Origin of the sequence: Lysinibacillus sp. KCTC 33748 (assembly GCF_002237755.1) — a bacterium.
Taxonomy (GTDB): Bacteria; Bacillota; Bacilli; order Bacillales_A; family Planococcaceae; genus Lysinibacillus.
Genome location: NZ_MWSJ01000023.1, coordinates 1 through 57,671 on the forward strand (window position 1 = coordinate 1; position 57,671 = coordinate 57,671).

Sequence of the window (57,671 nt, forward strand, 5' to 3'; positions counted from 1 at the left end):
AGGCAAAATTAAAAATGAGTCCGGTTCAATACCGAACTCATTTTACTCAAGCTGCCTAATGAAATAACCGTGTCTAACTTTTAGGGGTCACTTCACAATTGTGGAAGGTTTTTATTATGCGCTTTGACAGCAATTGAGATGGACAAACAACTAAATGCCTAATGATTGTCGAAGTTTCTGATAGTTAAATAGAGTAAAAAGCTGTTATTAATGCAATATGTTCCAACGAATAGTTCATCTACAATATATTAGCAATTGTTACGTAAAAAGATTGAAAAAAGGACAACAGGTATAGAACTACACTAATTCCTGTTGTCAACAGGCTGTAAAGAGCAATGAAGCAATTATACAATCGAGATAGTTAGTTTAAACTCTGAGCATTGTTATTTTCTTTTATACAATCTTCTTTCTTTATGTTTGCAATAAATACACCTATTAAAGTAATCAAGCCGCCTGTTAGGGCCGAAAAATGTGGAACCTCACCAAGCCAGATCCACGCAATAAGAAATGCAAAAACAGAAGTTAAATAAAGTGTACTTGTTGCTTCAGCTGCTCCTGTTCGTGATGTAACATAGGCTAGCATAAAATAGGGAATGATTGTTGGAAAAATGCCGAGATACAAAGTGACGAATGTTGCATTTAACGGCGCGTCCATAATGGCTTCACTCAAGCCAGATGAGAATAGCAACATAAAGATAGTACCTGACCAAATTGCGTACATCGTGAATGGAAGAGCCCCGTATTTTTCTACATAACGACGTTGAAAAACAAAGTATATACTTTCTGAAAGGGATGCTATTAAAACTAGGATGATCCCCGTATTAAAAACAAAGTTTCCGGTTGAACCTCCTACAGAAATAAATGCTACACCACAAAAACCAACAAGTGAACCAAGCCATCCCGATAACCCAAGCTTCTCTCGATAAAAGAATACAGCTAACAAGGCGGTGAATATTGGGGTTGTTGAAACAAGTAAACTTGCAACGCCAGCACTAATCGTTTGCTCCCCATAATTAAGCGCTACTTGATATACAGTGAATCCTAAAAAGCCAAGTAATAAAATAATTGGGATATCTTTTTGTGCAGGTAAAGGCGTTTTTGTAATAACTGCGATGATGATTAATACGAATGAGCCGACTAATAATCGTAATAGTGATATATGTTCGGGTGAATAAGCCGTCAATGCGACTCGGATTCCTGGGAAAGCTGATGCCCATAAAAGGATCATTAAGAAATGAGCAGATATAATTTTTAAATTGAATGTTTTAAACATAATTACACCTCGTTCTACTTTTATCATCCAACCGGTTAAATTGATGATTTTAATGTTAATAGGACTTTGGTAAAATTTCTTCAACCGGTTAAAATAAAAATAACCAACCAGTTCATTAAAGGGAGTACATATGAAAAAGCCAAAATACCAATTAATTATTGATTTTATTAAAGAGAAAATTGCGAAAGGGGAGTGGGCGATCGGCAGTCCTATACCAAGTCAACGTAATCTGGCCAAACAGTTTGAGGTTAATCGGAGTACAGTCATAACAGCCTTAGAGGAACTAATGGCAGAAGGACTCATTGAAGGAAAAGCAGGAAAGGAAACTGTCGTCACCAATAATACTTGGACTTTGATGGGGGCAAAATCCTCGACGAACTGGAGTGGAAATATCACTTTAGGAACGCATAAACCAAGCGTTTCTATGGTGCAGGAAATTAACGAAGCGGAATCGAATGCGAATCTTATTCAGTTGAGTAAAGGGGAGTTATCACCAGAGATGTTCCCTTTAGAAGAGATGAAAGCCGTTGTTCAAAAAGTTTCGAATCAATTGACCACTTTTGGCTATGAAGAGCCGAAAGGAAATATAAAATTACGCCAAGCCATTAGTGATTATTTAAAAGTAAGAGGAATTGAAGCTTCACCGTCGTCCATTCTTGTCGTTTCTGGTGCGCTCCAAGCTTTACATCTAATTTCAATTGGTCTCCTAAAAAGAGGTTCATCGGTATTGTTAGAAATGCCGTCCTACCTTTACTCATTGACTGTTTTTGAGTCTGCTGGGATGGCGTTGCAAGGATTAACGATGGACAGTGAGGGGATTATTATAGATTCTATTTATCCGACTAATGAAAAAGGCAAGAATATTTTATATACAATCCCAACCTTCCACAACCCAACAGGCGCATTAATGCAAGAAGAGAGGCGACAGGAATTAATGGCCTACTGTGAAAGAGAGCAACTGCCAGTTATAGAAGATGATGTGTACCGTGATTTATGGATTGACAATCCACCACCTAAACCACTAAAAGCGATGGACCATTACGGGAATGTATTGTATGTTGGAAGTTTATCCAAAACCCTTAGTCCAGGATTACGAATTGGGTGGGTAGTAGGTTCGGAGTCAGTCATTAATCGATTAGCAGATTTAAAAATGCAATCCGATTATGGATCAAGTACTCTTTCTCAGCTCGTAGCAGCAGAGTGGCTATCAAGTAATCTATATGAGGATCATCTTGATAAAGTAAGAGAACAACTTAACATTCGTAGAAAAGTTGCTTTAAATGCACTAGATAAATATTTGAGTCCTTACGCTACGTGGGACATCCCAAAAGGTGGATTGTTCATATGGGTTAAAATAAATCCAGAATATAAAGTAAAAAGGCTGTTTGAGAAAGCGTTATCCAACAATATTCTTCTGAATCCTGGTAGTATTTATGCCGAAAAATCAGGATTATTTATACGAATCTCCTACGGGTATGCTCCACTCAAAACAATTAGAGAAGGCATTTTAAAATTAAGTGAAATTATTAAACATCAATAGATTGTAATGGAGGGGTAAAATGAAATTACGAAACAAATTACCGCAAAGTGACCCGAATTTACATGTAGAACTAATTAATAATGGCTGGATTCCACTGAAAGAACCTAAAAATTTAATAAGTGCTATTTTGTTATCGACCCCTTTAATGATTGTCGCCTCAATGATTTCTATTGGGGTAATAAATATTTTCTCCAGTATTTTTTTGAGCGATTTTGGATTTTCATCTGGTGTAATCACTATAACAATTAACTTTAGTATTATTTTGTGGCTAGCCTTACTAATGATCATTCATGAATTACTTCATTTGATGTTCATTCCTAATTTTATGAAATCAGAAAAAATATCTGTAGGGTTTACTCTGTTCGGGGCTTTTGTTATTACGGAAGAAGAGATTTCAAAATCAAGATATATCTTCATTACGGTTGCTCCTTTTATAATACTGTCAATAATTTTGCCACTAATTTTAAGTGTAGTTGGACTCTTGACAACGACATTAAAGTTCTTGGTCATACTAAACGCAATGGGATCGTCAGTTGATTTACTAAATCTTCTTCTTATAATGAAACAGGTACCGAAAAACGCAACATTAACATGTAATGGACCAAATACTTATTGGAAAAAAGCTAAGTCTGGGTAAGTCACCTTAATAGGAATAATACCGTTATAGAAAACATAAGAAAGAGGAGGAGGCAATGATAATACGTTTTTTAAAATTTCTGTTCTTTTGACATACAGCTGACACACTTCATCGATATAGTGTAGATACAGCTTGGTTAAATCTAAGCTTAGGGGCAAACACCCCGTTACACTAATTCAAGGAGTGAATAAGAATGAAAATAAGAAGTAAGATTTCGATTTATGCTATGACAGGAGCTTTATCAATAGGGATAATTGGCGGTACAACTGTTCCAACTCTTGCAGCTACAAATCAAAAGGAAACAGTAAATGTAGATAAATACAAAAATTTGGATGCTGAAACACAACAAAAAGTTGATGAAATTTTAAACAACCTAAAGACTGAACTAGCTAATTTAGGGGTGTCATTATCTTCAAAATATAATGGAAAAGGCGATAAATTCGCTAATTTAGACGACGAAACAAGAACACAAGTACAAGAGATTATGAAACAGCTTAAAGAAGGTGCCTTAACTCAAGAGGAAGCGAATACAAAACTGAAAGATCTTGGAGTAACCCTTCCAACCCATATTGGAAAAGGCGAACAATTCGCCAATTTAGATGATGAAACAAAAACACAGGCACAAGAAATTATGAAGCAAGTTAAAGAAGGTGCCTTAACTCAGGAAGAAGCGGATACAAAACTGAAAGACCTAGGAGTAACCCTTCCAACCCATATTGGAAAAGGCGAACAATTCGCCAATTTAGATGATGAAACAAAAACAAAGATACAAGAAATTATGAAGCAAGTTAAAGGGGGTTCTTTAACTCAAGAGGAAGCGAATAAAAAACTAAAAGACCTAGGAGTAACCCTTCCAACCCATAAAGAAAAAGGCGGAAGATTCGCGAATTTGGATGATGAAACTAAAAAAGAAGCAACAAAATTAATTGAGAATGCAAAAAAACAAATGGAAGAACTAGGGGTTGATTTCCCTACAGAAAAGTATAATCAATTAATTGATTAACAATTTTCACGAGCAATAAAAAGGTCCTAAAACCCCTGTTTTACTAGGATTTTAGGACTCCTTTTTATTTAGGCTAGATCTTTCATATATTTCGTAACATTCCCTAAACAACAACTACCTTGAGGATTGTTTATCTCGCAGCCACAACGGTTTTCTTTAATATTTGCACGAATATGATCTAATGGATTTGGCGTCAATTCATTTTCTACATAGTGTTTAATTTTGTCTTTAGTCCAATCAAAACAATAACAAACAGGTGTACTTAATGAGTCATCCTTTTGATGCACAGTTATCTTTATATCAGGAAGAGTGTACTCCTTATTACTCGTATCAAAATAAACGACATGACAATCTACCGTAGAACAAAAATAGTGATTTTCCATAGCATTTATTGTTCCTAATACAGATGGTTTAAGCAATGATTTTATTGTTATTAGTTGTATATTTTTAGCTTTATTTTTACAAGACGGACAAATAATAGTGTTATTAATATTATTTTTTTTAGGGCTACTACAACAATTTCCCATCTTTGATTCACCTCGTACGATTTATTTTCTGCTACTAAAGTTTTAATAGCAAGATGTTGGTTAAAACTCTTAATATACCTTAAAGTATAAACCATATAAGAAGGTATAGGGGTAAAGGAATTGCTTCTTTATCAACAAGACAGTGAACACGAGATTATTGAAAAAATAGAAGAAATTTGAAATAATTAGTTAAAAATTGATTTTATCAGGAGAGTGAAAAATGCGAAACTTTATAAGCGGTAGTTTGTTTATAATTTTTACTTTGTTGTTAACGGGGTGCGTGGGTGTAGAAAAAGAAAACGAAAAATCAATATCAAATACGAAATTAACCATTGAGCCATATAAGATGAGTGAAAAAGAAGAATTACTCATTAGTAAAACAGGTGTAGAGCAAATTGCATTTTTTAAGTTGGAAGGCAATTTGAAGGAAGATGATGATTTACAATTTACCGTAGAGGTGTATGAAAACGGTAAACTTAAAGAAGAGTCGCTAAGTACTTCGAATGAACCACAAACAAAGTTTGAAGATTGCATCGTTTCTTTTGGAATAAATAACATTAATGACAAGGACCATTCTTTACAACTGATAAGTGGTATACCTTCTGGGTTTGCTACAACTAATTATTCTAATAACATGACATCTTCATCTTTCAGTAAGCTAGTAAGTGAAAAAGTTACTTTAGAGAAAAATAAACCTATTTATTTAGCGGCGTGGGTAGGTACTACAAAAGATAAATTGAGGTTTGTTGGAAGCGAAAATGGTGAATTACCCGCGGGTATTGAAGAAGCTGAGTTTGCACTTTTATACAGAATTTTATGGACCAATAATGTAAAGAAATAACTTCTGTTTTTATATCTTCTTAAAAAGACAAATACTATAATATTAAAAGGAACCAAGTTATTCTACAAAATGTGTAGAATCAACTTAGTCTTAATGTAATAGTCTATATGAAAATAACATTCTTATAAAAGAAAATACTAAAAGGTGATAAATTATATGTTATTAGGATTTGAATGGTTCCCTAAAAGATGGGGGAAAAGAAAAGTTTCGGAACGTTTTCTTCAAGCAAAATTTACTGAAGAAGGTAAAGGGATTACGATTATTACATATGCTGTAGATTTATATGTACTATCTATTCCTTTACAAGTGAAAAAATATAATTCATTGTAATTTATGAGTGTCAACATATTTTGTTGACATTTTTTTATTTGAAAGGCATGTATTCAAATTGGTTGTGTTTGACTTAAAATGTGAAAATAAATAACATCCTAAAATAACAATCAACCCTCCAATCCCTTGAGTCCAAGAAATGCTTTCTCCTAAAAATAAAAACGCTAAAAGTGCCGTGAAAATCGGATTGAAATTAAGGAAAACACCGGATGTTGTAGCCCCTAATTTTTGAATACCAATACTCCAAAGTACCATACAAACAACCGTGGAGATAAGCCCAGTATATAAAAGAGAAAGAATAAATGAATGATTAACATTGGAAATGGTAAAATCCTTAAGGTTAAACGGTAATAGTACAAGAAGTCCGAATATTCCTGAATACAAAGTAGACATTAGTGGCGAAGTAGTCTTCATTGCCCATTTACTACAAACGGAATAAATTCCCCATACACATACAGCTGCAATCATCCATAAATCACCCAAATTAAAATGAAAAGACAATAAAAAATCGATATTCCCCTTTGAAAGTACGAGATGCACACCAAACAACGAAACTAGCATTGAAAGTGCTTGAAGTTTATTCATTTTTTCATTTAGAAAAATAAATGAAAAAAACGCAATAGAAATTGTATTTAATGTTGAAATGAGACCAACATTTGTCGACGTAGTTCTTTCTAATGCTAAAAATTGAAAGATATTGAACAATACCACACCTGAAATGCCCATTAAAAATAAAGGGAGAAGGGCAGCTCGAGAGGGAAGAAGTTTTTTCTCTTTCCACCATACCATTGGAAGAAGGGCTGCAATGGCAATGAGCCACCTTAAGCTCGTCAATGTTAAGGGGGAGGCATGTTCCACAAGAGATTTGCCCACTACAAAATTGCCGCCCCAAAGCAAACTGGTTAAAAGCATTAATAAAACATAGATATTCATCAAATCACTATCTCTCCTTTGATTGTTTTACGTACAATCAACTTACATATTTAATAAAAGAATCATAACACTTTTACTGTTTTAACAGTATAATATTTTGTAAGAATGCTAAAAATCAAAACAATAAAAAGAAAAATGAAATTTTGCAGAATAAAATTAAAAATAGATGTCGAATATGGTTAAAATTTCGAATAAAAAAAGGAGAGAAAAAAGTATGAGAGATGTGGAAAGAAAATTATTAGATCGTGTTGATACTCAAATACTAGATATTTTGCAGAAAGAGGTTCAGATAAGTAATGCAGAGATAGCGAGACGGGTGAATTTGTCTCCGCCGGCAACCCACACAAGGATAAAACGTTTAGAAAGTGAAGGATTTATTGACAAACAAGTTGCCATTTTAAATCCTGAGAAACTTGGATTCGATTTACTGTGCTATGTTTTCATGAGTACTAATATTCACCAAGCTAAGGAATTAGAAGATTTGGAAAATACCTTGAAAACAATGACCGAAATATTAGAATGTCATTGTTTAACAGGAGAGTATGATTATCTTTTAAAGGTCATTGTTAGAGACCGAAAAGAATTAGATAGCTTTATTAGAAAATTAAATAGAATGGGCATATCCCGTATTCAAACTAACTTATCATTAAGAGAAATTAAATATTCTACAGTCTTACCGATATCAGAAGATAAACAGTAGAAGTTCTTCAGAACAATATGTATATTTAGCTTCGTCCCAAAAATGATTTAGGTCAAAACTCAATTTTAGGAGGCATTATGAAAACATTCATATATATGGTGCGACATGGAGATTCACCAAAAGACGGGAATGAGAGAACGAGAGAATTGACTGAAAAAGGTAGGTTAGACGCTCGACGAATAACTGATATTTTACAAAAAGAAGGCATTGATACTGTTATTTCAAGCCCGTATAGTCGTTCAATCCAAACTGTTCAGGAAGTAGCTAATCAAATAGAAAAAGAGGTTATTATATTTGAAGATCTAAAAGAGCAACTATTTATTGCAGGAGATAAGCGAATCTCTGACGAGGAATTATTCCCTTTTTTACAAAAGTCATTTTCTGACCCAACCTATGCTTTAGAGGGAGGCGAGTCTAATGCTGACTGTCAGAAACGTGCTATTAAAATTTTAGAAGAAATAGTAAACGTATATCCAGGTCAGAAAGTAGTAATTGGCACACATGGGGCTGTAATGACGTTAATGATGGGGTTTTATGATAGTAGATATGATTTGAACTTTTTATTACAGACAACAAAGCCAGACATATACAGAATGGAATTCAATGGGCAAGAATTGGTCGATGTAAAAAGGTTATGGGAGATATAGGGAGAGGTTGTTGAAGTAATTCACCTTATAAAGTTAGGAAATCAGTAAGTATAGCTTTGGTAGTAGAGATAATGTTTATTACTCTAAAAGAGAAGAATGATTAAAATAACTGAAGACTAAACAATGTTAGTAGGGGTGAAAATTAAATGGATGACAAACTAAATCAGAAGTTTGAAATAAAAAATTATATGAACAAACAAATAAATAAAAATAAATATATTTTAGGTGTTGCAGCAGGTTCTGGAATGACAGCTAAATATGCAGAACAAGGTGGCGCTGATTTTATTCTTGCGCTAAATTCAGGGCGGTTTAGATTAATGGGGGTAAGCTCATTAGCAGGTTTTTTACCGTATGCCAATAGTAATGATGTTGTAATGGATTTTGCATGCAAAGAGATTATTCCTACGATTAAAAAAATTCCAGTTTGTTTTGGTTTATGTGCAACAGATCCAACAATTGAATTAGATAGCTATATCGATTTGATTCAGAAGAAAGGATTTGCAGGTATTAATAATTATCCAAGTATTGGTCTGATAGATGGGCTTTTTAGGGAAGCTTTAGAAGAACAAGGAATTACATATGAAAAAGAGATAGAAGCAATTCGCATCGCTAGTGAAAAAGGTTTGTTTACAGTAGCTTTTGTATTTAACGAGGAGCAAGCTATAAGTATGGTAGAAGCGGGGGCAGATATTATTTGTGTTCACTTAGGTTTAACGAATGGGGGATCACTAGGCGCTAAAAAGATTTTATCTTTACATGCTGCCAAAAGGATGGCTGTAACTATTATTAATAGATGTAATGAACTGAATCCAAACATTATTAACATGATTTATGGAGGTCCGGTTAATAAGCCAATAGATGTTCAGTATATGTACGATGATACTACTATTATGGGGTACATCGGAGGTTCCGTTTTTGAAAGGATTCCAAATGAACAAGCACTTATACATATTACGAAATCATTTAAGCAGACGAACGATTTTAAGTTGGATGAATTAATCAGTAAAATTACTGATGGTTTAGGAAGCCAAGAGGATTATATTAATTTTACAAAGAAGTATATCAGCTTACATTATATGGACGAAATTTCGTTGAATGAAGTGGCCGAAATATTAAGTTTGTCTCGCTCTTATTTAAGTACATTATTTAAAAAAGAGATGGGTATTTCATTTACTGAATATCTTATTAATTTTCGGCTTAATCGCGCTATCGAAATACTGAAATTTGAAAAAATACCGCTAAATAATATTGCTGAAATGGTAGGTTATCCGGATTACACTCAATTTAGTAAAATATTCAAAAAATATAAAGGTGTGTCACCTAAAAACTATTTAACTTCTTTCAGTAGGTGTTTGGACACCCGCTGAAATAGAGGAACTCAGTCTAAGAACGCCACGTCCTATGGCATTACTGAAATGATCGACATCGTGTTGGCCCTCGTGCAGGCCTAAGCACAAAGCCGATTCCAGACGCGATTATGCCAAAGCATAATTGATAATATAACAAAGAGACAATTTTATAGAACAAAAGCACATTAACTCTCCTAAAAGAAAACGTTATTATGGAATGGAGTAATAAATGTAATCGCTTTCTTATATGATTATTTTGACGATTTAAAGATCTAGAAGGGAGAGAGATGATATGAAAACAATTGCTTTGGCTGGAACATTTGATTCAAAAGGAAAAGAATATTTGTATGTAAAAGAGTTGATTGAATCTTTAGGTTTCGATACTTTTACGATTCATACTGGTGTTTTTAATCCAGCATTTGAGCCTGACGTATCAAATGTTGAAGTAGCAGCTGCAGCTGCAGAAGATATACAGGACATTGCGACAAAGAGAGATCGAGCAAATGCAACCGCAGTTCTTGCGAAGGGGATGGAAGTGCTTTTGCCGGAACTGTATGAAGAAGGTAAATTCGACGGTGTACTTTCCTTTGGAGGTACTGGAGGGTCATCTATCGTAACAACTGGTATGAGAGCACTACCAATAGGTGTTCCAAAAGTGATGGTTTCTACAGTTGCTTCTGGTAATACGGAGCCGTATGTAGGTACTAGTGACATCATTATGATTCCATCCGTAGTAGACGTTGCTGGTTTAAATATAATTTCGACAAAAATATTTACGAATGCAGTATTTGTGATTGCAGGTATGCTGAATTTTGACAATAAAACGATCGTGAAAAAAAAGCCACTGATTGCTGCAACTATGTTTGGACTAACAACACTTTGTATTAATCAGGCTAAAGATTTTTTGGAAGCTAAAGGATATGAAGTATTAATATTTCATGCAACAGGTGTTGGTGGTCGTACAATGGAGAATTTAATAGCTAATGGATTTATAGATGGTGTCCTTGACATAACGACCACTGAATGGGCTGATGAGTTAATTGGCGGTATATTAAAAGCTGGACCGAATCGTTTAGAAGCAGCTTCACGAAAACAAATTCCTCAAGTTGTATCGGTGGGTGCAATAGATATGGTTAACTTCGGTCCATTCGACTCTGTCCCTGATAAATTTAAAGGTCGAAAATTTTATAAGCATAATCCAACAGTTACTTTGATGCGCACATCCGTTGAAGAGAACAAACAAATAGGTGAAGTAATTGCAGAAAAATTAGCTTTAGCAAAAGGATACACAGCATTATTTTTACCGCTAGGAGGGCTATCTGGTCTAGATGTTGAAGGGCAACCTTTTTATGGTTTAGAAGAAGATAGAATGTTATTTGATACATTAAGAGAAAATGTTGACCAAAGTAAAGTGGAAATGATTGAAATCAATGCGGATATTAATAGTGAAGAGTTTGCACTAGCTGCAGCGAAAAAATTGATTGAATTAATAGAAAATAAAGAGAGGGATAGCAATAATGTCAAAGAGACAAGAACTATTGAATCGTTTTAAAGAAGAAATTAAAAAAGGTAATATTCTGTTAGGTGTTGGAGCTGGTACAGGAATTACAGCTAAAAGTAGTGAAGCCGGTGGAGCTGACATGTTAATTGTCTATAATTCTGGCCGTTATAGAATGGCTGGTCGTGGTTCCCTAGCTGGGTTATTATCTTATGGTGATGCCAATCAAATTGTTATGGAAATGGGTAATGAAGTATTACCAGTTGTAAAAGATACTCCAGTACTAGCTGGTGTTAATGGAACAGATCCTTTTAAAGTGATGGAAGTTTTCTTAAAGCAGCTGAAAGAACAAGGGTTTAGTGGGGTTCAAAACTTTCCTACAGTCGGGTTAATTGACGGTGTATTTCGTCAAAATCTAGAGGAAACTGGGATGGGCTATGATTTAGAAGTAGATATGATTAGAAAGGCTAATGAATTAGACTTACTAACGACACCTTATGTCTTCGATGAAGAGCAAGCAAAGAAAATGGCTGAAGCGGGTGCAGATATTTTAGTGGCCCATATGGGATTAACAACAAAAGGAACGATTGGTGCACAAACTGCATTAACTCTAGATGACTGTGTCGATCGAATTCAAAAAATTATTAATGCTGGTAAGTCTATAAATCCTGATATATTAGCAATTTGTCATGGAGGTCCAATTGCAGAACCAGAAGATGCTGCTTATGTTATTGAAAGAGTAGATGGGATTGTTGGATTCTTTGGTGCTTCTAGTATTGAGAGATTTGCTGCAGAAAAAGGAATAAAGGAACAAACTGAAGCTTTCAAAGGTTTATAATTGAAAGTATTTTCATATCAGAAGAAGATACAAAGTACCGGTTATGACATTGAAGCAAAGTTTGATTTAAATAATCTAAATAAATAAGACGAATCCAATTTGAAAAAAGATTGTTCAAATTGGATTCGTTTTTTGATCGCTTTTTATTTTAAATTTATTATTTTTTGGTATCTTTGTTGCGCTTTTTCTTAGCATAGTCTGCTTCAATGCGGATAGTTTTTAACTGTTTTGTCACGATTAATAATTATTGTTAGTGTATTTAATAGAATCGTGCTGATTAGTAAGATGGTTACAGCAAATACTGAACTACTAGTTGTATCCATAAGAGCAGACCAATCCTCAATCTTAACAAGATGGTTATTATATAATAATTGGAAACTTATCGATATAGCACAAGCACTGAAACTTAAAGTGCAAAAGATTAATCTATAATTGTGGACTTTCTTATTAGTACTCAAAATACTACAAATTGGTAACAGTATTGCTATTACACCAAGTACTAGGCTTCCCAGATTAAGAAAACCGAACATAGAACATCTCCCCCTTATTATTAAAGGACGAAAGTAATTGGTAATTGTTTCTTGTTAATAATTCATGAATCATAAAGTTTGTTAGATACACTTTTAAATATTCGATTTATTTTTGAACAATATGAATAATGATTTTTAGAAAGAGGGTCTGCAAAAGTCAGCATTCTAGATGTGACTCTTGCAGCAATGATTAATGTACGATTTTAATGTAATCCATCTTTTAGTACAAAGTCTACAACAGATTTTTGTTGAGAAAGCTTGTAATAAGCATCAAAAATTTCTATAAGTGCTTTGGCTAAATTTTCATTTTTTACATCATGTTTCTCTAGTATTTGATTAATTAGAAATTCCATTGGTTCTAACATTAATCCCACCTACCTTTCTAATAGTAGGTTAACATTTAGGTATAAACATTTTCTGAACAAAATAGAAAATGCCGCACCGTCGTCACACGCTACAGCTCAGACATTAAGCAAAGGGATAATTGATCAGTTTGCAATTAATACATTATTTCATACACCATATACATATTGAGAAGAAAATATTATCGAGTGAACCAACAGGTTTTTTGAATATACTATTTGAAACTAAAACATTTAGGGAGATGGTGTTGTGAGCGGAATAGATAAACGAAACAGATTAAGCGAAGAACCATTTGCTTATCAAATAACGAAAAAAGGGACGGTAGTAATAGCATACGAAGGTAAACAAATAAAAATTGTAAAGGATAGGGAGGCTGAGCGTCATATCGCAAGAATCAAAGAAGTTGAAGACAATCTAACAGCAGTACAGTTATTGTTAGCTAAAATTACAGGTAATTTTAAACGTGGTAACGAGAAAATTGGAAAAAATAAAAGAAAGTAACCTAAGACTTCTTAGTTTCACAATTCCGCTTACCAGTTTCTACACCTACTTCATAAATAAAGAGAATCATAATAAAGAAAAGAACAATTTAAAAGATAGCTAAAAGAGTTTTAACAATCTTTAGCGTCATCCTGATACCTCCTATTAGTCGGATTGATAGAATTTAAAATGATCATATAGTCAGGCAGTCTTGCTGAACAATCCTTTAAATAGGCTGTTTTCTCAAAGATTGTTGCTATTAAAACAAAGAGACAGATCTAATCTACAAGATGTGTAGAATGAACTCTGTTTTTTGAAATTTTTCAAAATAAAGGGTTCTTATAAATGCGTGTAGAATATTCACAGTAATACTAAGGATAGGTGGGATGATATGGAGAATCAGGTTTGTATTATAAGTATTTACGTGCCCAATTTAAACAAAGCAATTGACTTTTATACTAATACTTTAGGTTTTGAATTAAATAAGCAGTATGGACCTAATATTGCATCACTTGTACACGGAGAGTTACCAATTATTTTAGAGGCAAACGATAATACAACCTTTAAGCAAGATAATAAAATTACAGGAGTTGTATTAGGATTGAGAACTGAAGATATTTATGAAACGGTTAAATTCTTAAAAGATAAAGATGTGGAATTTATTGTAGATGAACCAACTAATTGTCCTCCAGGAAAATATATTAGTTTCAGAGACCCCTTCGGAAATATTTTAGAGTATCTCCAATTTGAAAATATGTAACAAGCATTTGACGAACTCGCTAGAGTTTACTCTGAAGATGTAAGTGATTATGAATGGGATTTTATAAATACAGGTGTATTTCGTTCAACGGAAACGTTAGAATATACGGCATAAGGTGGAATAAAAGCGAAGGTAAGACCTAAAGAAGGAGCAAATCTCCGCACAGATTATGTATATTTAAGAGTAAAAAATGACTCTAATGAAAGAAGGTTATTTTAGTGGCAATAGAAGGTTTATTTGGTTTAATCATTGAACCACTCTTATGGTCATTAGTTGTTTTTTTTAGCTTGCAAACAATTATTGTTACCTTCAATAATGCTGATACAAAAGCAAAGAAATATGCCATCGTCACTAGTGTCTTAGTATTTTTATTAGTTATATCCGATGATATTATGAGAATGATTGATATTATGAGAATGTAGTAGACAAACCCAAAGAAATTTTTATTTAGATTTTCACTAATTAATTCTTCTAAGATTAAGAAACCTTGATTATCGAGGTTTGCCCTAATAACGGTGCAGATTCCCATATCCCATCGAATATGGTGTTCCCTACAAGTGGATTATGGAAATTAGAAATATATTTTAATGATAAATTATTTGGGGAACTAGTTATAAACGTTAAAGAGAGTTAAATTATCTTCAACTAAGGTGCTTTAGTTTAATTTTTCGATTCTTCAAGACAATCTTTGAGAAAACAGCCTATAATATGATGGAAAATAATTTTACTAATCCAAAATGCAATGATAACCCAAATAATAATAAAAAGAATACCAACAAACCAATTCTTTGGTTTTCCAGATTGTTTTAACTTTTCTGCAGCTGCTTTATGATCATCAATCACATGTCGTGGAATTAATTTTAAAGCGAAGATAATTTCAAATGGTACAATTATCAAATCATCAAGAACCCTAGAATAGGAATAAAATCTGGAATTAAATCTATTGGGCAAAAGCATAAGCAACTATAAGCATAGCCACAAGGTTTGCATATCATGGGGTTCTTGGATCTTTATAAGACAAGTAAAGTACAAATGAATTTTGTTTTAATTTTTTAGCAAAGGCTTTAAACTTTGATAGTAAATTTCTTCTTATTGAAAAATCTTCTCCCATTGCTAGAAAGTATATATCATAAAAATACATCGGGAAGAGAAATACTTACTGTAGATCCAATGATAATATATAGTTAGATTTCAGTATTTATAAATTCCATTAGCAAAGCACTTTCATTATTAATTGTTTTAACTTTTGTAAACCCGCATTTTTCGTAACATCTAATAGCTCTTTCGTTAGAAAATTCAGGGTCTACTATTATAATTTCAGCGTCTGTTATATTAATAATGAGTTCAATAAATTTACAAACCATAATTGTTCCATAGCCTTTATTAAATAGGTTAGGATTACCGATAAATTGATCAATTCCAAAAACCACTTCATTATTTAAATAGCCTAATTCTTTTAATTCTTCTGCTTGAAGTTTATAGTATTGCATAAATCCTATTGGGGAATCGTCTAACAACAATGAAGGGGAGAACTAGAATTTCACCACGAACGCGTGGTTCATATTTTTTCCTTACTTGTTCTATTGAAAATGGTGAATTAATATCCCCGTAAAATTCTAAAACTTCTCTCGTACTCAACCATTTAGCCATTAAACCATAATCATTATCAGTCATTTTTCTGATGTGTATTTTGTTAATATCCAAAATATGTACCCCTTTCAAAAATACTAGTATATCTTAAAATAGCAAAATTAGTCTAATACTTACTGAACTATATGATGAGATGTTAAAAATGATAAATTTGTTTAATGTGCCAATATAAAATGGTCCAAGTTTCTAAGTTTTTGTATAAAAAAAGTAAATAGACAAGTTTTTTCCTGCCTAAATCAATCTCTTTATCTGTGGTCGGGAAGTTTCTGTATGATATCAGAATATATATTCATTTTTGTGTTAATTCCTACCCATTTATTTTTATCATCGATGTAACCTGCTGTAGCCGTACCATCATTATTTTCAGAAAAGAACACATTACCGTGGTTATATGGTTCTATGATCGGGTCTGTATCTAAATTCATTTCGGGTGAAACATTCCCTGCTGCTCGAGATGGCTCTCTTCGTTCTCGAAATAACTGTCCAATGGCTATTGCTTTCCCATCTTTGATTTGCACAAATGTAAAAATCCCATCATTTAAATAGTAAGTGTCTGCTCTTCCTAAAGGGAACGTATATTCATGTAAACGATAACCATCTAATGTACCAAGTGTTTTGAACTCAGTGTTGATTGGTGATGCGATAGCCGCTTTACGTGCTGCTTGAAGGTCATTCTGATTCAGTAATTTTGGATCAAACGCATAGTCCTTTGAGTTCACAAAAACAAATTTGCGAATGGATTCAAATTGAACGTTGTATCCCAAGGATTCAGAGACGAATCGTATAGGAACGAGAATGTGGCCATTGCTATTTTGAGCAGGTATATCCATTTGTATAGCTTTCCCATTTTTATAGGCGGTTTTGCTATTCGTATTTATTTTCAAATAATCTCCATCTTTATTTTGAACTGTGGCGACTTCAGTCTTAGGGTTATAACTATAGGAAAGACCAAGAGATGAAAGCACTCGGATCGGGACAAATAGATGGTTATTATCCATCAGAGGATGTACATCCATCTTGATAAATTCACCATTCGCAACAACTTCTATTGGTCTAACATTCTCTTCTGACTTAACTAGCGGTCCTGCACTTGCATGTGGATAATTGAATAACCCTAAACTTAAAGCCAGAAGTAAGCCTGACATAGATTTCTTCATTTTGTATTTCCCCAATCTTTTAGTATTTGCCAAATGTCATGTCGTTTTAATAGTTTTATCACAAGCACTCTGGATAGTACGAAAATCGTTAAGCCAATCGCTTATCTTTTTTGATTTTCTGCATTGTAAGAATTAGCCCTGTTAAACCAACAGTTAACGCAGGTGCAATACTAATTATAAAAAACCGCCATACACCTGTGTACAAGGATATTGTTAGAAAAATAGTAGGTAAACCAATTAATGCAAATAAAGAAGCGATTAAGGCGAATCTTTGATTTTCTTGCATTTATGAAACCCCCGTATAATTTACAAATTTATTCAATTGTATCACAAATAACCTATTTTTCGATTGTTAGAGGAATTGGAAATAGCCTCAGTGTCCGTTACACTCTACAGCTTAATGAGTATTCGCGATTCTATTTAATTCGGTTTTTATAGAGGAGGTCGAGTAACTGTTTCTTCCTTTAGTATTAATAAAATCTTAAATATTTGGGAATGACCGACCTTCGCGGCCAAGATTTCTTTGTAGTACTATATTCACATGAATTATTTTCGAATAGTTAATAATGGATAAAATACGTATAATAAGGATGCTATTAATATCAATTAATAGAATAATAATGAAAGATTGGAATGAGTGAAGTGTGGGTAAAATAAAAAGGTTAGTAGTTTGTTGTTTAATAGTAGTTATAGCAACATTCCACTTCGGTACAGGGAATAGTACTGTATATGCAAGTGAAAATAAATATGGGATTTATAATGGTAAAGTGGTAAACGGAAGACTTTACGCACCTATTCGAGCTGTTGGTGAAAAGATACAAGCGGAAGTAAGTTGGGATAAGGCAACAAAAACAGCCACTTTAATCAAAGACAAGAAAGTGATCAAACTGACACTTGGCTCTAAGATACTAAAAGTCAATAATGAGCAACTTCAAATGGATGTATCGTTACTTTTAGAAAATGGAAGCATTTTTTTACCGATAAGATATATAGGTGATGCATTAGGGGGTACAACATACTGGGATAAAAGTGAACGGTTGGCTTACTTATATTCAGACCCGTATGGGGTTTATGGGGTTACTGTTTATGCTCAACCACTGTTCTATAAGGACGGCTATAAGCTGCTGGATGAAGCCATTGCAAAAGTAAAAAATGTTTCAAACATCTCTCAAAAAAGGCAGTATTTAAAGCCATACTTCACGGATGAAATGATTAATTTAATTATTATGAGAAACTTAACCTTTACGGATATGTCCGAAAATGGAGGTTATTATTCTTATCCAAAAGACACGAATATGAGGATCAGTCGTAAGGTTTATGTATCTGGAGGAGAATTGGTACAGTATGTTTTACTTACAAAGAGAAATAATCAATGGCTAGTGGGTTCTCTTGAAGAAAAATTTGTTCCATACAGGCCATAGAATTTTGTTTACTAACTACGCTTTCATCTTAGGTCATTGACTGTCGTTTTTGAGACAGTAAGAAAACAACTTTTTACAGCCAGTTGTCGCTATATAGCAGGCGACTGGTTGTTTAGTTTCGTTTGAAGACGGATAATTTGTTAGTGTCATCGAGCAAATGATGGGGTAATTGATAAGGGGTTGAATTAGCAAAAGCTGCCGTACCTTATCTGCCCCTTACCGATAAAGAAAAGGAAACGACTTATTTTGATGGTATGAGGACGCAAGGAAATACGTATGACCTTTTGAAAAAATAAATGGCAACGACATACAACTTTATTTTAGATATGCAACAACTGAAATTCCAGAGGATTATAAACCTGAACCAGATATGCCAAGCGATGCAAGGGACGTAAAATTCCATTATGATATCACCTAATCACCAGTTTTGGATGAAAACGGGGAATTTGTTTTTAATTCTGATACATTCAAAACCGACCAATTTCTAGTTAGTTACAAAGCCGTGGGAATTGAAGCAATCGTTGCTCCGAATACTGCAGTGTTAGTGAACGAAATAAATTAAAATTAACTTTTATTCGACAATTCATTGCTAACTAATAAAACTGTAAATGTAACAGATGTATCAAAAGGAACAAATGTAAAACATGTAGCATCTTTTGCTATCAAAGAGTTGTCTATAGCTACAGGAATTTTAATCGGCATCAAACACACTTGAGAGATTTTGCGTGTGTCGAGGTCATTCAAATTCCGAATGCTTCAAGTAGCGAATAAATCAGTATGGTGTTCCAACAAATCATTTGCCGACTTATGTTGAAGAAGAATTAAAAGTGTCTTTACACATTACTAAAAGAACATGAAGTAAAAATGAGCGCCGCAAAAGCAAATACACGATTAAATTAATTAGGTCTACTAAAGATTAAAATGTCTCAAGAAAATAAAGCTTCTAGGCTGCAACTTAAACATGACATAAACTTGAATAGCGTCCACTCATTTCATTTATCAAAGTAAATTTTAACGTATAGTTTTGAGGTCGATGTTACTCTCAATAGGAGGGAGTACTATCGAAATACCCAAATGAAAAGTGTTTAAAAGCAATTTTAAACTTCTCCGAGTATTATAATCTTACTCCCCACAATCAATAATCTTGGTGAGTGGTGGAGTAGAGCAGTTAATGAAATGACAAAAAGAGATGTTCAATTATATTATTTTGCTATTCAAGGTGCATTAAACAATGAACTATATTCTCATAAAATAGTTTCTAAAATGTTTTCTGAGCTTGAACGACGTAAAAATCAGAGATAGAACATTCACATTACGTAATTTAATTATGTCTAACACCCCCATTCGGGGGGGTTCTTTCATTGGCAGGGGTGAGAAAAATGTAAAGGTATGAAAATAGTAATAGAAATCTCTCTATTATTTATGTATATTTATGGTTGAGGAGGAATATATAATGAAGAAATTTTTAGTGTTATTATGCATGTCTTTGTTCTTAGTTGCTTGCGGTAACTCAGAAGAAAAAAGTGCTTCTGAACCTGTCAAAAACCAAGAAGAAGATTCTGAAGAAGCAAATCAAAAAGTGTCTAAAAAAGAGGGAAATACAAAACCTGAAGAATCAAAAGCCCCAACCCAAATAAAATTAGGTGAAGTGATGGTTGTTAATGATTTTGCGGAAATCACTTTGAATAGCAATAATTTTGGTCAAGTTATTAATCCGCCAAATCCAGGTGATTTCTACACATACTATGAAAATAAAGAACCAAATCAAGTGTATTTAGACAGTGTTATTACCGTGAAAAGTTTACAAACTTCCGGGAAAGTTGCAAGTGATTTTGTAAGTCTAAAAATTATTTACGATGATAAATATGAATATACAACATTTTCTACGCTAGAAGAAAATGGGGGTAAAGACTTCACTTATTCAAATATTACTTATATTGAGCCATTACAAACTGGAGTGTTGCACTTTTTAGCATCTTTACCATCTGAAACAGAGAATGATGGCAAACCATTAAAAGCCGTTTTTACAATTAATGGTGAAACATTCGAACAAATAATTAGATAGATTCACCTTTTGAAGACACTCATCTCTGTTGTGTACCCCAATTTGTATCCCAAATAAGTAATGTATAACGGGTATTAAAGGATAACACTATTTTTTTAATATCTAAAATGCAAAAACCCCGCCAAATCAATATTTTTACGCTATAATGGTGGACGAGGTGAAGAAAATGTTTGTAAGTGAGAAACAAATTGAAATTCGATATGCTGAGACCGACCAAATGGGCGTGGTGTATCATGCGAACTATATTATTTGGATGGAGATAGGTCGTTCACAGTTAGTCAACGATGCAGGCTTTGAGTATGCAGAGTTAGAAAAAGATGGTTATGTATCGCCAGTGATGGATTTATCCATTTCTTATAAGGCAGCAATGCATTATGGACAAGTGGCAACGGTCCGTACATGGGTGGAAAAGCACGATCGTCTACGTACAACATATGGCTATGAAATTTTACATGAAGATGGCACGATTGCAGCTACTGCTCAGTCCGTACATATTCTAGCGCAAAAAGATACGTTACGTCCGGTGTCCTTAAGTAAAATTGATCCGGTATGGGATGCGAAATACAAAGAAATCGCACGCGAGACGAAATAGGAGAAACATATATGGAACTATTATTAGCGATAGGTGCAATTATGGCATGTCTTGGTGTCGTGCTAGGCGCTTTTGGAGCACATGCATTAAAAGATAAATTTGCGTCACCACACTACGCAGCCATTTGGGAAACTGCAGTGCAGTATCATATGTACCATTCATTAGGTTTACTGGGGCTTGGTATTTTATCGAGTGATGCTCTTTTAGGAGCTTCTAGTATGCTTTCTTGGGCAGGTTATTTAATGTTTGCAGGTATAGTGTTTTTCTCGGGTAGTTTATATGTATTAGCGGTTACAGGTGTGAAAAAGCTTGGTGCGATTACCCCAATCGGTGGTCTGCTATTTATCATTGCCTGGGTGCTTGTGGCTATTTCCGCATTTTCTTAGGCATATACACTATAAATAAGAGTGAGGTAGTTCCTATGGAGCTATCTCATTTTTTATAAAGAAGTAAAAAAATGAAACAAATTGGTCTATTTAAGCGTATTACATAATGATTAGATTATTTTAGCATTCTAGCTTATTTCAACGGTTGCTCAAACATCCGCTGAAATACAGGAATTCAGGTTAAGCACTTCACGTCTGAGAAAATACCTGAGTGACAAGCGTTGTGTGGGTATAAAGCCTGCAGACGCAATTATGTCGAGGCATATTTGATATGGTAAAATAAGTCTTAAGTATATAAGTTGAAGGTGGGAATAAATATGGGTTTATTAAAAGCAGGAGTTGGCGCATTAGCAGGTGTTTTAGAAGATCAATGGCGTGAATATTTCTATTGTGAATCACTGTCCGCTGATGTTCTTGTGGCAAAAGGTTTTAAACGTACTTCTAAACGAGGGTCAAATAAAGGTAATGACAATATTATTAGTAATGGCTCTATTATTGCTATAAATGAAGGGCAATGTATGATGATTGTCGAGCAAGGGAAAGTAGTGGAGTTCTCTGCTGAGTCTGGGGAGTATGTTTATGATACATCAACGGAGCCTTCGATTATGTATGGCAGTGATTTGTCTGAAGGTATTATGGAAACATTCAAGCAGATTGGTAAACGCTTCACTTTTGGAGGAGAACCTGCAAAGGATCAGCGTGTGTACTATTTCAATAAAAAAGAAATCGTAGGTAATAAATATGGGACACCAGCACCGGTTCCTTTCCGTGTGATCGACCGTAATATCGGCCTAGATATTGATATTGCTATTCGTTGTCATGGCGAATATTCATATAAAATTGTAGATCCATTATTATTCTATACGAATGTTTGTGGAAACGTAGAGCGTGAATTTACAAGAGATGCCATCGATAGTCAATTAAAAACGGAGCTGATGACTGCGTTACAGCCGGCTTTCGCACATATTTCAGCAAGCGGGGTTCGCTATAGCGAAATTCCGGCTCATACTGTAGCTCTAGCAGATGCCCTAAATAAAGTGTTATCAGAGAAATGGCTAGCAACACGTGGTTTAGCAGTTGTATCATTTGGCATAAGTTCTTTAAAAGCATCTGAAGAAGATGAAGCAATGATTAAACAACTACAAAGAAATGCAGTGATGCGTGATCCAGGTATGGCAGCGGCTCATTTAACGGGTGCTCAGGCGGAAGCAATGATTGCAGCATCTAAAAATGATGGCGGAGCTATGGCAGGATTTATGGGTATGAACATGGCAGCTCAAGCAGGTGGTGTTAATGCAGGACAGCTTTACCAAATGAATGAGCAAAATAAACAGGTAGCCCAGCAACAACAAACAGCGACGAACTCAGATGCATGGAAATGTGCATGTGGCAACGAAAACACTGGTAAATTCTGCTCAAATTGTGGGACACCAAAACCTGCAGAAGAAGGATGGGCTTGTACATGTGGTGCTGTCAACAAAGGCAAATTCTGTGGGGATTGTGGTGCTAAAAAACCTTCAGGAGCATTACAATACGTTTGCGATAAATGTGGGTGGCAGCCAGAAGACCCTGCGAACCCACCAAAGTTCTGTCCTGAGTGTGGCGATGTGTTTGATGAGAATGATGTTAAGTAAGGGGATGACTAATGATGCCAACGCAAGATGCTGAAAATATTAAACAAGTAAAGCTTGATTTTGACGCTGAGTGTCCATCATGCAGTGCATCTATTGAATTTAATCCCGCCTCTGGAAAGCTTACGTGTCCATATTGTGGCTATGAGACTGAAATTGCAGACCCAGAAAAGCAAGAGGAAAAAGTTGCCCAGGAAATGGATTTTGCAATGGCTGAAGAACGTGGGAATTTCAACTGGGGTGTTGAGAAAAAAACAGTTATTTGTAAATCCTGTGCGGCAGAAACAATTTATGATGCGTTACAGGTAGCCGATAGTTGCCCGTATTGTGGTTCTAATCAAGTTATGGAGGCAAGTGCTAAAAATACACTAGCACCGAACGGAGTATGTGCATTTGAAATAACAGATAAGCAAGCAGGAGAGAACTTTCAAAGTTGGATTAAGGGGAAATGGTTTACACCAAAAGCAGCAAAAGAAAGTGCTAAGCCTGATTCATTTAAAGGAGTTTATCTTCCATATTGGACTTTTGATACTAAAACAAGCTCAAGGTATTCTGCAAGGTACGGTAGACATCGAACAGTTACAGATAAAGAGGGAAATACCCGAACTGAAACGGATTGGTATTCCACAAGTGGTTTTTATCAGGAATTTATTGATGATCATTTAATTAGTGCAACAGCCCGTTATGATCGAAATATGATGAGAAAAATAGAACCTTTTAATTTACTCAACAATAAAGCTTATAAACCAGAATATGTATCAGGCTTTTTATCAGAACGATACAGTATTGGTTTACAGGACGGATGGAGTCAAGCGAAGAGGGAAATTTCAGATCATCTGGAGGCACAAATTACTTCAAAAATACGTTGGGAACATAATGCGGACGTAGTATCTAGTTTACATTTCTCAACAACGCATGATGATATTACATATAAATATCTAATGTTACCAATTTGGCTTTCTTCATTCCGCTACAAAGAAAAGGTTTATCGATTTATGGTGAATGGACAGACAGGTCGAGTAGGTGGAGATGCCCCGATTTCACCACTTCGTGTAACAATTGCAGTTATCGTATCATTAATCACGATTGCGATTATTTGGTATTTCTTTATGTCAGAATAGTTATGAGCAGTATTCCTGTAGGGTTAATCCATACGTTGGAATGCTGCTTTTATCTGCTTTCAGGAAATAATTGATTTAGTAGTGAATGCGTCAGCACAAAAAATAAATGGGTGAACGGCTGAATCGTTGTAGGAAATAGGATGAAAACTTCTAGTTATCACGGCTTTCACTTCCGATAGTTGCATAAATTATTATAGGAAGAAATTCTAAGGGATTTTACGCATTACTACATGAAAAAGGCGAATCCATATGTTTGTGTGGCGCCAAATAAAAATATATGTACTTAAGCAACCTATTTTATGGAAAAGTCGTTATGAAAGATGAAATGTCAAAAAAACGCAGGATTTAGAGTACGGCTGTGGTATGAAAAAGAAATGTTATATCGTCAAAGTAATAGTACTTTTATGATCTTTCTTGTTAAGAAGTGATGAACAGAACATGTGTGAAAAAAATTATTAAGCGCTAATTCATTTTATTAATACATTATCTTGGTAGGATCTTGTTAAACTTCAGGACAATTTATTCCATAAAATAACGTCATTTGAAGTTGCCAATTTACTTTAAACAAATTATTATACATTCAGAGAGCTTTTTTTATGAAATGAGCTGTGAATGTAATGTTATTCTTGGATAACATCATGTATGGAGGTTTCGACAATGGATGCAATTGAAGTGTTAACAAATTTAGATCAAATACATGGGTATTTTCAACCTATATTTAGCGCGGATGCGCATACGGTGATTGCCTACGAAATTTCCGGACAGTTACAAATTGAAGGTCAACAAATTAATTTAAAAGACTTTGTGGATAACGAAGATATTCCAGAAGAATATCGTATCGATATGGAACATAAAATTTTACACGCTGCATTAGCAAAAATAGACGAAATCGGACAGGATATTGATATTTATATTCCAAGTAACCCGAACTTACTGATGCAGGATTTCGGTGAAAGTCATTTTAATATAATTCAACAATACATTAGTGAAGAGGAGTTACATCGTATTGTATTAGTTGTTTCAGAGCATCGTTTTTTAGGTGACATTAATAAGTTGCACCATGCAGTACGATACTTTACGACGTTTGGAGTCAAAATTGCTATTCAAGAAGTAGGAGCGGAGAGTCATCTAGAGCACATTGCTTTATTATCACCACAAATCTTAAAGGTCAATATTCGTGACTTAAATTATGATTCTTGGTCCGCGCAGTCAGATATGATATCAGCAATAGGTAGCCTAGCTTATAAAATTGGCGCAAATCTTTTATTTGAAGGAATCGAAACAGTTTATCAATTACAATTTGCCTGGAAAAATGGAGGCCGATTTTATCAGGGCCGATACTTGGCAAATTCTGCATTGACATTCGTTGAGAAGGATATTTTAAAAGAGCGTTTTAAGGAAGAATGCCAACAATTTATTACCTCTGAAAAGAAAATTTTGGAGGCACAATATTTTGAGTTGAAAAAGTTGAGGGAGGAGCTAGAAGCGATCGTCCATCGTGTTAAGCCTTCTAGTGACAACATCACACATTTAGAGTATCTAGCGCAGTTGTTGGATAGTTATTCGTTCCGAGTATATATTTGCAATGAAGATGGTTTCCAACTATCCCCAAACGTCATGCGTATAGATGGTCAGTGGGAATTGCAGCCTAGGGCGATCAATAAAAACTGGAGTTGGCGACCATACTTCCTACAAACAATCATTAAAATGCGCAACGATCAAAGCGGAGAAATTTCAGAGCTCTATCGAGATATCGAGACAGGAGAAATCACAAGAACATTTTCGATTGCAATTAACGAGCATGAGTACTTGTTCGTCGATCTTTCGTATGATTATCTATATGAGCATAACATTTTTAGATAGTGCTACAAATGCTTATATATCAGGGTTTCTAGGGTACAAGAATAACTTGTACCCTAATTTGTGTAAAGATGATCACTTAAATTATAATGGATAAATGAATTATTATTTTTGCAACTGTGTAACAGCAACAGCTTCTGCAAATCAATTTATGGGCAGGAAATCTTTTGATTGAATGCTTATTTTTTATGGTAAAAACATTTTTATGATGTAATTCTACCAAGGCATTTTAAAAGTATCGCTGTTAAGAGGCTGAGAAAAAAGCTAAATGTAGAGGAGAGCAAAGGAAAGAGAAAAAATTAGATATAGTAAATCTCCATCCGTTTATTTATATTTATGGAGGAGGGATTTTGAACAATGAAAAAATTATTTTTAGTACCACTAACATTGCTACTAGTTATTTTGTTAGTAGCATGTAACAAAGATAACGAAAGTGACAGTGGTAAGAAAGCCGAAAATGCTGATCAAACAGCAGAGGAAACACCATTAAAAGTCTGTGTTGGACAAGCCAATGAAAAAGTCGATTTATACCAAAATTTTCGGTATAAATCGACTTTTAATACTTAATATATAATTGAAAAACTTAATTAGTTACAATATCCAGTTTTCTAAAGTGGATTGAGAATGCTTGTGTTATTATTGTTCTTTTCCTTGAATTTCTTCATTGAAAAAGTGGATACCGGTATGTCCTCCACCTTCAGCAACCATTTCGTTTGAAGCTATTTTTGTTGGAGATGTTCCAGCTCGTGTCGCTGCTTGAGCAGTTATCCGCTCTGATATGTTTTTGTCCATTTCCGCAGTATTTAAATAGGATCCTAATTTAGTTTTTGCATTATTGAGCATACTTAATGCTTTATCACGGTTTTCTTTTTTACTAAAAAAAGATGCTATTAAAGCTAACGCTGTAATTACAACACCTGTTCTTCGTTTCGCCATTATTAACCCCTCCCCAAAATATTGTATATGGTTCTATATTTTTTCTTTTCCCTATTTTAAGAGGACTAAACATAACGAATAGAGTACAACAACAAAATTCGCCGTGAATTTGAAACGAATCATGTCACTTTTAGAAGAAAAAGATAGTAGAGGAGAATAAAAAAACCAATTCATGTTCAATATCATTTGAGCAAGAATTGGTCTTTTTTTGCATTAAAAACGGGATGTTTTTCAGTCCCTTGTAATATATAGCATCTTTAAAAGACAATATTAAAAAGTTTTCCCATTATTGATATTGTGATTTATGAACTGTGTTTTCATTACATTCTACCTTACTAACATCCGCTGAAATATAGGAACTCAGTCTAAGAACGCCACGTCCTGTGGCAATTTTTCTGTGCGAAAGCGAAGCGACAGCAACAACACACGACTGAGTGACCAACATCACGTTGGCCCAAAGCCTCCGCGGATGTCACGGAAATTGAAAAGGAGTTCGTAAATGATGTTAGCCTAAATCATCGCATAATTGAAATAAATTATTTTAAAGGAATTCCAAGACCTAATGCAGAAGCGATCGAGACAATAGAGCTAATAACACCTAGTATACTAGTTAATTTCTCTAATGGTTTTTTAGCTTTCTCATTATCTCCATTTTCAATATGAGTTTTAAGGAGTTCAAAATGAGCTTCTGCAATTTCTCGTTGTTCATCTGCTAGGTGCTGAACTTCTTCTTGAAGCTGTTGTAAAGCATTGATAATGTCACTTGGTGGGCTAGCTATCCCTTGACTGAGTGTACCATTGTTTTCAATAGTTATATTACCTTTGTTTTCTCCAAAAGTTAGACCACCATATTTACTAGATTCACCCATATAACCATCTCCTAATATAATAGTAACTTTCCCAAGTTTTGATACTTTATCCAATACTTGATCAGAATTTTCTTTTGTTAAAATATGGATAATTTCTCTTAAACTCTCGGGTTTATTGTGTTTAGTTATCCCGACATTTTCCTTTTTATTAGCAATTTTTTTTTTGAAAAACTTTGTCTGAAATCCTCACTTAATTCAATGATTGGAATAGCGTTCAAAGGATCAAAACAATTCTCTGTACCACAATATTTGCATGTAATGGAATCGATATTTTCAAGTTCGGATTTACTAGCAGTTAAAATACTTCTACTACATTCCTCACATTGAAATTCTAATTTTATAACGAGTGCTTCTTGTTTTTCTAATTCAGATAATTGATCAATAACTAATCCAAGAGGCAAGTTAGTTATTTTTGCAATATAACTATGGTAAAATTTATCAATTTTACTGATAGCAATTACCTCAAGTGCATTATCTATTTTTTGAGAAATTTCCCATGGCTTTAAATTGCTCAATACTTTTACCTCGCAGAATAAATTTGGTAAATCAATTTTTCTCTAATATAATCCAATACAGGTTCAGACGCAAATACATTGAACTTAAATGTCTTTGTATTTACACCGATTCGAACAGAATATTCTTGTTTAACACCATCAACACTGTGTTCAAATAGTATAGATCCTTTTTGTTTGGAAAGATAAGGCTCTAAATAATTGTATAAGGGTAAACCTCTTAGTTCTCTAATACTACCTAATCCTATCGTTTCAAGACCACTTAACAGTAACAAAGTAAAAGGTGTTGTTTCTAAAATACCGGTGATATGTTCGCAATTTAAATTTTGCTCTAGAACTGATAATTCACCATTAGTATAGTATTCGTCAATTGCAGAAAGTATACTCACAATGGATTGACCCTGCGTTTCTTCAAATGTATTGACTAATCCTGCTGGTCTTCCTGTAGCATCAATCAGCCTTCCTTGAAGGGAATCCGCTAAAGTCGCAAGATTACCACCATAATTTTCTAATAAATCATACTGTTTGAATTCATATTGTTCATCAACTACTTTAGTTAACCAGGCAATTATTTTTTTTGCAACAGCTGAACTTGCTCGTACTTCAATTATTCCCTTAACTTCATCAATGTAAACTGTTGTAATTTCATGTTTAATGTATTCTCTACGGTTTGCTAAAAAGTAATCAACATTAACACCTGTTCTATGAATGAATCGCAAATAATATATTTGTGAACCTTCGATATCGGCAGCAGCAATAATGGTAGGATCAATAGGAACATTTTCGCTATTTGGTGTAACTACTGTTTCGAAAGGATTAAATGGCATTTTATTAATAATACTTTGTTTAAAACCTGTTAAATCAGTTTTATTTGTCGCCTGGTACCAAGCTAAGGAAACTGCTCCAGAGAAAATATTATCGCTAATTATTTTAAGAACATCGCTATTAGTATGCTCAAAAACATCCCATACTCTGCTAGCTAATTCATATACATTGCCATTGGTATCTAAAGTCATTTTATTACAAATCTCTTTAAGTAGAGTTTTGCTTAATCTATGCAAGTCTTGGGGGAAAATTAAAGATTTAATAGTGTTCATGTAACACCCTCCAGAATTATATTCTGTGTTCGATGAAAGTATGCATTTTGCTTAATAAATATAATAGTATATGTATTGAAAACCCAAAAAATGACAAAATAATGTTGGTTGACAAGAAAAGATGGACATATATAGACCAAGATAGATGTAATTAGAATAAAAATGTTAAAAAGTGGAATGTTTATATGGAACGTCAATTCAGTACTACACTCTAAATTAAAAAGTCACTCATTAAAAATTGAGTGACTTTACATAATTATTCAGCAAAATGAAATTAGGTTACAAAGGAGAAGCTTGTTCTCAAATGTACCCCAATTGAATTACCTTTAATTACTTTAAACGAAGAATGTTAGTCAAAGTTTTTTCCGAAAATTAAAGTATTTGTGTTAATTCTGCATTTACAAACCTTTGGGCAGTAATGAGAACCCCTGCAGCTGTTCTACCATAAACGCTATATATACCGCCAGTTTGGTTAGGAACGATTTCAACTTCATATTGAGCAGAAACACCTACACTTGGAGTTACGAATGTTGAACCGTTAGCAATTGCGGCAAATGGAGTTGTAGATAGTAATTGTCTTGCTCCGTCAAGTCTAAAAACTCTTACTACTCCAGTTAGTAAACCTCCAGTTAGATTGAGAATTTTGACACGAACGTTAGCTGCATTAGCTGGTTGATTCCCTGTATTTTCAATTGGTCCTGTAGTTAAAGGCAATTTAAATTCACCTCTTTCCAAAAATAGATTGATAATCCGCAGATTACATAATCATTGTATTCAGTTTCTATAGACATGCTCTAAACGTATTCATCAGTTTTCAATAAAAATGTAGAAATTGATATTTATATATTTCTTCTTTAGCTATCGAATGAGCTATGACTTTCTACCATTTTGGGTGTATTATATGAATAACTCAGATGAGTAACAGTACATAATAAGGCTTTTTGATAAGGCGGGGTGAGAATAATTTATTGATAGGAGTTCCTATTCTGGTATAATTAACTGCGAGAGAGGATGATCAATATGAGTAAAAACATCGTTGTTATAACAGGGGCAGGTAGTGGCTTAGGTGCAGCGCTTGCTAAAAAATATTCGACTTTAGGCTATCATATTTGTTTACTTGGTAGAACAAAATCAAAGCTTGAGAATACGGCTAAAGCGTTAACTAATGGCTATTCTATTTATGAGGTGGATGTTTCTTCAAAACAAATGGTTACTCAAATAATTCAATCTATACAAGATGATTTTGGATCCATTCCTTTATTAATTAATAATGCGGGTGTTGGCTATTTTGATAATGCTGAAAACTTGAGTGAGGATTCAGTTCATCAAATGATTGATATTAACTTAAAAGGAACAATTTTTTGCACACAAGCAGTATTAAAAGGTATGAAAGAACGTAATGAAGGAACAATCATCAATATTGTTTCAACAGCTGGTCTAGAAGGAAAAGTAACGGAATCTGTTTATTGTGCTAGTAAATTTGGTGTACGCGGATTTACCGAGAGTCTAGCATTAGAATTAAACGAAACAGCGATTAATGTATGTGCTGTATACATGGGTGGTATGAGAACAGAGTTTTGGGACGGGATATTTACTGAGGAAAAAACTAAAACATTAATGGATCCTAATGATATCGCGGATATTATTATGGACAATATAAAACCAAGAAAAGCGTTAGCTGTAACTGAGGTTGTCATTAAAAATAAACGATAACTACACAGTTTTTTCGTGCATCAGTTGCTGAAAGCTTTTGAGCAAAAATTTAAATCCTAATGGATATCATAAAAAAGATCAGTTCTTATTTTTTTGAATGAGAATCTGGTCTTTTTATGTCTATTCAAGATTTCAAGCTTATAAAGATTATCTATGCACTATACGTTACAAAACTGTCATGTTGTCATGTTTTTAGTCATGTAAAACGATTGTTGTAGTCCGAAATGCTTGATATAGTTAACGGTGCTGTTATGATAATTTATAACCTTATACCCAGCATTAATTGCTTAAAGGAGAAATGAAAATGAAAGCACTATTAAAAATCTATTTGTCTATAATTGTTACGATTGTGGCCTTTTATAGTTTAACGCCTACAATCGTAAACGCAGATGCAAATGAAAAAACTCAAATGATTGATCAATTTATTCAAGAGCAAAAGGTGATTAGTAAAATTCCAGGGATATCGCTAGTAATTGTTGAGAAGGGGAAAACGGTTTATGAAAAAGGTTTTGGATATGCCGATGTTCAGTCAAAAACACCAGTTACCTCCAATACATTATTTGAACTAGGATCTACATCGAAAGCCTTCACTGGACATGCCATTTTAAAATTGGAAAAGGAAGGGTTACTAAAACGCTCTGATGATGTCCGAAAGTATATCCCGTGGTTGGAGTTGGAATATAATGGAGAACCTCGGACGATTACTATTAATCAGTTACTGTATCATACAAGTGGTATAGCTACGAACACAATAACAAATATTCCTAAAAGTAACGAAGAGAACGCACTTGAATTGACTGTGAAAAACTTGCTTGATCAGCCATTAAATAGACAGCCAGGTAGCTCATTTGAATACGCAACAGTCAATTATGATGTTTTAGGACTCGTTATTGAAAAGGTTTCAAAACAACCGTTTGATATGTATATCAAACAGCATATATTAGAGCCAATCAATATGAAAGATTCATTTGTTGGACTTCATCAAGTTGAATCTAATGAGATGGCGTCAGGATATAAAATAGGACTGATGAGAGAACAGGAATACACACCACCTATCTACCGTGGAAATATACCTGCTGGATATATTATTAGTAATACAAACGATATAGCAAACTGGTTAAAGCTTCAGTTAGGAAATAGCCAAATTAATGCGATTGAGAATAAAATTATTCAAGAATCGCATATTCCAGATCAATCTGTAGAGCCATTCGATACGGATACATACTACGCAAGTGGATGGGGAGTTAGAGGAAAAGAAGATAAAAAACAATATATATTCCATGCTGGAGAAAACCCTACATTTTCATCTTATTTCATCATGCAGCCCGATGAACAAATAGGAGTAGCCGTATTATCCAATATGAACTCGAGCTATACAACTGCAATAGGGCAGGGTGTGATGGATTTATGGGAAGGGAAAACGGTAAATACTATTCATGCTGACAACTTTCAGAATTTGGATAAAACGCTGTCACTTATATGCGTTATTGTTGTAGGCTTTGGGATGTTTTTAAGCGTTTTATTGCTACAATCCTTGCAGAAGGTTATTAAAAAACAACGTATTATTGTAGCTTTAAATATGAAAAGGGCTTTATTATTAGTTTTTCATTCTTTAAGTGTTGCAATAATTATTGCACTGATCATGATGTTCCCGAAAGTATTACCTGGGGGATCAAATTGGGAATTTATTAAAGTATGGGGTCCAACGTCAATTACTGTGTTATTTTATAGTGTAATAGTGTCAAGTGTGATTTACTATTTAGTAGGTTTGATAAAAATCTTTACGAAAAAGGAAAAAAATTAAAAATGTAGAGATTTGATTGTTAAAGGAAATTATGGTAATGTGAAATTAATTTTAGGTGAGGGGGAGAATCCAAATGAAAAAAAGATCAATACGTTTTTTATCTATGGGTATCGGATTCTCAACGGCTGTTTTTTTCTAAAATGGAGTTTTTAGGGGCGAGTCTGCCCTTTTTTAGAAAAATATAAACCTAAAGGAGATTAACATGAATACTAAAATAACACGCAAAAATCCAATCCAAGTACCTAGCCCTGTTGGCAATTATAGCCATCTTACAATAATTCCTAAGGATGCAACAATGTATGCATTATCTGGACAGATTGGAGTAGGAGCTAGCGGTGAATTGCCATCGACACTATCAGAGCAGGTTAAAAATACATTAAAAAATATTCAATTAATATTAGAAGCAGAGGGACTTAACGCAAACAATGTGGTGAAGGCCAATATTTGGGCAACTGAAGAGATAGATTGGGATGACTTCGATCAACAATGGGAGATGATGTTTGGAAATCCTTATCCATCTATGACGATAGCTTATATTACTGCTTTAGGACTTCCTGACATTAAATTAGAAATTGATATTTGGGCTGCTAAATAAGCAGAGTACCGACAAAATCTTTAATGATTTTGTCGGTTTTTTATTAAAAGTGAATTTTTGGGGTAAATGATATGAAAAAAAGGCCACTTTTCCTAAGCGAAAAGTGACCAAAGAAAGATTTAATAATGATGGGGGTGTGTTTTTTGCCCAAGGTATGAGCAAGTTGGAAGCAAATTAGATACACTACCATCTTATGAAAAAGAAAAGAGGGCTGTTAGGCCTTTGTCTAAATCAACAACTGTTTTTTAGGTGTGTTTTTTAGAATTAGTAGAATTTTTAAGTAAGGAAGGTACTGTCCAATACGTACCCATGCGCCATAACCACTCAAATGGACCAAATTTAAAGAATTTTAACCAAATTTTACTGAAAATCAATTGGAAAATGTAAATGCCTATACAAATCCATAGAGATTGGATGAAACGAATATTGCCAATAAGGTGAAAAGCATTACCAATTATTAAAATCAGCGCAGTTTGTCCTAAATAATTTGTTAATGCCATTCGACCATAGTCTTTTAAAGGTGAAAGCAAAACTTGACATAAAGGACGTTGTAGTAAAAGCATTAATAATCCTACATAAAATGCTGATACAAATGGGCTAAATTGAAGCCCGATTAGTGTAAACTTTTCAATGTTTGTCACATGTACCTTAAGCTCATCTTCTGTCATTTGATCAAAGTTCACCATTGCCTCTGGGACATAATGCCATTGATACAGCAATCCCCCTACGCTAATAAAGAACATAATAACTGTCAAGATAGCTATTCTTTTACGATTGTCATGGATCTTTTCAAAAATTCGATACTGCCCAGCAGCTAATCCTAGTAAAATTAGAGGGAACGGCATAGCAATTTTGAAACCAAAATAAGCGGTTACCGCTAATAAAATAAGCCCTATAGTCAGGTTTATTTCTTTACGAACTTTGTAAAAAGGTAACGCTATTAGCCCGAATATTGCATAAATAGTTAATGCTTCTCCAGGTTGGAAATAAAAGTGTACAAGTCCGATTAACAATAAAATAATAATTCTTCTAATAAATAATAAGTAGGCATTTTCATTTTTAGCCATGGCACGGGAAATAAAAATATAAAAGCCTACACCAAATAAAAATGAAAAAATGGTGAAAAACTTACCTTCTACAAAAAGTGTTAAAAACCTATTATATGCAACATCCACAGATGTGTCTGGTAGATTAATCAACATTAATGCTGGAATATTGACTAAAATAATTCCTAATAAAGCAAATCCCCTTAAATAATCTAGTGTATCAATTCGTTTGTTTAATTCAATTGGTTTCATTTTTCTCACTCCTCATTGACAAAGTATACGGAAGTTATCCATAAAGTAGTAACGATGAATGTTACGCCAATCTTACAAAATCGTCATATTACTTTAGTCATTTTCTGGATACATAGATAAAATGTCTTTTGCTTGCTGTCGTAAAATATCGACCAATTCTTTCGGTTCTACGATTTGTGCATGCATGCCAAGTCGATAGAAAAGGGGACTAATAAAATTCAGCTCTCCTTTGTCTATAATGGAATTAATATAACCGGTGCCATCTTCTTTGATCACGACCAATTCTTCAAGGTTTGGTGCGCTTTTGCATTGTCGCACACCTTCTTTTGATAATAGTACATGTAAACGGATAGGTTGTTTATTTTCAAAATTGCTACTAAACCACTCCTTCAAATTTACAAATACCTCTTTGTTTTCTTCACTTTCTATAATGGAAAGTATGCGATCTACACGAAACAGTAATATTTTTTGTTTTGTGAAATCAAAGGCGGGCATATACCACAACCCATCATGAGCATACACACCAATTGGATGAGTATGTTTCGTAGTTGTACCTGATTTTGATTCATAGTGAAAATGTAGATTTTTGTTTTCAATAGCTGCCTCTAAAACGTCTTTCAATAAAGGGGTTTCAATTGCCCGTTTAGGATTCCAAAACGCGATGTAAGATTGAAGTTGATCCACTTTCCTCTTTGCCTCTTCCTGAAGCGAGCCATATAGCTTATGAGAAGCGGATTGTATTTCCGTATTAAAGGGTAAATCACGGTAATAATGAAGAGATTGAAACGCAAAGAAAATCGAAACGGCTTCATCTTCTGTAAATAAAATAGGTGGAAGAAGTCTGCTCGATAGGACAGTATAGCCACCGTTCCGCCCTTGTTCTGCATAAATAGGCAAGCCCATATCACTTAAATCTAAAATATATCGATGAACCGTGCGAATCGATATATTGAATTCATCGGAAATTTCCTGAGCAGTAAATTTCTTTTTTGCACTTACAAACAGAAGGATATCTAATAGTCGTTTTGCTTTTGACATTTTCTCACCTTATTTTCATTTAATCATGCCAGTAGTTGTCATGTTTTTTGTTTAGTATAGATCTTGTTCAGTAGTTTTTCAAAAGTTTAAAGGAGATGATGTTATGTCACGAGAAATCATTTTATACATTGCAACTAGTTTGGATGGATATATTGCGAAAGAGAATGATGATTTACAATGGCTAGAAGAAGCAGAGGGGGAAGGGGATGCTGGATATTCAGACATGTATCAATCCATTGATACCATTATTATGGGTAAAAGAACGTATGATTGGGTTGTAGACCATATTGAGTCTTTTCCATATCCCGATAAGAAAAATTATGTATTTACAACGTCACTAAGTGGACAAAACGAACATGTTGAGTTTGTAAATGAAGATATTGTAACGTTTACTAAAAAGTTAAGGGAGCAGGAAGGCTCTAAAATTTGGATGGTAGGTGGAGCGGGAATTCTCGATCACTTTGTAAAGGAACAGTTAATAGATGAAATAATTATTACGGTTACACCGCACCTATTAGGTTCTGGCATTCCATTGTTCAAGGATAATAATCCATTTCAAGACCTGGAGTTAGTAAATACACAACGCTTTGGGCAAATGGTGCAAATGCATTATAAGGTGAAGAAAGAAGTTTGATCATTTATATTTAGGTGACAACCTTCAAACGTAAGTAAAAAAATAGACCAGACATATTCTATATATTTTATGTTTGGTTTATTTTTAATGTTTTTGATTGTAACGATTGTTGTTTTACCTTGTCTTCCTCAACTAACGGTACATGTTTGTTCATGTTCGATAAAAACTTGAGTAGTTTTTAATCCAATCTAATATTTCTTAAAAGCATATTCTATTAGAAATAGTGGGGTGAAATTATGTCTGAAAAAAAGAAAATTACTAGAATAAAACCTATTGGTTTTTGTCCTCCGGTTAAATTCACAGCGCTTAATAATTGTTGTCCTTCAGTCCCTTCATCTTCATGTCTTTGTGACTGTTGTGTTTCTCCACTTCAGTCAGTCTTACAACAACTTGTTGGGCAAACTGTAATTCTTGGTACTATTGCAGACGCACCTAATGTACCTCCTCTCCTTTTTTTATATACTATTGTTGAGGTGAATGATTTTTTAGTTACTGTTACAAATGGAACTCAAACTTTTGTGGTAAATATTTCTGATGTAACAGGGGTAGGTTTTTTCCCACCCGGACCTACTATCAATTTGTTACCGCCTGTTGATTCTGGATGTGAATGCAATTGTCGGGAACGGCCAATTAGACAATTGCTGAATTCACTTATTGGTTCCACAGTAAATCTTTTGGCAAGTAACGGGTCTATTGCAGTAGATTTTAACGTGGAACAAACAGGTCTTGGTATTGTGTTAGGTACACTACCAATAAGTCCTAATCAACCAATTTTTAGATTTGCAATTTCAACTTGCAAAATTGTAGCTGTAGGGCAAACTAATTGAATAAAGAATGATATTTAGTGAGTCAGTAGTTATTAAAAATTAATAGTTTTATTCTTGAACTAACAGGCTGCATTAGTTTAGCAAAAGACAGCGATTCAGGAATTTCATCTTCCTCTGTCAATTGATGAACTTTACCATCAAGATCAAAGCTAAATAAGAAAGGAGGATAACTAGCCTTTATAAGACTAATTATCCTCTATTCTTATACTCTTACATAAGATCATCAGCCTCTTTTTCCATCATTAGGAAAGCGAACGGTAGATTTCTCCCGTGATTCCCTTCATTTGATGCACACCTGTGTCAGTATTGGTCATCATAACAATCCCTTGTTCAAGGTAAGGGTAGGCGACTAGCATACATTGAAATCCAACACCCCAGCCAAGAGAGGAAAACTCAAGGTTGTCACCCATGCCATCTAGAAATACGCCGAGACCTGTCCATTCTTTACAGCCTTGTGTGCGGAATAGTTCTTTGACTTGTTTGGACGAAATGCCAATTTTACTTTGGCCTTTGATAGCATTCATAATATCCAGTAATAATTTTGTTAAATCGCTCGGGGTAGTCCATATACCACAAGCTGCAATATAAGGATAAATAGAATATTTCCCTGGAATTAACGCTCCATTTTGATCATGACCACATGCAAAATTTTCTAAATTCGATGTTGAAAGAGAGGTAGAAAATGTACTGTTCGTCATACTCAGTGGTTTAAATATAAAAGTGTCCAGTAGATAAGAAAAAGGTTTTTGCGTTATATCTTCTAGTAATAGTTGAATAAGGCAAAAGCCCGCATCAGAATAGTGAAATTCACTTTCAGGTTCATATGTCACTTCAATGGCAGTAGGGCAAAAAGCCGTTGTACCATTCAATATTTCTACCATGGACGGTATTTTGTTGAAAGATTCTAGTTCCATAAAACTGCCCTCAGGGTCCACAATACCAGATTGATGACAGAGTAAGTTGCGTAATGTAACTTTTTTATGCTTTGTCAAAGGATTGTCAGGAACCTTCCATGAAACTAGTTTTTTATTAACTTCTTCATCTAAATCTACAATCCCTTGTTCTACGAATTTCATTACTAAAATGCTTGTTAGAAACTTACTAATTGAGCAAGCGTTGAAAATGGAGTGCTCATTAACTATTTTATCGGTACCTGTTTCTAGAACACCAAAATGCTCCTTCTTACTGATTTTTCCCTTTTCGATAGCTACAATGCTTAAACCTGTTATACGGTAATGCTCCATGCGTTCACGAATGTTTATCATCTATTGAGCTCCTAGTTTTTTCTTCATTATAACAGAAAAGGGAACTTGTGTTCTTTAAATAGTTTTTTTATTTTGGGCTATTTTCTCCAAGATTGTTGCTTCTAGTTTGCTATCATCATTTTAGTGCAATAAGAAAAGCTACCAAAATGACAGCTTGCATCTATAACTCTTGCACCCTTTAGTGGAATAGGAATTAAACTATTTTATTGTAACGATAAAAGTTTATTTAATTAATTTAAGTATATTTTTTGAGTTTTTAATCATACCTAGCAACCCAAGTTCTTTTTTTACGTCTTCTGTTAATTTCTTCTCTGCAATTTTTTTGATTTTTTCTTCTGCATTTGAAAAATTACCGGAATTAAAAATTGGTTGTGGATCATATTCAATAGTAAGTTGAATTGCTTTGGTTTGATCTTCACCAACTAGTTTATTAGATAAATGTAAAGCCATATCAATACCAGCAGATACCCCTGATGAAGTTATATATTTACCTTGTTCTATTACTCTTTCTCTTGTTGCAATTGCCCCAAAATTGCTAAGTAAATTGATAACTCTCCAATGCGATGTTGCTTTTAATCCATTGAGTAAACCTGCTGAGGCCAATAATAATGAACCTGTACATACAGAAGTTGTCCATTTTGTAGTTTTATCTACTTCCCTTATCCAATTCAATACGTTTGCATTTTTCATTTCCTGCATAAACCCTATAGTTGAACCTGGTATTATTAAAATATCTGCATCTTTTATATCATCGATGTTGTATTTCACATTGATGTCTATAAAACCTGAATCAGCTTTTATTTCTCCTGTTTTTTCTGCGACAAATAATACTTCAGTATCCTCCATATTCTTTAAAACTTCATAAGGCCCAATCGCATCCAACATAGTTACGCCATTGTATAAAAAGATGATTACCTTCATACTTACTTTATCGCTCCTCTCGTTCTACAAACTAACTGACAAATAACCAATATCCTTGTTAAACTAAACTGTTTCAATAGTTGAATAGCACCAATCTTTTCGAAAAAAGCCTTATTTTTTCAATTGTGCATGTACAATCATACAAATACTATCTTTTGTAAAGTCACTTTTGTTCCATGACCCATATAGATGTAACAAGTCGAATCCATTTTGGTCTAATAGCCTTTTCAATTCCATTGGATATGTATAGCGAATTCGAATTGAATCTTCGAAAGTTGAATGTTCTAGCTTATTGATAGAACGACCAGTTAAAATCTGTGTAATAGGGTCATATTCTTCATGGTGTTGAATGGTTAGTTTTTCTCCATTGCTAGTAACCAAGCTTTCCTCGTATTCATCTACAATAGATAGCTCGCTTAGAATAGGGTTCCGCGTATCGAATACAAATTCTCCTCCAGGATGTAGATGTTGTTTAACGGATTGGAATAAAGCATTTTGACTTTCATTACTTAAAAAATGTTGAAATGAATTACCTGTCATATAAATAAAATTTGAGGTGATTGGTAAATGAAGTTGTGTGCAGTCTTGCACAGTGAAATGTACATTAACATTTTCCTTTTTCGCTTTTTCAATAGCTTGCTGAATCATCCCTTCGTGAATATCAATTGCATAAACCTCATATCCTTGCTTGGCAAGAGGAATAGCTAATCGACCTGTCCCACAAGCTAATTCAATAATCGTAGCGTTCTTTGTTTTTAGGTGATCTTCAATATAATGTAAATCTACTTTGTGATTTTCATAAAGTGCATCATATTCAATAGGGTTATTATATTTCTCTAGATTTCCATTAAACTCATTTTGAAACATATATTTTAGCTCCTTCAACTTTTTCTTTAATTGTAAGAATATTGTATAATGTATCCAATATTCGTGCAAATTAGGTTCTTATAATGTAATGGTGTTTATAAATGAATGCCATGTATATAAGTTAATTGGAGTGAAGGCGGTGACTCCTTGTGGATCAGCGTCACAGTTGAAATCATGGAGCGAAGCGGCTCATCGGACGCCCCCAGGACGCTTTGCTATGTGCGAAAGCGAAGTGCCAGTGGCAAATGTTTTAACTGCACGAAAGCGAAGCGCCTAGGCGGAACAGAAATCAACCTACGCTATTGCGATGAGCCATAAATAATATTAAAAGATGATTAGGAGGGTTTGTTTGAACAAAGAATTTCCGCGTAAAATACATATCATTGGTTCTGTTGGGAGTGGGAAGACAACTTTAGCGAAAGAATTATCTGAGAAATTAAATATTCGTTATTATGAATTAGATAATGTTGTTTGGATCAGACAAAAATCAGGGGATATTAGAAGGACCGATCAACAAAAAGTGGATTATTTGCAAAATATTATTCTTACAAAAGCTTGGATTATTGAGGGAGTTCATAATGAAGAGTGGGTAGAACAAAGTTTTTTGAATGCAGACTTAATTATTTTCATAAATACGAATTATTACATCAGAATCTATCGAATAATAAAGAGATTTACGTTACAAAAACTCGGTTTGGAAAAGTCCAATTACAAACCAACCTTTTCAATTTTTATAAAAATGTTTCAATGGAATCGTTATTTTGAGGAGATTAGCAAACCTAATTTTTATAACAAATATGGAAAGTATAAAGACAAGTTATTGGTCGTAACAAGTAAAAGGGAGATTCTTAAAAAAAGCATATCCAATAAATAAAGGATACGCTTCTTATATGTGTATTTTAAGCATTTTTCTTCGTTTTCGTTGCTCGTTTTCTCGTTGCAGGCTTTTTCGTTTTTTCTAATGAGGCTTGGAGCGCTGTCATTAAGTCTGTGACATTATCCGGGACTGGGCGTTTATCGTTAGCTGAAATAGTACTCGTAGCTTTTTTCTCCTCTATAAGCTCCATTAATGCATTGCGATAATCATCTGTATATTTTTCAGGATTAAATTCGGTCGTTAATTGATCAACGAGCATCAGTGCAGTTTCTAGCTCTTTTGGAACTATATTTTGTTCGCTTGGCACATTTGGAACATCCCCAACACTTCTTACTTCATCAGGGTAATGAATCGTTTCCATCACTAAAGCGTTTTGATAAACGCGGACGATCGCTAATTGCTCTTTTGAACGGATAATAATTTTAGCAACGCCTATTTTTCCGGATTGCTCTAAAGTTTGACGTAGAAGGGAATAAGCCTTTCCACCAGTCGAATCAGGAGATAAAAAATAAGTACGTTCAAAATATATAGGGTCGATTTCAGTTAATTTCACAAAATCAATGATTTCAACGGCCTTATCTTCATTTTCCTTCCGCAAGCTCTCTAATTCTTCTTGATCTAATACGACAAACTTATTTTTGGCATATTCATACGCCTTCACAATATCCTCATCTTTTACCTCTTGGTTACAGCCTTCACAAACCTTTTTATAGCTAATAGGGGTATGACATTCTTTATGGAGCTGTCGTAATTTAATGTCTTTATTTTCAGTAGCGGCATGAAGTTTTACCGGTATATTGACAAGACCAAATGAGATACTGCCTTTCCAAACTGTATGCATTTGTATCACCTCGTTTTTCTTACTATGATATATTTTACTTATTTTTATGTATCTTAAACTGAAATCGTCAAAAACTGAAGGTAAAAAGAAAAGTAGGTATTCTTATGAAACCGATGCTTTTAACGGAAGTGCTTGAAACGCCTATTGGTGAGGAATGGATGTACGAAACAAAATATGATGGATTTAGATGTATGTTAGTATGGGACGAACAGCCAATGTTAATAAGTAGAAATGGCAATAACTTAAATAACTTGTTTCCAGAGATACTCGATTTTTGTAAAAGTATATTTAATAAAGTTAAAAAGTATTTACCACTTACATTTGATGGTGAATTAGTTTGTCTCACGAATAACTTTAATAGTGATTTTTCGCTCGTCCAACAAAGGGGGAGAATGCAAAACAAAGATGTTATTGCTACACATGCAAAAACTTTTCCTTGTCACTATATAGCTTTTGATTTACTGAGCTTAAAAGGGGAGTCGCTAACAAGTAAGTATTTAAAAAAACGCAAACAGCAAATTTCTAAGCTTTTTACGACTTTAAAGCTCCCGGTGACTGTCAATTATGAGGATCAGCGTCCTTTGCAGGTGATTAGTAGTGTGGAGCATAGTGACCCTCTTTGGGAGGCTATTAAGGTTTACAATGGAGAGGGCATGGTTGCGAAGAAGAAAACAAGTAAATGGGTTGGGGATACACGCTCGGCGCATTGGTTAAAAATAAAAAATTGGAGATATGTTACGGTCATCGTTACGAAATACGATCATAGCAATGGTTATTTTCATGGCAGTATTTATCAACAGGAGAAGTTAGTTGAAGTTGTTAGTTTTAAACATGGAATGTCAGAGGAAGAACGTAAAACACTTATTGCTTTTTTTCAAGCAAATGGGCAGAGAAATAATGAAACATGGGAATTGGAGCCATCTATCTGTGTTGATATAGCATGTATTGATTTTGATGGCAGCAAATGTCGAGAACCGCGTTTTCATACATTTCGACTGGAAATATTACCAGAGGATTGTCATTGGCATCATATGCAGCGTCAACTTTTTCCTATTCCAGACACTGTTCTGATAACGCATCCTGATAAGCCAGTTTGGCCTGAAGTTGGTATTACGAAGGATGGTTATTTGCATTATTTGCAAATGATTTCTCCGTATTTGCTACCTTTTTTGCGAGATCGACCACTTACGTTAATTCGATTTCCACATGGGGTGCCGGGTGAAAGCTTTTATCAAAAAAGTAGTCCCGAGAAAATACCTGCATTTGCTTCAACAGGTTGGATGGACAATATTCATTATCTTGTATGCAATAATCTAGAAACATTACTATGGTTAGGCAATCAGCTTGCATTAGAGCTACACATACCTTTTCAAACATTACAAACAGATCATCCGACTGAAATTGTCTTCGATTTAGATCCACCTTCTGTCGATCAATTTTCGCTTGCCGTTTCTGGGGCACTGGATTTAAAGGAAATGCTCGATTATTTTAAGCTCCAATCTTTTGTCAAAACATCAGGGGGTAAAGGATTACAGCTATATATACCATTACCTGAAAACGCCTTTACTTACGATGAGGTGCGCGTATTTACTGAATTTATCTGTCGTTTTTTATGTGAGCAAAAACCGGAATTATATACGATTGAGCGTTTAAAGAAGAATAGACATCAAAAATTATATTTAGATTATGTGCAGCACGCAGAAGGCAAGACGATTATTGCGCCATATTCAACTCGTGGCAATGAGAAGGGATTAGTGGCAACGCCATTATACTGGGAGGAGGTTAATGAGCGTTTAACACCAGATCAATTTACGATTCCTGCTGTAGTGGAGCGTATGAAAAAAGGGAGCAACCCATTTAAAAATTTCCGCGAAATAGGGGAGAGCCAGGATTTTCAATCGGCTTTAGAACGGTTAATGGAGCAATGAGGTGCTTATCCACGATTTTGGACGTTCTATTCATCTTTTCAGGGTTTCTATCCACGATTTTGGACGTTCTATTCATCTTTTTAGGGATTCTATCCACGACTTTGGACGTTCTATCCATCTTTTTAGGGATTCTATCCACGATTTAGAACGTCCTATCCATCTTTTCAGGGTTTCTTCTAAGTATGAACAGGCAGATAGGAGCAAAACCGATAATAGCAAAAAGCATCGGCTTTAGTGGCGATGCTTTTTAACAAGATTATAATTTTATTATGTAATCTAAGTCTTTTAAATAGATTTTAATTTCGTTTGCTATATCAAAATTTAATGTTAAATTACTTACTAAAGTTGACTTTATATTTCTGTTCGTATTTGAAAGCAGGCGGCGCTGATCATGGGACGAAAATAGATGTGATTCGGTCGAGGGAAAGAATTTGATAACAAGCTAATTTCAGAGAGTCTTGAAACATTCGGTATCCAAAGATCACCGGGCATGAAAGGATGCCCTTATGACTACGCTGTGGCTGAAGCGACCTTTAAGGTATTTAATACAGATTTCGCTAACGGAGTCCATTTCTCTTCTCTTGAACAGCTTGCTTTTGAACTTGATGATTATGTTCATCGGTTCAATAACTTTCGAATTCAGGAACACTAAGCAAAAGCCCTTATAATTTTTGTACAGTTTAGTGTTGACATACTACAGTATCATTATCTTTTAAAGAGTACGTTTAGGAACGTACTCTTGTCGATTTGAAAAAAAGTTATACATGTGAAAACAAATATAATCCATAATTTTATTTTAATAAAAAATTTTCAAGGTATTGCTCTATTTCTTCAATTGAATTTATAGAGAATTTTTTATCTTTATAACTTATGACGCCCTCATTTATGCACTGAGCTATTGAACGATTTAAGCTTCTAATTGGTGCACAGACCTCATTTGATAAAATTTGCTTTGTAAGATTATCTAAATCACCGATTTTATAATGATTATGTATGCTTAATAAGATACGATCTTTAACTGTTAGCAATGATAATTTTGCTGTAGTATCTGAACTTAAAGTTAATTTTGAAGCAAGTTGTTTAATTATGTAAAAATTAAAATTAAAATCGGTTTTCATCCATTCATAAACCTTTGTTTTATGGATCGCTATCGTTTCACAATTTTCTTTTGCAATAACACCGAGTGTTTTAATTTTTTCATTAAAAATTTCTATTTCCCCAAAACAACTATATGAATCATAAATATATAGGGAAAGCATCGCTCCTTCATAACTTTGTCTATACACTTCTGCTCTACCTGTAATTAGAATATAAAGATAATTATTTTGTTCATGTGGGTGAATAATAAGGCTACCTTTCTTATATCTTCTATAAATAAATTCTTTCTTAATACTCGTTGATGCATCATTCACAATATCTTTAAAATCCATATTTTCGCCTTCTTTTCGCTTTTGGTCATTTGACCTATTTTCATTATAGATTGAATTATATAATCAGGACAAATAAGTATTGGAGGTCTTGTTATGAGGAAAATTATTATTGACACAGATACTGGAAGTGATGATGCTGTAGCGTTAATTATGTCATTAAAATCAACAAATCTTAAAGTAGAAGCGATAACAACTGTTTGTGGCAATGTCCCAGTTGAATTGGCAACAAAAAATGCACTAATGACTATCGAAGTTGTTAATGGTCAAAAGCCATCTCTTTATGTTGGAGCAGGCAAACCACTTATGCGTGATTTAGTTACAGCTGTTAATGTTCATGGTGAAGACGGAATGGGAGATTGTAATTTAATAAATCCTACTCTTTTGCCAGAAACCAAGCATGCCGTAGATGCTATCCTTGAAATTATTGAAAATAACCCTGGTGAAATCGAAATTGTAACCATTGGTCCTGTTACAAATATTGCCCTTGCTATTTTAAAAGCACCTGAGACAATGAAAAAGGTAAAGCATATTTACACAATGGGCACTTCTGGATTTGGCCCTGGAAATACTACACCTGTTGCAGAATTTAATGTGTATGTAGATGCAGAGGCATATAGTATTATGCTCAACTCAGGTATACCTATTACCATTATTGGATTTGATGTATGTTTAGGCGAAGCAGCATTGAATAAGGACGATATGGATGTATTACTATCAAGTGGTAAAGAAGAAGCTGTGTTCTCTGTTAAATGTAACCGTTCCTTGCTTGAATATAATTTACAAAGAAGTAATGAGCATATTGTTGATTTACCAGATGCCGTGGCAATGGGTGTTGTATTATGGGATGAAATCGTCCTTGAAGACAAGTTATGTTACTGTTATGTGTGTACTACAGAAGCTGCTGCCTATGGTCAAGTGATAGTAAACGGCGGTAGTAAACTTGCCATTTCTGATGGATTTGCAGGGCACACTCCTAACGCAAAAGTGTGTAAAACCATTGACAATCAGTTATTCAAGAAACGTCTATTAGAATTATTAGTAAGGTAACAATATTAGGAGAAGCGATTGTAAAAAAATCAGATCTAGACCTTATTGCGCTGTTTGAGTCCAAACTGAGTTCCGTTAAGTTGTCAGAATTTAAAAAAACTGCTGAAGAACTGTCTCAAAATTATCGTTCTCTAGTTCGTGGTGTTGGTATAGCTGTAGCATATTACGACGACACGGTTACCCCCTCAAATTATTACGAAAATGCATTTCTAAAGGAACTCTGTGTCTGTATGTATGGAGAGGATTTAGGAGAACGATTTGGTCCGTATAAGCTTACATCGGAGATAGCAGTCTCTTTAATGGTGATATTTATGAAGCTCTTAAACGGACGTTTAAAAGGTTAGAAACAGCTTCTAAGGAAGATTTTGAAATATTTACACAAGGCTTCTCTCGTAAACTCATCCGAACATATTATTCAATGGTATTGGTACGTTCTCAAATTTGGACGACACGACTTCATGAACAGTCTGAAGTCTTTATTCATCACTTCCCGAAAAAAGAATCTATTATTCGTACGCTACTAAATTGGATAGATGAACCGCCGCCGGATTGAGAAGCTGTGTATGAGTTGTTTAAGCGTGAGGGTGAATGGGCTAGTGCAAATTTTTCAAATGAAGCCAAAATTCCTTATGAAATGTAGTGTATTGCTTGAATTTAATTTCTTTTAGTAAATGTCTTTTGTAGCGAAAGCGAGGCGTCAGCTATAAGCGCTTCGCTTTCACACAATAAACATTTACTCCGGGTTCTAGTTACGGGGAGATAAATCAATTCTCTTTTGCCTGATTAAATTTCTTGAGTCCGATAATATTTCCTAGAATTGTGATAATAGCAGTTCCTACGAGAACGATCATTAATTCTTTGTTATCGAAATAATGATACGAAGTTAATGAATTATTAACATGTCTCATAAAAAGAACTATTGCGTAGGTTGTAAAGAAACTGATAGTTGCACCAAGTGTAAAACCACTGATATGCAACCAGTTGTTATATTTCTTTAATAAGAAATGAGATAAAAACACAAGAATGGTTGGCAATAACAGGATATAGAAGTCAATTGTGTTGCTAATAAAGAAGTTTGGTATGTAATCTTCGTCTGATTGATAATGATATGAGTTATATGAATCGTTAACTATTTCTATAACTTTAATTAACCAAAACCCGATTATTGTTCCAAATAGTATCGGTTTGCAAGTAATTTTTTTAGTTAAAAAATAACAGATAATAAACGAAATAATCACGGTAATAGGTACCATGAAGAGAATACCAAGTAAATATTGCAAATCCATCTCAAAACCACTACCACTACCACTTAATTCATAATAAATGACTGCTAAAGAATAAAATGCGAGAACTGCGGCAATAGCAGTAACTAAATAAGTTGTTACATTTAAAAATAATTTCAATTGTGTTGCTCCTCTTTTTATGTTTGTTTAAGACTGTTTTCTGAAAGATTATTGCTGTAAACAGAAAGATATAATTCATCTATGTAATGCGTAGATCGCACTCAGTCTTTCTCTTTTGAGATTTCGTGAATCGAATAATGAGAGCACCCGCTAGTTGAACAAGCCAAATGTTTACCTCTTTCGCTTTTCTAACTAAGGTTGGATTGTATTCTCAAATAATTTTAAACCAATATAATCACTTGTTGGAGAAAAGTCATCTTTCCAATTTCATTCCATAGAATACTTTACCTATCAAATCTTAACAATTTTTTGCGTTATTTTATATATGTAATTTTTTCCACTTCTTACTTTCGACTTAAGAGGGAAGCAATGTGTTTATTTTGGAGCATTAAGTATTTTCTATAAGAAACAGCCTTTTTTTTATCGTGTTTCATAAGAGATCCTAGCTCACAGGATTTCTTTATCAGCCTCTATTAATTATTATCAATCTTTGTTTAAAACCACAAAAAAACCACCCCGTATGAGATGGTCACTACTGTCTTGCTATTAAACTCAAGTACCTCTGTTACTTGAGGAAGTAATTATAGATTAACAGGAAAGGACGAGCGAAATTTTTCAAGAGAAGTTGGCAGGTACTAGGCAAAGGGGCCGTCTACGGAATCCTCAAATAAATCATGTTCAAGAACAACATTCTATCCGTCGTTCTTTTCTAGATAATCAAGAATCCCCATTGCAGATACAATGGTATCGAACGGGATTGTTTGATAAACGGGATGATTTTCTGCGATACCGTTTTCCTGTAAATAGTTGTGTAATAATGCCTTCAAGCGACTATCTAAAAAATGTACTTGTTCTTTAAAATCACTAGATACCGTTAACGCTTTTTTTCCTTCAGCTAGAAATAGTGGCGTCCAATAGCGCACTTGTCTGTAAGCTTCAGCCGGATTTCTATATGCACCGAAATGACCGAAATACAATTCTGAAGCATTTAACTTTTCATAAAGCTGGATAGATTGCTCCATTGTATGTGGGTCATACTGATTCGGTGAAGTGGAGGGAATAATTAAATCAATTGCTTCGCTCTCCATTTCTGGATAACGTACACCAGTAGTATCTCCAACAAACAATCCATTCGTAGCAGAATAATGCATTGATACATGATGCTTTGCATGACCTTCTGTATGATAAAACGTTAGCTGATGCTGGCCTAAAGATAGTACCTCCTCATGGCCAATTTCGATAATGCGTTCAGCATCAATAGGTACAATTGGATCAAATAGACGATCGAATTCTGCTCTGTAAACACTCTTAGCACTTGCAATTAGACGACTTGGATCTACCATATGAGATACACCTCGCGGATGAACAACGAATGTGGCATTTGGACAGCTTTGTAAAAATAAACCTGCTCCTCCAGCGTGGTCTAAATGGATATGCGTAACAATTACATATTGAATATCCTCTAGATCAATATGTAATTCATCTAAACCTTCTACTATATATGGCATTGACGGACTAGCAGAAGTCTCGATTAAGGCAATTTTTTCATCAATCAACAAATAAGAGCTTGTACGCTGTTCTCGATTTAAATCGTGTGTATCAATACAATAAAAATTTGGTGCAAGTTGTTTGACTCTCCCCATAAAATGATCCCCCTTTATTTCTGTTGAGTGCGAAATATTCTCTAATATGCAATTTTTATCTATAAAAAGTAGTGGTTATACTTTATAATAATAGAAAATTATACTGAATGTCCATTCATTTTTTAGGAGGATTTGTTAATGGAGAAAAATATTCGCTACGATACACAAAAGGTCCATCGAGTTAATATAGCCATCATTGCAATTTTGGCTGCGCTAATTTGTGGACCGCTCATATTTTCAAAGGGCATTATGTTCTTATTTGTTGGACTTGCCGTTATTGCTTTAGCAATATGTAATTACTTTTTACCAATTAAAACGTATGTTAAAGGCTTTATTTTTGGAATAATTCCTTCAAGTGTTGTCTTTACGTTATTTTTAGTTGATAGCTTTTCATTAAATAAACATTATATTTTACTTTGTTCGGTGGCCATTATTGCTCTTTATTTTAAGAAAGAATTACTATTGCTCTTTGGCGTGCTAACAAACATCAGCTTCCTTATTCTTTATATTGTTAAGTCGGAATCATTATTAGGTCCATTTGATGATATAACGGTATTCATTACGCTTCTAGCGATTATGAATGGTGTTATTATTGCATTATATTTAATCGCAAAATGGGGCAATGAACTAATTGAGCATGCTGCAATTCAACAAAATGAAGTAAAAACGTCATTAAATCAACTTGAAAATACGTTTCAGGAAATTGAAAAAAGTAGTCAAGCATTGGATGAGCATGTTACACATTTCCAACAAACAATGCAGCGAATATCTGGGTCTAGTAAACAAATTCTTTTAGCTACTGAGGATATTTCTGCAAGTATTCAGCAGGAATCATCTAGCTTACAAATGATTCATGGCACGATGAAAGAATCTGTGCATTTTGTCAACGAAACATTCTCAATTTCAAAGGATACTGTTTCTAAATCTACTGATCTTCAGCAGGAGATTCTAATAGGGTGGAAGAAAATGCAGGATGCGATGGTGCAAATGGGCGTAATGAATCAAGCGATGAGTTCTACAGCCGAAACTGTGAATGAGTTACAGACTAGCTTGAAAACCGTAGATAGTTTATTAAAGGGCATACAGCATATTGCAGAACAGACGAATCTACTTGCTCTTAATGCTGCAATTGAAGCGGCAAGAGCGGGGGAGCATGGTAAAGGATTCGCCATCGTTGCTGATGAAGTGCGGAAATTAGCGGAAGAAAGTGCTGCTATTACGGTAAGTATTACGAGTGTAACGAGAACTTTGTTCGAAAAATCAACAGAAGCTCATCAACGCTCTGATGATGGTGAAAGAGCGTTACAACAAGGGGAAATGCTTTTACAAGATGTGAGCAACTTCTTCAATGTTCTAAAAGATTCATTTAATAATGCCAATATAGATTTAACTAGAGGGATGAATGAATTAAGCAGCGCCATTTCTCAGTTTGAAACAATCCAATTCCAGATTGAAAAACTTAATGACATGACCGAACAAAATGCAACTTCTACAGGAGAGATTGTGCACTCGGTGGAGGACGAACATAATATGCTTGAAATGATGATGAATACAACTAGTCGAATTCAAGAATTAAGCGATACATTAAAGTCGCTTGTTATGAAAAAAGAAAGAGAATCTTTTTATGATTGTAGTGGGAATTAGATTGACATAATTATTTTGATTATTTAGAAAGGGGGAAGAGATTAGAAGATAGGTTTTTTTAATTTCAGACTAAAGATGGATGTAAATGGAATGTGTTTTTTATATATTATTTCATAAATAAAGGTGAAATGGGAGAATGTTGAAATGATAAAAGGTTTATATGAAGCACATTTACCAGTTAGTAATTTAGAAAACTCGATTGTATTTTATCAAAAGTTAGGGTTAGAACTCGCATATTATAAAGGAAAGGTAGCTTTTTTCTGGATTGTTAAAGGAGAAAGCTGGTTAGGTTTATGGGAAAGTGATAGCGTTGAATTAAAATACCATCCATCTATCCGACATTTGGCATTCAAAATTGACGAAGAAGATCTTGAGCATGTAAAAGAGTGGTTGTCTTCAATTGGCATTAAAGTTCGCACTGAATTTGGCCTTACTTCCGAACATCAACCTTTAGTATTATCAAACTATCCTCATGCACATGCAGCAATTTACTTTTCAGACCCGGATGGTAATTCATTAGAATTAATTACACCATTGAGACTAGATGATATGGAGAGTTTTAATGAGATGTCTCTTGAAGAGTGGAGAAAAGGTTATTCCGTTTAAACTTTTAGCGGATTTTGTGGAATTCTTTAGTGGGAAATTCCATTACAGCAAAAGAGCCTTCTACCATGAACGGTAAGGCTCTTTCTTTTGTGGAAGTGATATTATCCATTTTTCAATGCGTTACTGTCGTGATTATATTTAAAAACGATAGCAAAAATGATGGCCAAAACGAACGTATAACCGCCAAAGAACAACCAAATATTTTGCCAATTTCTTACGCCCTCAACTGTGAAATAATCAACTACTTTGCCACTAATTATAGCTCCTAAATAGGCGCCAAAACCATTGACCATCGTACTAAATAATCCTTGAGCACTGCCTCGAATACGATGATCGACTTCTTTTTCAACAAAAATCGCTCCCGAAATATTAAAGAAATCAAAGGCACAACCGTAAACGATCATTGATAACAGCAATAGTAAAAATCCACCGCCAATTGGGGTTCCATACCCAAAGAAAACAAAACGTAATGTCCATCCAATCATACTGATTAGTATTACTTTTTTAATGCCATACTTACTTAAAAAAAACGGGATGGTGAGAATGAAGAATACTTCTGAAATTTGTGACACTGATAATAAAATAGCTGGATATTTAACAGCAAAGCTATTTTTATAATCAGGGTTCAATGCAAAGTCGTGTAAAAATGGATCACCGAATGTATTAGTAATTTGAAGCGCAACGCCTAATAGCATTGAAAAAATTAAAAACAAAGCCATTTTTTTATCTTTAAAAAGAACAAAAGCATCAAGCCCCAAAAGGCTTACCCACGACTTGTCCTTTATTTCGTTGGAAGTTGGGCATGCCGGAAGAGAAATTGTGTAAAGCGCAAGTACTAACGAAGAGCCGCTAGCAATAAATAATTGAATATTACTTAATTCAATTTTGGAAAGACTAATAATCCACATCGCAAGAATAAAACCAATTGTCCCATAGACACGAATAGGCGGGAAGTCCTTTACAATATCAAACCCTTTGTTCTCCAAACTAAAATAAGAAATCGTATTCGATAATGCAAGTGTTGGCATATACACGATTGAGTTAAAGAGCATTACCCAAAACATCATAGTAGGATCGGAAATTTGAGCCGCAATAAATAGGGTAATCGCACCGAGGAAATGCAATATTCCGTATAAAACATTGGCTTTTACCCAACGATCTGCAATGATACCTATAAGACTGGGCATAATAATGGCTGCAAGACCGTTAGAACTATATACGATTCCAACTTGCGCACCGGTAAAATGCAACGTATTAATCATATAAGAACCAAATGTAACGAGCCAAGACCCCCAAATAAAAAATTGAAGAAAAATCATTATTTTAAGCCGTAATTTTATATTCATTTTTTCCTCCTATAGAAGGTGATGTAGTTGTACTGAGGCAATAATGCCATTTAAAAAGTTATTTCTTTCGTAATTCACTACTTTGGATTTTTGAACATAACTACAGCATTTGCTCCTTGTGTCCGAATCATACGAACTTTATTGGGGTTTCTTTTGAAGGATTGTCCTATATAAAGTAACAAAATTGTTTTAGTGAAAATTGCAATAATATAGAGATGCCCTCTACGGAAATAGGAAGGTCTAGAAAAAATATAACAAGAAGGATTTTAGTTTTTTGAAAAATTAGGAAGTGCATGTTCTTTGATACAAAATCTGGAATTTTTTGATAGGCAATTTAGTTACAAAATAATATAATTAATAAGTGACGTTTTGTTTTAAAACTTAAAGTTTAGGAGTAGGTACGTTGGAAATGTTTATTATGGCAATATTGGTTACATTAATTTTTGGCAGTTTTTCTTATATGCTGTTAAAGTTTCCTGATGATTTTTTAAAGATGAGTTCCTTTTCAGAAAAATTCATTAAGAAATCATTTTTAAAAAAATACGTTAAGTTTATCGGCTGGTGGTTTTTAATACTTGTGATAGGTGTATGGATTATAGCAATTCTCTCTTTATTTGAATGAAATTTTGAATTAGTTGAAAATAATGTATGTCCTTCTAAAATAGGATTGTCATTATTACACATAGAACGAGAAAATTAAGGAATAGCATTCCTATACATACCTTTTTTCAACAAAGTGAAGTTACTCATTTGAAAAATAATGAGTAACTTTTTTCTATTTTCAATTACTTCAATAAAGGACAATGGGGCAACAGGCATTTAATAGAAGGGCTCTCAGACGTATTGAAAATCCAGTCGACGGGTAATTCTCCGTCACGATTCGTCTGAGGGCTCTTTAATTGTATACGGAAGTCCAATCAATTATCTTTATGACTAATGTGTACATGTTTTATTAGCAATGCCTCTAATCTAAAACTATCTGTTCCTACGAAACATAATGTTTAGAATTATTTTAAAGATATTTCATAAAATGTATAACTATTTAAAAGGAGGTAATAAATGCCGTATAAAATGTTTGGTGCCGTTAGATTCTAATTAAATTATAATTCTTGGTTAATCAAGTAGGAGATGAAAAATCTTCATAAGAATCCTTCACCTCTATGTAAATTACTTTCTACTTGAAATTCTAATACTACAAAACATACTATTAAACCTTTCTTACCAAAACATTCTATACAGTTTCCTCGTTGTGCTTATAGATACTTCTTTCGAAACAATCTAGGAATGTGAAGGGAAATATGTTATGGAAAAGAACTCAAATCTATGGAAAATTGTATTTGTAGCTAGTTTTATAGGTTTAACAGTTGATGGTATGGACATCCAAATGTTGTCATTGGTGATGCCGAGCTTAATTGACGAATTCGTCTTAGATACTAAGGCTGCTGGTTGGATCAGTACATTTTCCCTATTAGGGATGGCGCTTGGTGGAATCCTAGGAGGTTGGTTATCTGACCGCTTTGGTCGCGTTAAAATGATGACTTATATGATGATATTATTTTCAGTGGGAACTGCTCTCTTAGCTTTTGTACAAACATATGAACAATTTATTATTGTTCGTTTTTTATCAGCAATTGGTATGGGGGCTGAATATTCGTTAGCCACAATGTTAATGGCTGAATATGTAAAAGTTAAACATAGAGCAACTATTATGGGGGTATTAGGTTCTTCCTATTCATTAGGATATTTAGTCGCTGTTTTATTAGCTGGCGCGATTCTCCCTGAATATGGTTGGAGACCATTATTCTTAATTTCCATCATCCCGGTTGTTGTGGCGATCTATATTCGAGTAAAAGTACCCGAACCTACTGGTTGGAGATTGGCTAAAAAACAAGCTAAATCATCTAAAGTTAAGAAATCAAATGAATGGCTTGCGTTGTTTAGGGATAAGAAAGTTTTTACAATCTTTTTATTATGGGTAGTAACTTCTTCACTATTGCAATTTGGATATTACGGAGTAGGTACATGGCTACCCACGTATATAGTGAAAGAATTAGGCTTTAATTTCAAAGAAATGACAGGGTATTTAATTGGAACATATACGGCATCGATTCTTGGTAAAGCACTTGCTGGTTGGGTTGCCAATGTAATTGGTCGTCGTGGGGTTTTCGTGATCGCAGGATTATCTACAGCGGTTATGTTACCAGTCATATATTTTTATCAATCACCAGGAAATATCATTATTTTAATGACGGTTCTAGGTTTCGTATATGGAGCGCCGTATGGTGTAAATGCTACTTATTTAAGTGAAAGCTTCCCGACTAATATTAGAGGAACTGCTGTAGGTGCGGCTTATAATACAGGAAGAATAGGTGCAGCCGTAGCTCCTATCCTTATTGGAATTATCGCTACTACACAATCAATTGGATTTGGACTAGCTGTATTAGGTATCTCTTATGCATTCATGGGATTAATTCCTGCACTATTCATTAAAGAGAAAATGTATGATACGTTTGAAAACGATACAAAAGGAGAAATAGAGGGGGAGGTATGAAAAGAAGGGGGATGAGCAAAAGAGATTCTGTACAAAAACCTCAAAACAAGAGATAAATAGACCGCAAAGTTTTCTTAAGAAAGCTTTGCGGTCTATTTGAGTCTATGTGTTGAATCTTATTTACTTATCCTTATCGTTCATACGACTAAAAATGGTTGCTAATATAGGACCTGATATATTATGCCATACACTGAAAATCGCACTTGGTACCGCGGCTAATGGAGAGAAATGTGCAACAGCTAAAGATGCGCCTAGGCCCGAATTTTGCATTCCTACTTCAATAGCGATAGCCTTCTTTTTCGCTAAGTTCATACCGAAGATCTTTCCAAATAAATACCCGATAAAATAGCCTAAACAATTGTGTAAAACAACAACAGCGAAAATAATTAAACCAGTTTCAGCAATCTTTTGTTGATTGCCTGCAACTACAGCAGCCACAATAGCAACGATGGCTACTACAGAAACAAGTGGCATCACTTTCACACTTGCTTTGGCTTGCTTGTTAAAGAACTTTTGTACAATGAAGCCTAATGCAATCGGAATAATAATTACTTTGACGATCGACATAAAAAGTGCACTAGGTGCAACATCAATGTACTCACTTGCGAATAAATAAATAAGTCCAGGTGTGACGATCGGAGCTAATAAAGTTGTGATAGATGTAACTGTCACTGATAATGCCACATCCCCTTTGGAAAGGAATGTCATGACATTTGAAGATGTACCCCCTGGGCAGCAACCTACCAATATTACTCCAATTGCAATTTCCGGTTGAAGATTGAACAGTTTCACCAATAAAAAGGCTAAAGTTGGCATGATTAGAAATTGACCAACTACACCAACTGTCACATCCTTCGGTCTAGTTAAGACTTCTTTAAAGTCCGCAACCGTTATGGTTAATCCCATACCGAACATCACAATACCTAGTAATGTCGTGATATACGCCCCAATCCAAGAAAATCCGCTAGGAATAAAAAAGGCAAGCGCTGCAAAAAGAAGCACCCAAATTGCAAATGTATTGCTAACAAACTGACTAAAACGTTCTAAAGCTTTCATGTAACACCTCGATGTAATATTTTACTAACATAGTAAACTATAAACTAATCACAGAATTTAATCAATAGTGGGAATAGTCAGTTAATAAGATGAGTTCTATATTATTAATATTCAGGGAAATAAAGTTCTAATACCTTTTCTATTATTTTGAGTAGTTTATATGAATTAGGTATGGGAGTAATAAAGCCTATGATAGAAAAGAAAAAAGGTGGTCATCAAGAGAATTAGAACGATTGGCTGCCGATTTGACAGAGGGAGGTTGGAGTGTAGCTAGTAGGATGAATTACATAGTCCAAGATCCGCGACCGTATCAATTGCTAATGGAATAAATACAGAAAATGAACGATTGAGTTTAAACAAATGCACTCTTCCGACTGAAGGTATGAGGTTAAGCAATCAGGGGGACCACATAACTTTTCTAAAGTGTTAAAGGGTGCCGAAACGTAATGCCTATGACCCTGCAAAAAAAATTAGCGGTTGAAAGGTTTCAGGGAGCATTGAGCTTTAGGAAAGAGCTTGAGCAGATTAGTAATTTGCTTAGGTAGGCTAAGGACAATTTATTTTATTCATTTAAATAATCCTAGGATATCGTCTAATTTACAAAATTTTTTAAGAATAAATTATTAATGATACAGGAGGTGATTTTATGTCGTTTAGTTACTATCAAGCTAGATTAATTAGGGATAGTAACTATAGTAATAGATTCAAGTGTGATACATGCGTTAATCAATTTAGATATAAATGTAATGAGCGTGGTTGTATTGGATATCCATATACCCCAGATCCCCCTA

The 57,671-nt window shown here is 34.2% G+C and carries 60 protein-coding genes and 2 pseudogenes (1 of these 62 running past the window's edge); 36 read left to right on the forward strand and 26 right to left on the reverse strand.

All coding sequences use genetic code 11. The features are described 5' to 3' along the window. Window positions 1-361: 361 nt before the first annotated feature. Window positions 362-1,273 (reverse strand): DMT family transporter, encoded by a 912-nt coding sequence (locus B1B04_RS20400; protein WP_079563210.1) that lies wholly within the window; start codon window positions 1,271-1,273, stop codon window positions 362-364. 130 nt (window positions 1,274-1,403) lie between these two features. Between B1B04_RS20400 and B1B04_RS20405 the strand changes: the two genes are divergently transcribed. The 3 genes from B1B04_RS20405 (at window position 1,404) to B1B04_RS20415 (ending at window position 4,453) form a co-directional block, all read left to right on the forward strand. Further along, a complete protein-coding gene (locus B1B04_RS20405; protein ID WP_079563211.1) occupies window positions 1,404-2,813 on the forward strand; it encodes an aminotransferase-like domain-containing protein in 1,410 nt (469 codons plus the stop codon). A 19-nt stretch (window positions 2,814-2,832) separates the two neighbouring features. Then, the gene (locus B1B04_RS20410) at window positions 2,833-3,450 is read left to right on the forward strand and encodes a DUF3267 domain-containing protein (protein WP_079563212.1); all 618 of its coding nucleotides are present in this window, start codon (window positions 2,833-2,835) and stop codon (window positions 3,448-3,450) included. Window positions 3,451-3,643: 193 nt separating this feature from the next. Next, entirely contained in the window at window positions 3,644-4,453 is an 810-nt protein-coding gene (locus B1B04_RS20415) for a hypothetical protein (RefSeq protein WP_079563213.1), read from the forward strand. A 68-nt stretch (window positions 4,454-4,521) separates the two neighbouring features. On the opposite strand, the gene B1B04_RS20420 is transcribed toward B1B04_RS20415, so the two are convergent. After that, window positions 4,522-4,980: a putative iron-sulfur cluster-binding metallochaperone gene (locus B1B04_RS20420; protein ID WP_079563214.1), complete on the reverse strand. Its 459-nt coding sequence runs from the start codon at window positions 4,978-4,980 to the stop codon at window positions 4,522-4,524. 220 nt (window positions 4,981-5,200) lie between these two features. On the opposite strand from B1B04_RS20420, the gene B1B04_RS20425 reads away from it, so the two are divergent. Together B1B04_RS20425 and B1B04_RS25790 are read left to right on the forward strand one after the other, a co-directional pair. Beyond that, window positions 5,201-5,821: a hypothetical protein gene (locus B1B04_RS20425; protein WP_079563215.1), complete on the forward strand. Its 621-nt coding sequence runs from the start codon at window positions 5,201-5,203 to the stop codon at window positions 5,819-5,821. Between the two features lie 156 nt (window positions 5,822-5,977). Further along, entirely contained in the window at window positions 5,978-6,151 is a 174-nt protein-coding gene (locus B1B04_RS25790) for a hypothetical protein (RefSeq protein ID WP_170939041.1), read from the forward strand. Here the strand turns inward: B1B04_RS25790 and B1B04_RS20430 are convergent. Then, window positions 6,143-7,084 (reverse strand): DMT family transporter, encoded by a 942-nt coding sequence (locus B1B04_RS20430; RefSeq protein WP_079563273.1) that lies wholly within the window; start codon window positions 7,082-7,084, stop codon window positions 6,143-6,145. The two genes, B1B04_RS25790 and B1B04_RS20430, sit on opposite strands and share 9 nt — an antisense overlap. A 214-nt stretch (window positions 7,085-7,298) precedes the next feature. On the opposite strand from B1B04_RS20430, the gene B1B04_RS20435 reads away from it, so the two are divergent. The 5 genes from B1B04_RS20435 to B1B04_RS20455 all read left to right on the forward strand — a co-directional run bounded on the left by B1B04_RS20435 (window position 7,299) and on the right by B1B04_RS20455 (window position 12,116). Further along, a complete protein-coding gene (locus tag B1B04_RS20435) occupies window positions 7,299-7,784 on the forward strand; it encodes an Lrp/AsnC family transcriptional regulator (RefSeq protein WP_079563216.1) in 486 nt (161 codons plus the stop codon). Between the two features lie 77 nt (window positions 7,785-7,861). After that, entirely contained in the window at window positions 7,862-8,431 is a 570-nt protein-coding gene (locus B1B04_RS20440; RefSeq protein ID WP_079563217.1) for a histidine phosphatase family protein, read from the forward strand. 146 nt (window positions 8,432-8,577) lie between these two features. Beyond that, entirely contained in the window at window positions 8,578-9,798 is a 1,221-nt protein-coding gene (locus B1B04_RS20445; protein WP_079563218.1) for a phosphoenolpyruvate hydrolase family protein, read from the forward strand. Between the two features lie 274 nt (window positions 9,799-10,072). Beyond that, entirely contained in the window at window positions 10,073-11,332 is a 1,260-nt protein-coding gene (locus tag B1B04_RS20450; protein ID WP_079563219.1) for a Tm-1-like ATP-binding domain-containing protein, read from the forward strand. Beyond that, a complete protein-coding gene (locus B1B04_RS20455) occupies window positions 11,298-12,116 on the forward strand; it encodes a phosphoenolpyruvate hydrolase family protein (protein WP_079563220.1) in 819 nt (272 codons plus the stop codon). Before B1B04_RS20450 ends, B1B04_RS20455 begins: the two co-directional genes overlap by 35 nt. A 733-nt stretch (window positions 12,117-12,849) precedes the next feature. Here the strand turns inward: B1B04_RS20455 and B1B04_RS25795 are convergent. Continuing rightward, the gene (locus B1B04_RS25795) at window positions 12,850-13,011 is read right to left on the reverse strand and encodes a hypothetical protein (RefSeq protein WP_170939042.1); all 162 of its coding nucleotides are present in this window, start codon (window positions 13,009-13,011) and stop codon (window positions 12,850-12,852) included. 247 nt (window positions 13,012-13,258) lie between these two features. Here B1B04_RS25795 and B1B04_RS20465 point away from each other — a divergent pair, with 247 nt between their 5' ends. The 3 genes from B1B04_RS20465 (at window position 13,259) to B1B04_RS20475 (ending at window position 14,671) form a co-directional block, all read left to right on the forward strand. After that, on the forward strand, window positions 13,259-13,510 hold the full coding sequence (locus B1B04_RS20465; RefSeq protein WP_079563222.1) for a hypothetical protein: 252 nt from the start codon (window positions 13,259-13,261) through the stop codon (window positions 13,508-13,510). A gap of 370 nt (window positions 13,511-13,880) precedes the next feature. Further along, window positions 13,881-14,249 (forward strand): VOC family protein, encoded by a 369-nt coding sequence (locus tag B1B04_RS20470; RefSeq protein WP_079563223.1) that lies wholly within the window; start codon window positions 13,881-13,883, stop codon window positions 14,247-14,249. Window positions 14,250-14,467: 218 nt separating this feature from the next. Continuing rightward, complete coding sequence (locus B1B04_RS20475) at window positions 14,468-14,671, forward strand: hypothetical protein (RefSeq protein WP_079563224.1); 204 nt, start codon at window positions 14,468-14,470, stop codon at window positions 14,669-14,671. A 238-nt stretch (window positions 14,672-14,909) separates the two neighbouring features. Here the strand turns inward: B1B04_RS20475 and B1B04_RS26585 are convergent, their stop codons facing one another. The 6 genes from B1B04_RS26585 to B1B04_RS20495 all read right to left on the reverse strand — a co-directional run bounded on the left by B1B04_RS26585 (window position 14,910) and on the right by B1B04_RS20495 (window position 17,342). Then, window positions 14,910-15,146, reverse strand: a complete 237-nt coding sequence (locus tag B1B04_RS26585) for a hypothetical protein (protein WP_346427005.1) — start codon at window positions 15,144-15,146, stop codon at window positions 14,910-14,912. Beyond that, on the reverse strand, window positions 15,143-15,244 hold the full coding sequence (locus B1B04_RS26755; RefSeq protein WP_368483758.1) for a DUF1232 domain-containing protein: 102 nt from the start codon (window positions 15,242-15,244) through the stop codon (window positions 15,143-15,145). The genes B1B04_RS26585 and B1B04_RS26755 overlap by 4 nt, the downstream gene beginning before the upstream one ends. 189 nt (window positions 15,245-15,433) lie before the next feature. Beyond that, window positions 15,434-15,739, reverse strand: a complete 306-nt coding sequence (locus tag B1B04_RS26275) for a GNAT family N-acetyltransferase (protein WP_240518355.1) — start codon at window positions 15,737-15,739, stop codon at window positions 15,434-15,436. Beyond that, window positions 15,726-15,953, reverse strand: coding sequence for a hypothetical protein (locus tag B1B04_RS26280; RefSeq protein ID WP_240518356.1), 228 nt, complete (start codon window positions 15,951-15,953; stop codon window positions 15,726-15,728). Before B1B04_RS26280 ends, B1B04_RS26275 begins: the two co-directional genes overlap by 14 nt. Window positions 15,954-16,144: 191 nt before the next feature. Further along, window positions 16,145-17,056 (reverse strand): copper amine oxidase N-terminal domain-containing protein, encoded by a 912-nt coding sequence (locus B1B04_RS20490; protein ID WP_079563225.1) that lies wholly within the window; start codon window positions 17,054-17,056, stop codon window positions 16,145-16,147. An 88-nt stretch (window positions 17,057-17,144) separates the two neighbouring features. After that, entirely contained in the window at window positions 17,145-17,342 is a 198-nt protein-coding gene (locus B1B04_RS20495; protein WP_079563226.1) for a hypothetical protein, read from the reverse strand. 358 nt (window positions 17,343-17,700) lie between these two features. On the opposite strand from B1B04_RS20495, the gene B1B04_RS20500 reads away from it, so the two are divergent. The 8 genes from B1B04_RS20500 (at window position 17,701) to B1B04_RS20535 (ending at window position 26,699) form a co-directional block, all read left to right on the forward strand. Further along, window positions 17,701-18,477, forward strand: a complete 777-nt coding sequence (locus B1B04_RS20500) for a copper amine oxidase N-terminal domain-containing protein (protein WP_079563227.1) — start codon at window positions 17,701-17,703, stop codon at window positions 18,475-18,477. Window positions 18,478-19,930: 1,453 nt separating this feature from the next. Beyond that, the gene (locus B1B04_RS20505; RefSeq protein WP_079563228.1) at window positions 19,931-20,542 is read left to right on the forward strand and encodes a hypothetical protein; all 612 of its coding nucleotides are present in this window, start codon (window positions 19,931-19,933) and stop codon (window positions 20,540-20,542) included. 166 nt (window positions 20,543-20,708) lie between these two features. Next, entirely contained in the window at window positions 20,709-21,134 is a 426-nt protein-coding gene (locus B1B04_RS20510; protein ID WP_079563229.1) for an acyl-CoA thioesterase, read from the forward strand. Between the two features lie 11 nt (window positions 21,135-21,145). Continuing rightward, window positions 21,146-21,520 carry a DUF423 domain-containing protein gene (locus B1B04_RS20515; RefSeq protein ID WP_079563230.1) on the forward strand — a complete coding sequence of 125 codons (375 nt, stop codon included), beginning with the start codon at window positions 21,146-21,148 and terminating at the stop codon, window positions 21,518-21,520. Window positions 21,521-21,837: 317 nt separating this feature from the next. Beyond that, window positions 21,838-23,154: an SPFH domain-containing protein gene (locus B1B04_RS20520; RefSeq protein ID WP_079563231.1), complete on the forward strand. Its 1,317-nt coding sequence runs from the start codon at window positions 21,838-21,840 to the stop codon at window positions 23,152-23,154. A gap of 11 nt (window positions 23,155-23,165) precedes the next feature. Further along, window positions 23,166-24,272, forward strand: a complete 1,107-nt coding sequence (locus B1B04_RS20525) for a TFIIB-type zinc ribbon-containing protein (protein WP_240518357.1) — start codon at window positions 23,166-23,168, stop codon at window positions 24,270-24,272. 657 nt (window positions 24,273-24,929) lie between these two features. Further along, window positions 24,930-26,135 (forward strand): EAL-associated domain-containing protein, encoded by a 1,206-nt coding sequence (locus B1B04_RS20530; protein ID WP_079563233.1) that lies wholly within the window; start codon window positions 24,930-24,932, stop codon window positions 26,133-26,135. Window positions 26,136-26,489: 354 nt separating this feature from the next. Continuing rightward, on the forward strand, window positions 26,490-26,699 hold the full coding sequence (locus B1B04_RS20535) for a hypothetical protein (protein WP_079563234.1): 210 nt from the start codon (window positions 26,490-26,492) through the stop codon (window positions 26,697-26,699). Between the two features lie 69 nt (window positions 26,700-26,768). Here the strand turns inward: B1B04_RS20535 and B1B04_RS20540 are convergent, their stop codons facing one another. From B1B04_RS20540 to B1B04_RS20560, 5 genes are all read right to left on the reverse strand, one after another. Next, window positions 26,769-27,068 (reverse strand): hypothetical protein, encoded by a 300-nt coding sequence (locus tag B1B04_RS20540; protein WP_079563235.1) that lies wholly within the window; start codon window positions 27,066-27,068, stop codon window positions 26,769-26,771. A gap of 536 nt (window positions 27,069-27,604) precedes the next feature. After that, on the reverse strand, window positions 27,605-27,937 hold the full coding sequence (locus B1B04_RS20545; RefSeq protein ID WP_079563236.1) for a hypothetical protein: 333 nt from the start codon (window positions 27,935-27,937) through the stop codon (window positions 27,605-27,607). A gap of 125 nt (window positions 27,938-28,062) precedes the next feature. Continuing rightward, window positions 28,063-28,452, reverse strand: a complete 390-nt coding sequence (locus B1B04_RS20550; RefSeq protein ID WP_079563237.1) for a hypothetical protein — start codon at window positions 28,450-28,452, stop codon at window positions 28,063-28,065. A 5-nt stretch (window positions 28,453-28,457) separates the two neighbouring features. Then, the gene (locus tag B1B04_RS20555; RefSeq protein ID WP_079563238.1) at window positions 28,458-29,546 is read right to left on the reverse strand and encodes a hypothetical protein; all 1,089 of its coding nucleotides are present in this window, start codon (window positions 29,544-29,546) and stop codon (window positions 28,458-28,460) included. A gap of 372 nt (window positions 29,547-29,918) precedes the next feature. Continuing rightward, window positions 29,919-30,260: an ATPase gene (locus tag B1B04_RS20560; RefSeq protein WP_079563239.1), complete on the reverse strand. Its 342-nt coding sequence runs from the start codon at window positions 30,258-30,260 to the stop codon at window positions 29,919-29,921. Between the two features lie 306 nt (window positions 30,261-30,566). Between B1B04_RS20560 and B1B04_RS20565 the strand changes: the two genes are divergently transcribed. From B1B04_RS20565 to B1B04_RS20575, 3 genes are all read left to right on the forward strand, one after another. Continuing rightward, window positions 30,567-31,259 carry an SDR family oxidoreductase gene (locus tag B1B04_RS20565; RefSeq protein ID WP_079563240.1) on the forward strand — a complete coding sequence of 231 codons (693 nt, stop codon included), beginning with the start codon at window positions 30,567-30,569 and terminating at the stop codon, window positions 31,257-31,259. 298 nt (window positions 31,260-31,557) lie between these two features. Next, complete coding sequence (locus B1B04_RS20570; protein WP_481817193.1) at window positions 31,558-33,063, forward strand: serine hydrolase domain-containing protein; 1,506 nt, start codon at window positions 31,558-31,560, stop codon at window positions 33,061-33,063. A gap of 202 nt (window positions 33,064-33,265) precedes the next feature. Further along, a complete protein-coding gene (locus B1B04_RS20575) occupies window positions 33,266-33,658 on the forward strand; it encodes a RidA family protein (protein WP_079563242.1) in 393 nt (130 codons plus the stop codon). A gap of 245 nt (window positions 33,659-33,903) precedes the next feature. On the opposite strand, the gene B1B04_RS20580 is transcribed toward B1B04_RS20575, so the two are convergent. Both B1B04_RS20580 and B1B04_RS20585 read right to left on the reverse strand, forming a co-directional pair. Next, window positions 33,904-34,956, reverse strand: coding sequence for a DUF418 domain-containing protein (locus B1B04_RS20580; protein ID WP_079563243.1), 1,053 nt, complete (start codon window positions 34,954-34,956; stop codon window positions 33,904-33,906). A gap of 93 nt (window positions 34,957-35,049) precedes the next feature. Then, entirely contained in the window at window positions 35,050-35,994 is a 945-nt protein-coding gene (locus tag B1B04_RS20585) for a helix-turn-helix transcriptional regulator (RefSeq protein ID WP_079563244.1), read from the reverse strand. Between the two features lie 103 nt (window positions 35,995-36,097). Here B1B04_RS20585 and B1B04_RS20590 point away from each other — a divergent pair, with 103 nt between their 5' ends. Next, window positions 36,098-36,628 carry a dihydrofolate reductase family protein gene (locus tag B1B04_RS20590; protein WP_079563245.1) on the forward strand — a complete coding sequence of 177 codons (531 nt, stop codon included), beginning with the start codon at window positions 36,098-36,100 and terminating at the stop codon, window positions 36,626-36,628. A 338-nt stretch (window positions 36,629-36,966) separates the two neighbouring features. Then, window positions 36,967-37,455: pseudogene (locus B1B04_RS20595) on the forward strand (hypothetical protein); the annotation flags it as partial. Window positions 37,456-37,697: 242 nt separating this feature from the next. On the opposite strand, the gene B1B04_RS20600 reads toward B1B04_RS20595, so the two are convergent. From B1B04_RS20600 to B1B04_RS20610, 3 genes are all read right to left on the reverse strand, one after another. Then, window positions 37,698-38,720, reverse strand: a complete 1,023-nt coding sequence (locus B1B04_RS20600) for a serine hydrolase domain-containing protein (RefSeq protein WP_170939043.1) — start codon at window positions 38,718-38,720, stop codon at window positions 37,698-37,700. A gap of 222 nt (window positions 38,721-38,942) precedes the next feature. Further along, window positions 38,943-39,641 carry a DJ-1/PfpI family protein gene (locus B1B04_RS20605; protein ID WP_079563246.1) on the reverse strand — a complete coding sequence of 233 codons (699 nt, stop codon included), beginning with the start codon at window positions 39,639-39,641 and terminating at the stop codon, window positions 38,943-38,945. 111 nt (window positions 39,642-39,752) lie between these two features. Continuing rightward, on the reverse strand, window positions 39,753-40,508 hold the full coding sequence (locus tag B1B04_RS20610; RefSeq protein WP_079563247.1) for a class I SAM-dependent methyltransferase: 756 nt from the start codon (window positions 40,506-40,508) through the stop codon (window positions 39,753-39,755). Window positions 40,509-40,857: 349 nt separating this feature from the next. Between B1B04_RS20610 and B1B04_RS20615 the strand changes: the two genes are divergently transcribed. Continuing rightward, the gene (locus B1B04_RS20615; protein WP_079563248.1) at window positions 40,858-41,382 is read left to right on the forward strand and encodes an AAA family ATPase; all 525 of its coding nucleotides are present in this window, start codon (window positions 40,858-40,860) and stop codon (window positions 41,380-41,382) included. A gap of 25 nt (window positions 41,383-41,407) precedes the next feature. On the opposite strand, the gene ku is transcribed toward B1B04_RS20615, so the two are convergent. After that, window positions 41,408-42,226: a non-homologous end joining protein Ku gene (ku, locus tag B1B04_RS20620; protein ID WP_079563249.1), complete on the reverse strand. Its 819-nt coding sequence runs from the start codon at window positions 42,224-42,226 to the stop codon at window positions 41,408-41,410. Window positions 42,227-42,330: 104 nt separating this feature from the next. Between ku and B1B04_RS20625 the strand changes: the two genes are divergently transcribed. Together B1B04_RS20625 and B1B04_RS20630 are read left to right on the forward strand one after the other, a co-directional pair. Continuing rightward, a complete protein-coding gene (locus B1B04_RS20625) occupies window positions 42,331-44,154 on the forward strand; it encodes a DNA ligase D (RefSeq protein WP_079563250.1) in 1,824 nt (607 codons plus the stop codon). Between the two features lie 418 nt (window positions 44,155-44,572). Then, window positions 44,573-44,806 (forward strand): annotated as a pseudogene (locus B1B04_RS20630) (IS3 family transposase); the annotation flags it as partial. A gap of 139 nt (window positions 44,807-44,945) precedes the next feature. On the opposite strand, the gene B1B04_RS20635 reads toward B1B04_RS20630, so the two are convergent. Beyond that, window positions 44,946-45,584: a Crp/Fnr family transcriptional regulator gene (locus B1B04_RS20635; protein WP_079563252.1), complete on the reverse strand. Its 639-nt coding sequence runs from the start codon at window positions 45,582-45,584 to the stop codon at window positions 44,946-44,948. A gap of 93 nt (window positions 45,585-45,677) precedes the next feature. On the opposite strand from B1B04_RS20635, the gene B1B04_RS20640 reads away from it, so the two are divergent. Continuing rightward, on the forward strand, window positions 45,678-46,631 hold the full coding sequence (locus B1B04_RS20640; RefSeq protein ID WP_079563253.1) for a nucleoside hydrolase: 954 nt from the start codon (window positions 45,678-45,680) through the stop codon (window positions 46,629-46,631). A gap of 80 nt (window positions 46,632-46,711) precedes the next feature. Beyond that, window positions 46,712-46,975, forward strand: a complete 264-nt coding sequence (locus tag B1B04_RS25970; RefSeq protein ID WP_176166750.1) for a hypothetical protein — start codon at window positions 46,712-46,714, stop codon at window positions 46,973-46,975. 420 nt (window positions 46,976-47,395) lie between these two features. On the opposite strand, the gene B1B04_RS20650 is transcribed toward B1B04_RS25970, so the two are convergent. Together B1B04_RS20650 and B1B04_RS20655 are read right to left on the reverse strand one after the other, a co-directional pair. Continuing rightward, window positions 47,396-48,034: a hypothetical protein gene (locus tag B1B04_RS20650; protein WP_079563254.1), complete on the reverse strand. Its 639-nt coding sequence runs from the start codon at window positions 48,032-48,034 to the stop codon at window positions 47,396-47,398. A gap of 692 nt (window positions 48,035-48,726) precedes the next feature. After that, window positions 48,727-49,677: an MBL fold metallo-hydrolase gene (locus tag B1B04_RS20655; protein ID WP_079563255.1), complete on the reverse strand. Its 951-nt coding sequence runs from the start codon at window positions 49,675-49,677 to the stop codon at window positions 48,727-48,729. Between the two features lie 138 nt (window positions 49,678-49,815). Between B1B04_RS20655 and B1B04_RS20660 the strand changes: the two genes are divergently transcribed. Both B1B04_RS20660 and B1B04_RS20665 read left to right on the forward strand, forming a co-directional pair. Further along, on the forward strand, window positions 49,816-51,321 hold the full coding sequence (locus B1B04_RS20660) for a methyl-accepting chemotaxis protein (protein WP_079563256.1): 1,506 nt from the start codon (window positions 49,816-49,818) through the stop codon (window positions 51,319-51,321). Between the two features lie 144 nt (window positions 51,322-51,465). After that, on the forward strand, window positions 51,466-51,927 hold the full coding sequence (locus B1B04_RS20665; RefSeq protein WP_079563257.1) for a VOC family protein: 462 nt from the start codon (window positions 51,466-51,468) through the stop codon (window positions 51,925-51,927). A gap of 101 nt (window positions 51,928-52,028) precedes the next feature. Here the strand turns inward: B1B04_RS20665 and B1B04_RS20670 are convergent, their stop codons facing one another. Then, window positions 52,029-53,273, reverse strand: a complete 1,245-nt coding sequence (locus B1B04_RS20670) for a nucleoside permease (RefSeq protein ID WP_079563258.1) — start codon at window positions 53,271-53,273, stop codon at window positions 52,029-52,031. 409 nt (window positions 53,274-53,682) lie between these two features. Here B1B04_RS20670 and B1B04_RS20675 point away from each other — a divergent pair, with 409 nt between their 5' ends. Further along, complete coding sequence (locus B1B04_RS20675; RefSeq protein WP_240518359.1) at window positions 53,683-53,895, forward strand: hypothetical protein; 213 nt, start codon at window positions 53,683-53,685, stop codon at window positions 53,893-53,895. A gap of 681 nt (window positions 53,896-54,576) precedes the next feature. Then, complete coding sequence (locus B1B04_RS20680) at window positions 54,577-55,824, forward strand: MFS transporter (protein ID WP_079563259.1); 1,248 nt, start codon at window positions 54,577-54,579, stop codon at window positions 55,822-55,824. 120 nt (window positions 55,825-55,944) lie between these two features. Here the strand turns inward: B1B04_RS20680 and B1B04_RS20685 are convergent, their stop codons facing one another. Beyond that, window positions 55,945-56,880: a bile acid:sodium symporter family protein gene (locus B1B04_RS20685; RefSeq protein WP_079563260.1), complete on the reverse strand. Its 936-nt coding sequence runs from the start codon at window positions 56,878-56,880 to the stop codon at window positions 55,945-55,947. Between the two features lie 646 nt (window positions 56,881-57,526). On the opposite strand from B1B04_RS20685, the gene B1B04_RS25440 reads away from it, so the two are divergent. Beyond that, window positions 57,527-57,671 carry part of the coding region annotated (locus B1B04_RS25440) for a collagen-like domain-containing protein (RefSeq protein WP_481817194.1) on the forward strand (this coding region is incomplete at its 3' end). 562 nt of the annotated region lie beyond the right edge of the window, so 145 of the 707 annotated nt are shown.

Excerpts from the sequence above, each read along its gene's own strand:
- B1B04_RS25790 (WP_170939041.1), top strand. The coding sequence starts at position 5,978 with ATGTTATTAGGATTTGAATGGTTCCCTAAAAGATGGGGGAAAAGAAAA.
- B1B04_RS20415 (WP_079563213.1), top strand. The coding sequence starts at position 3,644 with ATGAAAATAAGAAGTAAGATTTCGATTTATGCTATGACAGGAGCTTTA.
- B1B04_RS20455 (WP_079563220.1), top strand. The coding sequence starts at position 11,298 with ATGTCAAAGAGACAAGAACTATTGAATCGTTTTAAAGAAGAAATTAAA.
- B1B04_RS20585 (WP_079563244.1), bottom strand. The coding sequence starts at position 35,994 with ATGTCAAAAGCAAAACGACTATTAGATATCCTTCTGTTTGTAAGTGCA.
- B1B04_RS20430 (WP_079563273.1), bottom strand. The coding sequence starts at position 7,084 with ATGAATATCTATGTTTTATTAATGCTTTTAACCAGTTTGCTTTGGGGC.
- B1B04_RS20570 (WP_481817193.1), top strand. The coding sequence starts at position 31,558 with ATGAAAATGAAAGCACTATTAAAAATCTATTTGTCTATAATTGTTACG.
- B1B04_RS20405 (WP_079563211.1), top strand. The coding sequence starts at position 1,404 with ATGAAAAAGCCAAAATACCAATTAATTATTGATTTTATTAAAGAGAAA.
- B1B04_RS20675 (WP_240518359.1), top strand. The coding sequence starts at position 53,683 with ATGTTTATTATGGCAATATTGGTTACATTAATTTTTGGCAGTTTTTCT.
- B1B04_RS20495 (WP_079563226.1), bottom strand. The coding sequence starts at position 17,342 with ATGCAAGAAAATCAAAGATTCGCCTTAATCGCTTCTTTATTTGCATTA.
- B1B04_RS25795 (WP_170939042.1), bottom strand. The coding sequence starts at position 13,011 with ATGTTAGAACCAATGGAATTTCTAATTAATCAAATACTAGAGAAACAT.
- B1B04_RS20610 (WP_079563247.1), bottom strand. The coding sequence starts at position 40,508 with ATGTTTCAAAATGAGTTTAATGGAAATCTAGAGAAATATAATAACCCT.
- B1B04_RS20505 (WP_079563228.1), top strand. The coding sequence starts at position 19,931 with ATGAAGAAATTTTTAGTGTTATTATGCATGTCTTTGTTCTTAGTTGCT.
- B1B04_RS20515 (WP_079563230.1), top strand. The coding sequence starts at position 21,146 with ATGGAACTATTATTAGCGATAGGTGCAATTATGGCATGTCTTGGTGTC.
- B1B04_RS20640 (WP_079563253.1), top strand. The coding sequence starts at position 45,678 with ATGAGGAAAATTATTATTGACACAGATACTGGAAGTGATGATGCTGTA.
- B1B04_RS20420 (WP_079563214.1), bottom strand. The coding sequence starts at position 4,980 with ATGGGAAATTGTTGTAGTAGCCCTAAAAAAAATAATATTAATAACACT.
- B1B04_RS20575 (WP_079563242.1), top strand. The coding sequence starts at position 33,266 with ATGAATACTAAAATAACACGCAAAAATCCAATCCAAGTACCTAGCCCT.
- B1B04_RS20540 (WP_079563235.1), bottom strand. The coding sequence starts at position 27,068 with ATGGCGAAACGAAGAACAGGTGTTGTAATTACAGCGTTAGCTTTAATA.
- B1B04_RS20440 (WP_079563217.1), top strand. The coding sequence starts at position 7,862 with ATGAAAACATTCATATATATGGTGCGACATGGAGATTCACCAAAAGAC.
- B1B04_RS20600 (WP_170939043.1), bottom strand. The coding sequence starts at position 38,720 with ATGATAAACATTCGTGAACGCATGGAGCATTACCGTATAACAGGTTTA.
- B1B04_RS20605 (WP_079563246.1), bottom strand. The coding sequence starts at position 39,641 with ATGAAGGTAATCATCTTTTTATACAATGGCGTAACTATGTTGGATGCG.
- B1B04_RS26755 (WP_368483758.1), bottom strand. The coding sequence starts at position 15,244 with ATGATATGCAAACCTTGTGGCTATGCTTATAGTTGCTTATGCTTTTGC.
- B1B04_RS20410 (WP_079563212.1), top strand. The coding sequence starts at position 2,833 with ATGAAATTACGAAACAAATTACCGCAAAGTGACCCGAATTTACATGTA.
- B1B04_RS20625 (WP_079563250.1), top strand. The coding sequence starts at position 42,331 with ATGAAACCGATGCTTTTAACGGAAGTGCTTGAAACGCCTATTGGTGAG.
- B1B04_RS20530 (WP_079563233.1), top strand. The coding sequence starts at position 24,930 with ATGGATGCAATTGAAGTGTTAACAAATTTAGATCAAATACATGGGTAT.
- B1B04_RS20470 (WP_079563223.1), top strand. The coding sequence starts at position 13,881 with ATGGAGAATCAGGTTTGTATTATAAGTATTTACGTGCCCAATTTAAAC.
- B1B04_RS20565 (WP_079563240.1), top strand. The coding sequence starts at position 30,567 with ATGAGTAAAAACATCGTTGTTATAACAGGGGCAGGTAGTGGCTTAGGT.
- B1B04_RS20520 (WP_079563231.1), top strand. The coding sequence starts at position 21,838 with ATGGGTTTATTAAAAGCAGGAGTTGGCGCATTAGCAGGTGTTTTAGAA.
- B1B04_RS20535 (WP_079563234.1), top strand. The coding sequence starts at position 26,490 with ATGAAAAAATTATTTTTAGTACCACTAACATTGCTACTAGTTATTTTG.
- B1B04_RS20680 (WP_079563259.1), top strand. The coding sequence starts at position 54,577 with ATGGAAAAGAACTCAAATCTATGGAAAATTGTATTTGTAGCTAGTTTT.
- B1B04_RS20580 (WP_079563243.1), bottom strand. The coding sequence starts at position 34,956 with ATGAAACCAATTGAATTAAACAAACGAATTGATACACTAGATTATTTA.
- B1B04_RS20665 (WP_079563257.1), top strand. The coding sequence starts at position 51,466 with ATGATAAAAGGTTTATATGAAGCACATTTACCAGTTAGTAATTTAGAA.
- B1B04_RS20510 (WP_079563229.1), top strand. The coding sequence starts at position 20,709 with ATGTTTGTAAGTGAGAAACAAATTGAAATTCGATATGCTGAGACCGAC.
- B1B04_RS20445 (WP_079563218.1), top strand. The coding sequence starts at position 8,578 with ATGGATGACAAACTAAATCAGAAGTTTGAAATAAAAAATTATATGAAC.
- B1B04_RS26275 (WP_240518355.1), bottom strand. The coding sequence starts at position 15,739 with ATGCAATACTATAAACTTCAAGCAGAAGAATTAAAAGAATTAGGCTAT.
- B1B04_RS20400 (WP_079563210.1), bottom strand. The coding sequence starts at position 1,273 with ATGTTTAAAACATTCAATTTAAAAATTATATCTGCTCATTTCTTAATG.
- B1B04_RS20590 (WP_079563245.1), top strand. The coding sequence starts at position 36,098 with ATGTCACGAGAAATCATTTTATACATTGCAACTAGTTTGGATGGATAT.
- B1B04_RS20450 (WP_079563219.1), top strand. The coding sequence starts at position 10,073 with ATGAAAACAATTGCTTTGGCTGGAACATTTGATTCAAAAGGAAAAGAA.
- B1B04_RS20525 (WP_240518357.1), top strand. The coding sequence starts at position 23,166 with ATGATGCCAACGCAAGATGCTGAAAATATTAAACAAGTAAAGCTTGAT.
- B1B04_RS20435 (WP_079563216.1), top strand. The coding sequence starts at position 7,299 with ATGAGAGATGTGGAAAGAAAATTATTAGATCGTGTTGATACTCAAATA.
- B1B04_RS20490 (WP_079563225.1), bottom strand. The coding sequence starts at position 17,056 with ATGAAGAAATCTATGTCAGGCTTACTTCTGGCTTTAAGTTTAGGGTTA.
- B1B04_RS20670 (WP_079563258.1), bottom strand. The coding sequence starts at position 53,273 with ATGAATATAAAATTACGGCTTAAAATAATGATTTTTCTTCAATTTTTT.
- ku (WP_079563249.1), bottom strand. The coding sequence starts at position 42,226 with ATGCATACAGTTTGGAAAGGCAGTATCTCATTTGGTCTTGTCAATATA.
- B1B04_RS20635 (WP_079563252.1), bottom strand. The coding sequence starts at position 45,584 with ATGGATTTTAAAGATATTGTGAATGATGCATCAACGAGTATTAAGAAA.
- B1B04_RS20545 (WP_079563236.1), bottom strand. The coding sequence starts at position 27,937 with ATGGGTGAATCTAGTAAATATGGTGGTCTAACTTTTGGAGAAAACAAA.
- B1B04_RS20655 (WP_079563255.1), bottom strand. The coding sequence starts at position 49,677 with ATGGGGAGAGTCAAACAACTTGCACCAAATTTTTATTGTATTGATACA.
- B1B04_RS20425 (WP_079563215.1), top strand. The coding sequence starts at position 5,201 with ATGCGAAACTTTATAAGCGGTAGTTTGTTTATAATTTTTACTTTGTTG.
- B1B04_RS20660 (WP_079563256.1), top strand. The coding sequence starts at position 49,816 with ATGGAGAAAAATATTCGCTACGATACACAAAAGGTCCATCGAGTTAAT.
- B1B04_RS20555 (WP_079563238.1), bottom strand. The coding sequence starts at position 29,546 with ATGAACACTATTAAATCTTTAATTTTCCCCCAAGACTTGCATAGATTA.
- B1B04_RS20685 (WP_079563260.1), bottom strand. The coding sequence starts at position 56,880 with ATGAAAGCTTTAGAACGTTTTAGTCAGTTTGTTAGCAATACATTTGCA.